56 protein-coding genes and 1 riboswitch (1 of these 57 cut by a window edge) are annotated in these 55,711 nt (G+C 73.5%); of the genes, 41 read left to right on the top strand and 15 right to left on the bottom strand.

Features of this window, described 5'->3' with window-relative positions; genetic code table 11:
- Both RB608_RS22140 and RB608_RS22135 read left to right on the top strand, forming a co-directional pair.
- Positions 1-145 carry the 3' portion of an Rrf2 family transcriptional regulator gene (locus RB608_RS22140; RefSeq protein ID WP_308090351.1) on the top strand. The gene continues 335 nt to the left of window position 1, outside the view, so 145 of the gene's 480 nt are visible here — the last part of the coding sequence; the start codon falls outside the window, past its left edge; the stop codon is at positions 143-145.
- A gap of 77 nt (positions 146-222) precedes the next feature.
- Positions 223-663 carry a carboxymuconolactone decarboxylase family protein gene (locus RB608_RS22135; RefSeq protein ID WP_308090237.1) on the top strand — a complete coding sequence of 147 codons (441 nt, stop codon included), beginning with the start codon at positions 223-225 and terminating at the stop codon, positions 661-663.
- Positions 664-694: 31 nt separating this feature from the next.
- On the opposite strand, the gene RB608_RS22130 is transcribed toward RB608_RS22135, so the two are convergent.
- Positions 695-1,066, bottom strand: a complete 372-nt coding sequence (locus RB608_RS22130) for a MerR family transcriptional regulator (protein WP_308090236.1) — start codon at positions 1,064-1,066, stop codon at positions 695-697.
- 68 nt (positions 1,067-1,134) lie between these two features.
- Here RB608_RS22130 and RB608_RS22125 point away from each other — a divergent pair, with 68 nt between their 5' ends.
- Entirely contained in the window at positions 1,135-2,613 is a 1,479-nt protein-coding gene (locus RB608_RS22125) for a SulP family inorganic anion transporter (protein ID WP_308090235.1), read from the top strand.
- A 12-nt stretch (positions 2,614-2,625) separates the two neighbouring features.
- On the opposite strand, the gene RB608_RS22120 is transcribed toward RB608_RS22125, so the two are convergent.
- Complete coding sequence (locus RB608_RS22120) at positions 2,626-3,246, bottom strand: hypothetical protein (RefSeq protein ID WP_308090234.1); 621 nt, start codon at positions 3,244-3,246, stop codon at positions 2,626-2,628.
- A gap of 43 nt (positions 3,247-3,289) precedes the next feature.
- On the opposite strand from RB608_RS22120, the gene RB608_RS22115 reads away from it, so the two are divergent.
- Positions 3,290-4,129: a sigma-70 family RNA polymerase sigma factor gene (locus RB608_RS22115; RefSeq protein ID WP_308090233.1), complete on the top strand. Its 840-nt coding sequence runs from the start codon at positions 3,290-3,292 to the stop codon at positions 4,127-4,129.
- Positions 4,130-4,221: 92 nt separating this feature from the next.
- Complete coding sequence (locus RB608_RS22110; RefSeq protein WP_308090232.1) at positions 4,222-4,458, top strand: hypothetical protein; 237 nt, start codon at positions 4,222-4,224, stop codon at positions 4,456-4,458.
- Positions 4,459-4,476: 18 nt separating this feature from the next.
- Here the strand turns inward: RB608_RS22110 and RB608_RS22105 are convergent, their stop codons facing one another.
- Entirely contained in the window at positions 4,477-4,695 is a 219-nt protein-coding gene (locus RB608_RS22105) for an amphi-Trp domain-containing protein (RefSeq protein WP_308090231.1), read from the bottom strand.
- Between the two features lie 99 nt (positions 4,696-4,794).
- Between RB608_RS22105 and RB608_RS22100 the strand changes: the two genes are divergently transcribed.
- A complete protein-coding gene (locus tag RB608_RS22100; RefSeq protein WP_308090230.1) occupies positions 4,795-5,793 on the top strand; it encodes an enoyl-CoA hydratase/isomerase family protein in 999 nt (332 codons plus the stop codon).
- Positions 5,794-5,804: 11 nt separating this feature from the next.
- Here the strand turns inward: RB608_RS22100 and RB608_RS22095 are convergent, their stop codons facing one another.
- Both RB608_RS22095 and RB608_RS22090 read right to left on the bottom strand, forming a co-directional pair.
- Positions 5,805-6,212 (bottom strand): arsenate reductase ArsC, encoded by a 408-nt coding sequence (locus RB608_RS22095; protein ID WP_308090229.1) that lies wholly within the window; start codon positions 6,210-6,212, stop codon positions 5,805-5,807.
- A gap of 20 nt (positions 6,213-6,232) precedes the next feature.
- Positions 6,233-6,961 (bottom strand): aquaporin, encoded by a 729-nt coding sequence (locus RB608_RS22090; protein WP_392391035.1) that lies wholly within the window; start codon positions 6,959-6,961, stop codon positions 6,233-6,235.
- 37 nt (positions 6,962-6,998) lie between these two features.
- Between RB608_RS22090 and RB608_RS22085 the strand changes: the two genes are divergently transcribed.
- The gene (locus RB608_RS22085) at positions 6,999-7,676 is read left to right on the top strand and encodes an ArsR family transcriptional regulator (RefSeq protein WP_308090227.1); all 678 of its coding nucleotides are present in this window, start codon (positions 6,999-7,001) and stop codon (positions 7,674-7,676) included.
- 28 nt (positions 7,677-7,704) lie between these two features.
- Entirely contained in the window at positions 7,705-8,367 is a 663-nt protein-coding gene (locus RB608_RS22080; protein ID WP_308090226.1) for an arsenate reductase ArsC, read from the top strand.
- Positions 8,368-8,409: 42 nt separating this feature from the next.
- Here RB608_RS22080 and RB608_RS22075 read toward each other — a convergent pair whose 3' ends face one another.
- Complete coding sequence (locus RB608_RS22075; RefSeq protein WP_308090225.1) at positions 8,410-9,714, bottom strand: MFS transporter; 1,305 nt, start codon at positions 9,712-9,714, stop codon at positions 8,410-8,412.
- Complete coding sequence (locus RB608_RS22070; RefSeq protein ID WP_308090224.1) at positions 9,620-10,939, bottom strand: NAD(P)-binding domain-containing protein; 1,320 nt, start codon at positions 10,937-10,939, stop codon at positions 9,620-9,622. The genes RB608_RS22075 and RB608_RS22070 overlap by 95 nt, the downstream gene beginning before the upstream one ends.
- Before the next feature lie 104 nt (positions 10,940-11,043).
- On the opposite strand from RB608_RS22070, the gene RB608_RS22065 reads away from it, so the two are divergent.
- The 7 genes from RB608_RS22065 to RB608_RS22035 all read left to right on the top strand — a co-directional run bounded on the left by RB608_RS22065 (position 11,044) and on the right by RB608_RS22035 (position 16,545).
- The gene (locus tag RB608_RS22065) at positions 11,044-11,403 is read left to right on the top strand and encodes a metalloregulator ArsR/SmtB family transcription factor (RefSeq protein ID WP_308090223.1); all 360 of its coding nucleotides are present in this window, start codon (positions 11,044-11,046) and stop codon (positions 11,401-11,403) included.
- Positions 11,404-11,650: 247 nt separating this feature from the next.
- The gene (locus RB608_RS22060) at positions 11,651-12,229 is read left to right on the top strand and encodes a TMEM165/GDT1 family protein (protein WP_308090222.1); all 579 of its coding nucleotides are present in this window, start codon (positions 11,651-11,653) and stop codon (positions 12,227-12,229) included.
- A 2-nt stretch (positions 12,230-12,231) separates the two neighbouring features.
- Positions 12,232-13,482: an MFS transporter gene (locus tag RB608_RS22055; RefSeq protein ID WP_308090221.1), complete on the top strand. Its 1,251-nt coding sequence runs from the start codon at positions 12,232-12,234 to the stop codon at positions 13,480-13,482.
- A 2-nt stretch (positions 13,483-13,484) separates the two neighbouring features.
- Positions 13,485-13,976: a GNAT family protein gene (locus RB608_RS22050; RefSeq protein WP_308090220.1), complete on the top strand. Its 492-nt coding sequence runs from the start codon at positions 13,485-13,487 to the stop codon at positions 13,974-13,976.
- Positions 13,976-15,397, top strand: coding sequence for a cytochrome P450 (locus RB608_RS22045; protein ID WP_308090219.1), 1,422 nt, complete (start codon positions 13,976-13,978; stop codon positions 15,395-15,397). Before RB608_RS22050 ends, RB608_RS22045 begins: the two co-directional genes overlap by 1 nt.
- Positions 15,398-15,469: 72 nt before the next feature.
- A complete protein-coding gene (locus tag RB608_RS22040; RefSeq protein ID WP_308090218.1) occupies positions 15,470-15,919 on the top strand; it encodes a MarR family transcriptional regulator in 450 nt (149 codons plus the stop codon).
- Complete coding sequence (locus RB608_RS22035) at positions 15,916-16,545, top strand: hypothetical protein (protein WP_308090217.1); 630 nt, start codon at positions 15,916-15,918, stop codon at positions 16,543-16,545. The genes RB608_RS22040 and RB608_RS22035 overlap by 4 nt, the downstream gene beginning before the upstream one ends.
- Before the next feature lie 23 nt (positions 16,546-16,568).
- Here RB608_RS22035 and RB608_RS22030 read toward each other — a convergent pair whose 3' ends face one another.
- The 5 genes from RB608_RS22030 to RB608_RS22010 form a co-directional block, all read right to left on the bottom strand.
- Positions 16,569-17,201, bottom strand: a complete 633-nt coding sequence (locus RB608_RS22030; protein WP_308090216.1) for a (2Fe-2S) ferredoxin domain-containing protein — start codon at positions 17,199-17,201, stop codon at positions 16,569-16,571.
- Positions 17,198-17,971, bottom strand: coding sequence for an ABC transporter ATP-binding protein (locus RB608_RS22025; RefSeq protein WP_392391034.1), 774 nt, complete (start codon positions 17,969-17,971; stop codon positions 17,198-17,200). Before RB608_RS22025 ends, RB608_RS22030 begins: the two co-directional genes overlap by 4 nt.
- The gene (locus tag RB608_RS22020) at positions 17,968-19,032 is read right to left on the bottom strand and encodes an iron chelate uptake ABC transporter family permease subunit (RefSeq protein WP_308090214.1); all 1,065 of its coding nucleotides are present in this window, start codon (positions 19,030-19,032) and stop codon (positions 17,968-17,970) included. The genes RB608_RS22025 and RB608_RS22020 overlap by 4 nt, the downstream gene beginning before the upstream one ends.
- Positions 19,032-20,027, bottom strand: coding sequence for an ABC transporter substrate-binding protein (locus tag RB608_RS22015; RefSeq protein WP_308090213.1), 996 nt, complete (start codon positions 20,025-20,027; stop codon positions 19,032-19,034). Before RB608_RS22015 ends, RB608_RS22020 begins: the two co-directional genes overlap by 1 nt.
- Positions 20,028-20,085: 58 nt before the next feature.
- Positions 20,086-20,294, bottom strand: a riboswitch (cobalamin riboswitch).
- A gap of 27 nt (positions 20,295-20,321) precedes the next feature.
- On the bottom strand, positions 20,322-21,035 hold the full coding sequence (locus RB608_RS22010; protein WP_308090211.1) for a TetR/AcrR family transcriptional regulator: 714 nt from the start codon (positions 21,033-21,035) through the stop codon (positions 20,322-20,324).
- A gap of 137 nt (positions 21,036-21,172) precedes the next feature.
- Here RB608_RS22010 and RB608_RS22005 point away from each other — a divergent pair, with 137 nt between their 5' ends.
- From RB608_RS22005 to RB608_RS21935, 15 genes are all read left to right on the top strand, one after another.
- Positions 21,173-22,846 carry an amidohydrolase gene (locus tag RB608_RS22005; RefSeq protein WP_308090210.1) on the top strand — a complete coding sequence of 558 codons (1,674 nt, stop codon included), beginning with the start codon at positions 21,173-21,175 and terminating at the stop codon, positions 22,844-22,846.
- The gene (locus RB608_RS22000; RefSeq protein WP_308090209.1) at positions 22,843-23,826 is read left to right on the top strand and encodes a PDR/VanB family oxidoreductase; all 984 of its coding nucleotides are present in this window, start codon (positions 22,843-22,845) and stop codon (positions 23,824-23,826) included. The genes RB608_RS22005 and RB608_RS22000 overlap by 4 nt, the downstream gene beginning before the upstream one ends.
- Positions 23,826-24,455 (top strand): MSMEG_1061 family FMN-dependent PPOX-type flavoprotein, encoded by a 630-nt coding sequence (locus tag RB608_RS21995; protein ID WP_308090208.1) that lies wholly within the window; start codon positions 23,826-23,828, stop codon positions 24,453-24,455. Before RB608_RS22000 ends, RB608_RS21995 begins: the two co-directional genes overlap by 1 nt.
- A gap of 20 nt (positions 24,456-24,475) precedes the next feature.
- Positions 24,476-26,125 (top strand): CocE/NonD family hydrolase, encoded by a 1,650-nt coding sequence (locus RB608_RS21990; RefSeq protein ID WP_308090207.1) that lies wholly within the window; start codon positions 24,476-24,478, stop codon positions 26,123-26,125.
- A 29-nt stretch (positions 26,126-26,154) separates the two neighbouring features.
- Entirely contained in the window at positions 26,155-27,819 is a 1,665-nt protein-coding gene (locus RB608_RS21985; protein ID WP_308090206.1) for an ABC transporter substrate-binding protein, read from the top strand.
- Positions 27,792-28,745: an ABC transporter permease gene (locus RB608_RS21980; RefSeq protein ID WP_308090205.1), complete on the top strand. Its 954-nt coding sequence runs from the start codon at positions 27,792-27,794 to the stop codon at positions 28,743-28,745. Before RB608_RS21985 ends, RB608_RS21980 begins: the two co-directional genes overlap by 28 nt.
- Complete coding sequence (locus RB608_RS21975; protein WP_308090204.1) at positions 28,742-29,617, top strand: ABC transporter permease; 876 nt, start codon at positions 28,742-28,744, stop codon at positions 29,615-29,617. The genes RB608_RS21980 and RB608_RS21975 overlap by 4 nt, the downstream gene beginning before the upstream one ends.
- Positions 29,614-30,588: an ABC transporter ATP-binding protein gene (locus tag RB608_RS21970; RefSeq protein WP_308090203.1), complete on the top strand. Its 975-nt coding sequence runs from the start codon at positions 29,614-29,616 to the stop codon at positions 30,586-30,588. The genes RB608_RS21975 and RB608_RS21970 overlap by 4 nt, the downstream gene beginning before the upstream one ends.
- The gene (locus tag RB608_RS21965) at positions 30,582-31,415 is read left to right on the top strand and encodes an ATP-binding cassette domain-containing protein (RefSeq protein WP_308090202.1); all 834 of its coding nucleotides are present in this window, start codon (positions 30,582-30,584) and stop codon (positions 31,413-31,415) included. Before RB608_RS21970 ends, RB608_RS21965 begins: the two co-directional genes overlap by 7 nt.
- Positions 31,400-32,638: a saccharopine dehydrogenase C-terminal domain-containing protein gene (locus RB608_RS21960; protein ID WP_308090201.1), complete on the top strand. Its 1,239-nt coding sequence runs from the start codon at positions 31,400-31,402 to the stop codon at positions 32,636-32,638. The genes RB608_RS21965 and RB608_RS21960 overlap by 16 nt, the downstream gene beginning before the upstream one ends.
- Positions 32,635-34,191, top strand: a complete 1,557-nt coding sequence (locus RB608_RS21955; protein WP_308090200.1) for an AMP-binding protein — start codon at positions 32,635-32,637, stop codon at positions 34,189-34,191. Before RB608_RS21960 ends, RB608_RS21955 begins: the two co-directional genes overlap by 4 nt.
- A 108-nt stretch (positions 34,192-34,299) precedes the next feature.
- Complete coding sequence (locus RB608_RS21950) at positions 34,300-35,466, top strand: DUF418 domain-containing protein (protein ID WP_308090199.1); 1,167 nt, start codon at positions 34,300-34,302, stop codon at positions 35,464-35,466.
- 58 nt (positions 35,467-35,524) lie between these two features.
- The gene (locus tag RB608_RS21945) at positions 35,525-36,748 is read left to right on the top strand and encodes an MFS transporter (protein ID WP_308090198.1); all 1,224 of its coding nucleotides are present in this window, start codon (positions 35,525-35,527) and stop codon (positions 36,746-36,748) included.
- 134 nt (positions 36,749-36,882) lie between these two features.
- Positions 36,883-37,578 (top strand): response regulator transcription factor, encoded by a 696-nt coding sequence (locus tag RB608_RS21940; protein ID WP_308090197.1) that lies wholly within the window; start codon positions 36,883-36,885, stop codon positions 37,576-37,578.
- Positions 37,575-40,214, top strand: coding sequence for a DUF4153 domain-containing protein (locus tag RB608_RS21935; protein WP_308090196.1), 2,640 nt, complete (start codon positions 37,575-37,577; stop codon positions 40,212-40,214). Before RB608_RS21940 ends, RB608_RS21935 begins: the two co-directional genes overlap by 4 nt.
- Here the strand turns inward: RB608_RS21935 and RB608_RS21930 are convergent.
- Together RB608_RS21930 and glsA are read right to left on the bottom strand one after the other, a co-directional pair.
- Complete coding sequence (locus RB608_RS21930) at positions 40,211-40,942, bottom strand: gamma-glutamyl-gamma-aminobutyrate hydrolase family protein (RefSeq protein WP_308090195.1); 732 nt, start codon at positions 40,940-40,942, stop codon at positions 40,211-40,213. The two genes, RB608_RS21935 and RB608_RS21930, sit on opposite strands and share 4 nt — an antisense overlap.
- A 43-nt stretch (positions 40,943-40,985) precedes the next feature.
- The gene (gene glsA / locus RB608_RS21925; RefSeq protein ID WP_308090194.1) at positions 40,986-41,933 is read right to left on the bottom strand and encodes a glutaminase A; all 948 of its coding nucleotides are present in this window, start codon (positions 41,931-41,933) and stop codon (positions 40,986-40,988) included.
- A 182-nt stretch (positions 41,934-42,115) separates the two neighbouring features.
- On the opposite strand from glsA, the gene RB608_RS21920 reads away from it, so the two are divergent.
- Both RB608_RS21920 and fabG read left to right on the top strand, forming a co-directional pair.
- A complete protein-coding gene (locus tag RB608_RS21920) occupies positions 42,116-43,642 on the top strand; it encodes an APC family permease (RefSeq protein ID WP_308090193.1) in 1,527 nt (508 codons plus the stop codon).
- A gap of 78 nt (positions 43,643-43,720) precedes the next feature.
- Positions 43,721-44,491 (top strand): 3-oxoacyl-ACP reductase FabG, encoded by a 771-nt coding sequence (gene fabG / locus RB608_RS21915; protein ID WP_308090192.1) that lies wholly within the window; start codon positions 43,721-43,723, stop codon positions 44,489-44,491.
- Positions 44,492-44,528: 37 nt separating this feature from the next.
- Here fabG and RB608_RS21910 read toward each other — a convergent pair whose 3' ends face one another.
- Positions 44,529-45,263 carry an FCD domain-containing protein gene (locus RB608_RS21910; RefSeq protein WP_308090191.1) on the bottom strand — a complete coding sequence of 245 codons (735 nt, stop codon included), beginning with the start codon at positions 45,261-45,263 and terminating at the stop codon, positions 44,529-44,531.
- Between the two features lie 214 nt (positions 45,264-45,477).
- Between RB608_RS21910 and RB608_RS21905 the strand changes: the two genes are divergently transcribed.
- The 9 genes from RB608_RS21905 to RB608_RS21865 all read left to right on the top strand — a co-directional run bounded on the left by RB608_RS21905 (position 45,478) and on the right by RB608_RS21865 (position 55,351).
- On the top strand, positions 45,478-46,209 hold the full coding sequence (locus tag RB608_RS21905) for an SDR family oxidoreductase (protein WP_308090190.1): 732 nt from the start codon (positions 45,478-45,480) through the stop codon (positions 46,207-46,209).
- Positions 46,203-47,483: a DUF1116 domain-containing protein gene (locus tag RB608_RS21900; RefSeq protein WP_308090189.1), complete on the top strand. Its 1,281-nt coding sequence runs from the start codon at positions 46,203-46,205 to the stop codon at positions 47,481-47,483. The genes RB608_RS21905 and RB608_RS21900 overlap by 7 nt, the downstream gene beginning before the upstream one ends.
- A gap of 3 nt (positions 47,484-47,486) precedes the next feature.
- A complete protein-coding gene (locus RB608_RS21895; protein WP_308090188.1) occupies positions 47,487-48,266 on the top strand; it encodes an SDR family oxidoreductase in 780 nt (259 codons plus the stop codon).
- The gene (locus RB608_RS21890; protein ID WP_308090187.1) at positions 48,263-49,357 is read left to right on the top strand and encodes a hypothetical protein; all 1,095 of its coding nucleotides are present in this window, start codon (positions 48,263-48,265) and stop codon (positions 49,355-49,357) included. Before RB608_RS21895 ends, RB608_RS21890 begins: the two co-directional genes overlap by 4 nt.
- Entirely contained in the window at positions 49,354-50,619 is a 1,266-nt protein-coding gene (locus tag RB608_RS21885; RefSeq protein WP_308090186.1) for a glutamine synthetase family protein, read from the top strand. The genes RB608_RS21890 and RB608_RS21885 overlap by 4 nt, the downstream gene beginning before the upstream one ends.
- Positions 50,616-51,998, top strand: coding sequence for a glutamine synthetase family protein (locus RB608_RS21880; RefSeq protein ID WP_308090185.1), 1,383 nt, complete (start codon positions 50,616-50,618; stop codon positions 51,996-51,998). The genes RB608_RS21885 and RB608_RS21880 overlap by 4 nt, the downstream gene beginning before the upstream one ends.
- 72 nt (positions 51,999-52,070) lie before the next feature.
- Positions 52,071-53,012, top strand: a complete 942-nt coding sequence (locus tag RB608_RS21875) for an alpha/beta hydrolase (RefSeq protein WP_308090184.1) — start codon at positions 52,071-52,073, stop codon at positions 53,010-53,012.
- Complete coding sequence (locus RB608_RS21870; protein WP_308090183.1) at positions 53,012-53,746, top strand: SDR family oxidoreductase; 735 nt, start codon at positions 53,012-53,014, stop codon at positions 53,744-53,746. Before RB608_RS21875 ends, RB608_RS21870 begins: the two co-directional genes overlap by 1 nt.
- 126 nt (positions 53,747-53,872) lie before the next feature.
- Positions 53,873-55,351 (top strand): NAD(P)/FAD-dependent oxidoreductase, encoded by a 1,479-nt coding sequence (locus RB608_RS21865; RefSeq protein ID WP_308090182.1) that lies wholly within the window; start codon positions 53,873-53,875, stop codon positions 55,349-55,351.
- Positions 55,352-55,711: the final 360 nt, after the last annotated feature.

Genomic DNA, 55,711 nt, shown 5'->3' with positions numbered 1-55,711 from the left:
CAAGCCCTGCGGCATCGCCCACGCCATGCGCGGCGCTGAGCTCGCCTGGCGCCGGGAGCTGGCGGCGACCTCCGTCCTCGACCTCGCCGAGGGCACCCCGCGGCGGGTCGCCACGGACGTACGCCGGCACTTCGCCCGCACCTGAGCCGCGGTCGGACCCTCCGGTCCGGTCGCTCGTCTGAAAACTGGACATCGAATATCCACTACTGAGAGGAAGAGCTCATGACCCGCACCCCGATCCGGGACGCGACCCCGGAGACGTTCCAGGCACTGCTGGCGCTCGACGGCCGGATGAAGAAGGCCCTCGGCCCGGTGCTGTACGACCTGGTCAAGCTGCGCGCCTCGCAGCTCAACGGCTGCGCCTACTGCGTCGACATGCACGCCATCGACCTGGAGCGGCGCGGTACGCCGAGCCGCAAGCTGCACGGCGTCGCCGCGTGGCAGGAGAGCCCGTTCTTCGACGAGACCGAGCGGGTCGCCCTCGCCTTCACCGAGCGACTGACCGGTGGCATCGGCGCGATCGACGACGACCTGTGGGAGGAGGCCGGCCGGCTGCTCGGCGAGGAGCGCCGGGCCGACCTGATCGTGGCTGTCGGCACCATCAACACCTGGAACATGGCGGGCATCACCACTCACCTCCAGCCGGAGGGTGCGCTGGCCTGACCGCGCCCGACCGTGCCCGACGGTGCGCGGCTCAGCCCAGCTGCCGGGCGAGCTGGTCGAGGAACTCGTCGGCCATGGCGAGCTGCGCGACCAGTCGGGCGCGGCGCTCGGTGGCCTCGCCGAGCACCGCGTCCAGTCGGGCCCGGGCGGTGGCGTGGCGGGGGGCTGCCTCGGGGTCGCGGAGTGCCTCGATGTCGCGCATGGCGGCGCTCATCTCATCGAGGGTGAAGCCCAGGGGCTTCATCCGCCGGATCACCAGGATCTTCTCGACGTCGTCCTCGGTGTAGAGCCGGAAGCCCCCGTCGGAGCGGCCGGAGGGCCGGAGCAGGCCGACCTCGTCCCAGTGCCGCAGGCTGCGCAGCGACAGCTCGGTGCGGGCGGCGACCTCGCCGATCTGCATCATGGGCCGATCCTGCCGTACGCGTCGGCGATGCCAACTCTCACGTAACGTGAGGGTAGAGTCCAGTGACCGTGAGCGACTCCATCTCCGTCCGGTCCGCGCTGCGGTCGCCGCGGGTGCTGCGCACGGAGGTCCTCGCCGGCCTGGTCGTCGCGCTGGCGCTGATCCCCGAGGCGATCTCCTTTTCGATCATCGCGGGCGTCGACCCGCGGGTCGGCCTGTTCGCGTCGTTCACCATGGCCGTCGCGATCTCCTTCCTCGGCGGCCGCCCGGCGATGATCTCGGCGGCGACCGGTGCCGTGGCGCTGGTGATCGCGCCGGTGATGCGCGACCACGGCTACGACTACCTGATCGCGACCGTGCTGCTCGGCGGGCTGATCCAGGTGGTGCTCGCCCTCGCGGGGGTGGCTCGCCTGATGCGGTTCATCCCGCGCTCCGTCATGGTCGGCTTCGTCAACGCCCTGGCGATCTTGATCTTCGAGGCCCAGGTCGACCACCTGGTCGACGTCCCGTGGGCGGTGTATCCGCTGACCGCCGTCGGGATCGCGGTCATCGTCGGCTTCCCCCGGATCAGTGCGGTGGTGCCGGCTCCGCTGGTCGCGATCGTCGCCCTGACCGGGTTCGTGCTCGCGGCCGGCATCGACGTACCCGATGTCGGAGACGAGGGCGCGCTGCCGGACAGCCTGCCCGCCTGGTTCGTGCCGGACGTCCCCTTCACGCTCGACACGCTTCAGACGATCGCGCCGTACGCCCTGGCGATGGCGCTCGTCGGCCTGCTCGAGTCGCTACTGACCGCGAAGCTCGTCGACGACATCACCGACACCCACTCCGACAAGACCCGCGAGGCGATGGGCCAGGGCGCCGCCAACGTGATCACCGGGTTCTTCGGCGGCATGGGCGGCTGCGCGATGATCGGCCAGACGATGATCAACGTGAAGGTCTCCGGGGCCCGCACCCGGATCTCGACCCTCCTCGCCGGTGTGTTCCTGCTGGTGCTGGTCGTCGGCTTCGGCGATGTCGTCGCGTTGATCCCGATGGCCGCGCTCGTCGCGGTGATGGTGATGGTCTCGGTCGGCACCTTCGACTGGCACTCCTTGCGGATGCTGCGCCGGATGCCGCGCTCGGAGACGACGGTCATGCTCGCGACCGTCGTGGTCACGGTCGTCACCCACAACCTGGCGATCGGCGTGACGGTGGGCGTCCTCGTCGCGATGGTCCTGTTCGCCCGCCGGGTCGCGCACCTCGCCGACGTCGAGCGCGAGCTGGTCGCGGACGCGAACGGCACGGTGAGTGCGCACTACCGGGTCACCGGTGAGCTGTTCTTCGCCTCCAGCAACGACCTCTACGCGCAGTTCGACTATGCGGAGGATCCCGGACGCGTCGTCATCGACCTGTCGGCCTCACATGTCTGGGACGCCTCGACGGTCGCGGCGCTCGACGCCGTCACGACCAAGTACGCGCGCAGGGGGACGGTCGTCGAGATCCACGGACTCAACGACGCCAGCGCGGAGTTCCACGCCCGGCTCACCGGCCGGCTGTCCGGGCACTGACCGGCAGGTGGCTCAGCGGGTAGCGCGCTCCGCCAGCCGGACGGCGGCGTGCCGCACGATCGGTGCCTCGTCGGCGTCGCGCGCGGCCTCGTGGGGGATCAGTCCACCGAGCAGCCCGGCGGGCTGGGTGAGCCAGGTCCACACCTGCCACGGATCCATCGTCGAGGCGAGCAGCGGCTCCAGCACCGCTGCCAGCTCGGGTCGCAGCTCGCCGTCGTCGCCCAGCTGAAAGGCGGGGACGAGCACGCCCCCGTCGTGCGGAACGACGAGCAACGCCCCCCGCTCGGCCGCCTTGTGCACGGCGAACCGGGCGGCGTTCTCCGACACCCCGCGCACCTCGGCGAGGCTCGCGTAGGTGTGGGTCGGCGAGGCGAGGAGCCCGGCGCGCACCTGGGCCCGGCGGCGCAGCTGCACCAGCGCGAGGGGCACGGCGTGAGCCGGATCGTCCCCGTCCTGGTGGAGCAGCCGGTCGAGGTCGGCGAGCTGCTCGTCGGTGAGCGGGGCGCCGGTGCCCGGATCGCGCCAGCGGGCGATGCCGCCGAGGTCGCGCTCGAAGGTCGGCAGCCCGGCCGCGCCCAGCTGGTCGGCCAGACCGAGGCCCTCGAGCCACTGCGCGAGCTGGTCTCCGTTCACGGACCCAGCCTCGCACGTGGCCCGACGTGCGAGGCTGGCGGCCATGGACCGCACCGAGGGCTTCGAGGCCGAGCGGCCGCGACTCGTGGGGCTGGCGACCCACGTGCTCGGCGACGCGAGCGAGGCCGAGGACGTCGTCCAGCTCGCGTGGCTCCGGCTGCACGGCAGCGATGCCGACATCGAGAACCTGCCGGCCTGGCTGACGACGGTGACCACCCGGCTCTGCCTGGACCGCCTGCGGGCGCGCACGCCGGTGCCCGCGGCCGACATCGAGCTTCCCGAGGTCGCGCCGGATCCGGCCGACGACGTGGCGCTCGCCGACACCGTCGGGGTCGCCCTGCAGGTGGTGCTGGACCGGCTGAGCCCGGGCGAGCGAGTCGCGTTCGTGCTGCACGACAGCTTCGGCTTCGACTTCTCGACGATCGCCGCGCTCCTCGACGTCACGCCGATCGCGGCGCGCAAGCTGGCGTCCCGGGCGCGCGGCAAGGTGGCGCAACCCCGTGCGGAGGACGCGTTGGCCGACTGGGAGGTCGTCGACGCCTTCATGGCCGCCGCCCGGGAGGGCGACTTCTCCCGGCTGGTGCAGCTGCTCGCGCCCGACGCCGTGGTCGTCGGCGACGACGCGGCGGTCCTGATCGGCACCCCGGCGCGGATCGCGGGAGGTCAGGAGATCGCCGCCTTCTTCGACGGTGCGGCCCACGCGGCCCTCGCGGTCTACGTCGGCCCGCGGCCCGGGTCGGCCTGGTTCGATCGGGGCGTGGCCCGGGTCGCCTTCGACTTCACCGTCGCCGACGGCGTCGTGCGGCGGATCGACTTCCGGGCCGACCCCGACATCCTCGCCGGGGTGGCCCGGCGCGACGGGGCGCACCGGCGCCGACGCTGACGCCGGCACCGACCTGGAAGAAGAACGCGCCGCGCGGTCACACTCGCGGGTCGCGGTACGTCATGAGGACAGGACCACAGGAAGGAATCCCGATGAAGACCATGACCTGCCGACAGCTCGGCGGCCCCTGCGACCTCGCGCACCAGGGGAAGGACGCGGACGAGGTGATCGTCGCTCAGGACAAGCACCTCAAGGAGGTCGTCAAGGCCGGTGACGTGCCGCACCAGCAGGCGCGCCAGGAGATGAAGTACCGCTGGCTGCACCCCAAGAAGTCCCTCGGTTGGTACAACGACATGAAAGCGGCGTACGCCGAGCTGCCCGAGGACTGACCGGCACCGGCCGCCGGGTCACCAGCGGAGCTCGATCTCCAGCTCGTTCTCCTCGCCGATCTCGACCTCGACGGTGAGCTCGACCTCGTCGGGTACGTCGACCGTGATCCGGCGGCCGTCGCGCTCGAAGGTCACGCTGTTGTGCCGCTCCAGCGAGTCCGCCAGCGCCCGGAGCCGGGCGGCGGCCTCCTCGCGGCGCAGGCGCTGGGTCTGGTCGATCTCGAACAGGTCGTCCACGGGGGCTCCTCGATGTCGCGGTGTCGTCGGGTGTCCTCGTGAACCGTACCCAGCAGCCCACGGGTCGGGCCTCGCGCGGGCTCTGGGAGACTGCGGTCCGTGGTGGACCCGGGCGACGACGTACGCATCGAACGGCTCGGGTCGGTGGGCCGGATCGTGCTCGACCGCCCCCGCGCCCTCAACGCGATCACCCTCGGCATGGTCGAGCGGATCCGGGCCGCGCTCGAGGAGTGGCGCGACGCCGACCTGCGCGCGGTGATCGTCGAGAGCGCCTCGGAGCGGGCGTTCTCCGCCGGTGGCGACATCCGCCGGGTCCGGGAGAACTCCCTGGCCGGCCGGCACGACGAGAGCCTGCGGTTCTTCGAGACCGAGTACGCCGTCAACGCACTGCTCGGCAGCTACCCGGTGCCGGTCGTGGCGCTGGTCGGCGGGATCTGCATGGGCGGCGGGATGGGCCTCAGCGTGCACGGCACCTTCGTCGTGGTCTCGCCGGCGGCGTCGTTCGCGATGCCCGAGACCAGGATCGGCTTCTTCCCCGATGTCGGCGGCTCCCACTTCCTGCCGCGGCTGCCCGGCCACACCGGCCGCTACCTCGGCCTCACCGGCGCGCGGATCGGCTCCGCCGACGCGCTCGCGCTGGGCCTTGCCACCCACGCCTGCTCGGCCGCCGACCTGGCCCGGCTGCCCGAGCTGATCGCCGCCTACGATGGCCCCCTCGAGCAGCTGCTGCGCGAGCTCGCCCCCGACGAGCCGGGCGACGCCGGGGTGCTGGCGCCGGTGCGTCCCGAGCTGGAGTGGGTCTTCAGCGCCCCCGACCTGGCCGGGATCCGCGGTCGCCTGGACCGTCTCACCGCGACGGCGGGTGCCGCGGGCGCCTGGGCGGACGAGACCCGCGCGGCGCTGGACGCGGCGTCGCCGTCCAGCCTCGCGGTGACCGACCGGCTGCTCGTCGAGGGCCGCGGCCGCTCGCTCGAGGAGTGCCTGCGGGCCGAGCTGGCGACCGCCCGGGAGCTGATCGCGAGCGACGACTTCGTGGAGGGCGTGCGGGCAGTGCTGGTGGACAAGGACCACGCGCCGCGGTGGAGTACTTGGTTCTAGGGAGGCGCGCCCTACGCCAGCTCGGCGACCAGGGCCTCGACCCGGCGGCGGATCTCGTCGCGGATCGGCCGCACCGCGCCGATGCCCTGGCCGGCCGGGTCGTCGAGGACCCAGTCCTCGTAGCGCTTGCCCGGGAAGAACGGGCACTCGTCGCCGCAGCCCATCGTGACGACCACGTCGGCCTCCCGCACGGCCGACTCGGTGAGCACCTTCGGCTGCTCGCCCGCGATGTCGATGCCCTCCTCGGCCATCGCGGCGACGGCCACCGGGTTGATCAGGTCCGCGGGCTGCGAGCCGGCCGAGAGGACCTCGATCCGGTCGCCGGCGAGGTGCTCGAGCCACCCCGCGGCCATCTGCGAGCGGCCGGCGTTGTGGACGCAGACGAACAGGACGGTCGGGCGGGTGTCGGACGTGGTCACGGGGATCTCCTCCATCGGGGTCAGCGTCGGTGCGGGACGACGACGTCGTCGGCCCGTTCGCCGGCATCGGGGTAGAGCGCGAGCGTGACGGCGACGCCGAGCATCAGGCCGACGAGCTGCATGCCCACGAAGGCCGGTGCCGAGCCCGGTGCGATGCCGGCGAAGGTGTCGGTGAAGACCCGGCCGATCGTCACGGCGGGGTTGGCGAACGAGGTCGAGCTGGTGAACCAGTACGCCGCCCCGATATAGGCACCGACGGCGGGCGCGGCCAGGGCTCCGCGGCCGGTGCGGGCGAGCGCGAAGACCAGCGCCACGAGCCCCGCGGTCGCCACGACCTCGGCGACGAGAGGGCCGCTGCCGAGGCGGTCCTTGCCCGAGAGGCCCTGGTCGACCTCGAACATCACGTTGGCCAGCACCGCACCGGCGATCCCGCCGGCGACCTGGGCTGCGGTGTACGCCACGACGTCGGACAGGGACAGGCCCGCGCCGCTCCGGCGGCCGAGGAACCAGTCCGCGAGGGAGACGACGGGGTTGAAGTGCGCCCCCGAGACCGGCCCGAACCACAAGATCAGCACGGTCAGCCCGAGCGCGGTCGCGGTGGAGTTCTCCAGCAGCTGCAGGCCGACGTCGCCGGGGGAGAGCGTCTCCGCGGCGATGCCGGAGCCGACCACGACCGCCACCAGGAGCGCGGTGCCGAGGAACTCGGCCAGCAGGCGGCGGGGAAGCGGGGGAGTACTCACGCCGCACATCTTGACCGCTTGCGATCACTCAGTCAAGATTGAGGCAATGCGCACTGAGTCGAATTCCGAGCTGGGTCGTCGGGTCGCGGTCCATGCCGCGCTCGCCGACCCGACCCGCCTGCAGGTGGTCGACCTGCTCGCGATCGGCGACGCCGCGTCCTCCGAGCTGTCGGCGCGGTTGGCCATCCCGTCCAACCTCCTCGCCCATCACCTCAAGTTCCTCGAGAGCGCGGGCGTCATCGCGCGGCAGCCCTCCGAGGGCGACGGCCGCCGCAGCTACTGGCGCCTGGTCGCCGAGCCGGCGATCGCACCCGGCGCGCCCTCGCTCGCGACACCGGGCCGGGTCGTCTTCGTGTGCACCGCCAACACCGCGCGCTCCCACCTGGCGGCCGCGCTGTGGCGTCGTGCCAGCCGGATCCCGGTCGCGTCGGCCGGAACCCATCCGGCCGAGCGGGTCGCGCGCGGTGCCCTTGCCGTCGCCCGGCGGCACGACCTCGAGCTGCCCGACGTCGCCCCACGGCACCTCGACCGGATCGGGCGTCGTGAAGACGACCTGGTGGTGACCGTGTGCGACCGCGCCCACGAGGAGCTGGGAGGCGCCGCACCCGTGCACTGGTCCGTCCCGGACCCCGTCGCGGCGGGCAGCAGAGGCGCCTTCGAACGTGCTCACGACGAGCTCGCCCTTCGTGTGCGGCGCCTGGCGCCGCTCATCGGGCAGACCTGACGACCCCTCCAGACCACGGAGCATGACGATGAGTACCGACGCCCGACCCGACGCCCGACCCGCCATCACCCTCGACCAGCAGCTCGCCCTCGCGGCAGCGGTTTCCCGGCTCGCCCTGGAGTTCGCCGGTGCCTTCGACCGGGCCACCGTCGAACGGCTCGTGCACTCGTCCTACGACCAGCTCGCCGGCACGGCGACCGTGGCGAACTTCCTGCCCCTCTTGGCTGAGCGATTCGGCCGTCAGAGGCTGCAGGCGATGGCCAGGTTGGAAGGCCGCCACGCGGACGGCCGTCCCGTCGTCCTGTTCCTCTGCCGTCACAACGCCGGCCGGTCGCAGATGGCGTTGGGCTTCTTCGAGCACCACGCCAGCGGTCGGGCCGTGGCGTGGTCCGGAGGAGCCGAACCCGACGCGGACGTGAACCCGACGGTGGTGACCGCCATGGGCGAGCGCGGCATCGACATCGCCGACGCGTATCCGAAGCCGTGGACTGACGAGATCGTGCGGGCGGCCGACGTCATCGTCACGATGGGCTGCGAGAACGCCCGCCCCCACGTGCCCGGCACTCGGTACGTCGACTGGGTGCTCGACGATCCGCAGGGGAGGGACGTGGAGGCGATCCGCCCGGTTCGCGACGAGATCGAGCGCCGGGTGCTGGTGCTCCTCCGTGAGCTGGGTCTGCGCGATCGTTGAGGCGCCCCGCGGCCTGGCTCGGCGCTATCCGCGCAGGGTGCTTCAGTTCCGGTCTTCGGTGTGGCCGGCCGGACGCGCGCGGACGACGCCGGCCGCGGCGGTCAGTATCGCGGCCCCCACGCCGAGGCAGCCGAGCGTGACGAATAGGCCGGTGCTGCCGCCCGTCCAGCTCGCGATCGCCGCGCCGGCCGCCGGAGCGAGGGCCGCGGCCACCCCGAGCGGCGCGTTGTAGACGCCGTTCAGGGCGGCGTACCGCTCGGGACCCCACTGCTCGCTCACGACGGTGGCGCTGATCAGGGTGAACAACCCGCGGGCGGCGCCGGCGACGACGGCGATCGCGATCAGCAGCGGCACCGGCCCGGGGACGACGGCGAGTGCCAGCACGGCGGTGGCGAGGGCCAGGATGATCGCCACGGACCGCGGATTCGGTGTCATCCGTCGGTCCAGAGCGGGGTAGAGCAGGCGGCCCGCGACCTGCCCTGCGCCACTGAGGCCCACCGCCCAGGCGGCGAGCTGGACGCCCGCGCCGCGATCCTGCAGCAGCGCGACGAGGTGGACCAGCGAGGCGTACATGACCAGTGACGTCAGGGCCCCGGACGCGGTCAGCAGCACGAAGGCGCGGCTGGTCAGGACGCTCCGGTCCGATGCCGGCCGGGCGGTCGCCGCCGCGGCGTCCGGTGCGTCGGGATGCCAGGGCAGGCGCAGCGCCGCGGCATGCGCGGGGGCCGTGGCCGCCAGGACGACGCCGAGGGCGAGGTACGTGGCCCGCCACCCGGCCAGGTCGTCGAGAGCGGCGGTCAACGGCGCGAAGACGGTCGACGAGAACCCCGCCACCAGGGTCAGGGTCGTGATCGCCCGGACCCGCCGGGCGCCGTACCAGTGCGTGAGGGTCGCGAAGGCCGGCGGGTAGAAGGTGCCGGCACTGCCGGCGCCGGCGATGAGCCAGCCGACGGCGAAGACCGGCAGGGACGGTGCGCTCGCGACCACCGCAACGCCCGCCGCTCCCACGACGCTGCCCGTGGTCATCACCACCCGCGGCCCGCGATGCTGGAGTGCGCGACCCGCCGCGATGCCGGCCACCGCGCCGAACAGGCTCCCGGCGGAGAACGACGCCGTCACCGCGGTCTCCGACCACCCGGTGTCGGCGGCGATCCCCGTGGCGAGGACGGTGAAGGCGTAGTAGAGCACGCCGTACGCGACGGTGACCGTGACGCACAGCGTGGCCAGGACGCCGCTGGAGTGGCGAGGGGGATCAGGCGCCGACAGGAGCCCGGCCGATCTCGAGCACCTCCGGAGGCGCCGGGGTGCAGCAGCCGCCCCCCGCTCCGTCCGGGTCGTCGAAGACACCCGCGCCACCGCACACGCCCGTGTCGGGCAGCGCCAGCTCGATCCGAGCCGCCGCCTCGTGGTCGCCGGCGATCGCGGCGACGACGCTGCGGACCTGCTCGTAGCCGGTGAGGGCGAGGAAGGTCGGCGCCCGGCCGTAGGACTTCATGCCGACGAGGTACAGGTCCGGCTCCGGCTGGGCCAGGTCCGCGGCGCCGGTGGCGCGCACCGAGCCGCACGAGTGGAGGTTCGGGTCGATCTCGGCCGCGATCCGACGGGGGGCCTCGAGGGTCGGGTCGAGGTCGAGGCGCATCTCGGACAGGAACGACAGATCGGGGCGGAACCCGGTCAGCACCACGACCGTGTCGGCGGCGGGGAGCTCGCGGCCGTCCTCGCCCGTCAGGACCACCCGCCCTTCCTCCGGGCGGATCGCCGCGGTGCGGAAGCCGGTCACGAGCTCGACCACGCCGGACTCGACCGCCTTCTTCGCCCGCTGGCCCAGGGCGCCGCGCTCGGGCAGCTCGTCGGCGGCACCGCCGCCGAAGGTGCCGTCGCCGACGACGCGGCGGATGGCCCAGGTGATCCGGGTGCCCGGAGCCGCCTCGGCGATCCGGACCAGCTCGTGGATGGCGTTGAAGGCGGAGTCGCCGGCTCCCACCACGACGGTGTGGCGGCCGGCGTACCGCTCGGGGTGGGCCTGGTCGGGGACCTGGTAGGCGATCGCGCCGGCCGCGGCCCGCTCGCCCAGGGCGGGGAGTCCGTCGGCGCCGGCCGGGTTCGGCCCACGCCAGGTGCCGGACGCGTCGATCACGGCCCGGGCCTCGAGCCGCGACTCGAGGCCCTCCGCGTCGACGACGTGGACGGTGAACGGCTGTGCCGCCCGATCGGCGTCGACCAGCCGGTCGCGGCCCTTGCGCGACACCCCGGTCACCCGGGCGTCGTACCGCACCCGGTCGCCGAGCGCCTCCGCCAGCGGGCCGAGGTAGCCGGCGATCCACCTGGCACCGGTCGGATAGCCCGCCGCCGGAGCCGTCCACCCGGTCGGCTCGAGGAGCCGCGCCGCCGCCGCGTCGACCAGCTCGGGCCAGGCCGAGAACAGCCGCACGTGCCCCCACTCCGCGACGGCGGACGCCGGTCCGGCGCCGGACTCCAGCACCAGCGGCTCCACGCCGCGCTCCAGCAGGTGGGCGGCGGCGGCCAGGCCCTGCGGGCCGGCGCCGATCACCACGACGGGAAGGTCACTCATCATCACTGCTCCTCCACTCGGGGACGCTATTACATCGACGTTCTTCGATGCGACAGCCTGGCCGACCCATCGACAGTTGTCAATGGATGAGGCACAATGGCGTCATGGCCTCTCCGCTGCCGGTGATCCAGCCCGCCGACCTGGTCGTCTGCTGCTCGCCCGTCACCGGCGGGGTGGTCGCCGACGAGACCGCCGAGCTGCTGGCGCGGATGTTCAAGGCGCTCGGCGACCCGACCCGGGTCAAGCTGCTCTCCCTGATCGCCGCGTCGGCCGGCGGCGAGGCATGCATCTGCGACCTGACGGAGCCGGTCGGGCTCAGCCAGCCCACCGTGTCGCACCACATGAGGCTGCTGGTGGAGGCGGGACTCGCGACGCGGGAGCAGCGCGGCCGGTGGGCCTACTACCGCGTCGCCCCCGACGTGCTGCGGTCCCTGGCGTCGGCGCTCGCCCCTGTCGCCGGGTGAGGACCGCGCGCCGATGGGACGGGCGGGCGACGATCGCGCTAGACTCACCGGCACGAAGGGGAGTAGTCCTCAACAGTTGTGTCGACACACTGGCCCGTGCAGTCCGCGGGCCCGGCACATCGGGCCACCTGCGGAGGTGGCGGACGAGACTTTCGACCAGATGTGCGACCCGTGATGAATGGACGTGCCTGGTCGAAGGCACGTCATCGCGACGGGTTCCTCCGGTCGGGCGCCGGAGAGGAACCAGATGTACGCCTTCTTGTTGAGCACCGCGGTCATCTTCGTGGCCGAGCTCGGCGACAAGAGCCAGCTGATGGCGATGACCTTCGCCACCCGCTACCGCGCCCGTGACGTGCTCATCGGCCTGACCGCCGCCACCGCGATCGTGCACCTCGCGTCGGTCGGGATCGGGTACGCCATCGGCGACGCGTTCGGCGACTACCAGGGCACGATCGAGGTGTGCGCCGGCATCGCGTTCCTCGGCTTCGCGCTGTGGACGCTGCGCGGCGACGAGCTGACCGAGGCCGACGAGCGCAAGGCGGCCAGCGCGACCGGCCGGGCGATCCTGGTCGTCGGCGTGTTCTTCTTCCTCGCCGAGCTGGGCGACAAGACGATGCTCGCCACCATCACCCTGGCCACCCAGGAGGGCTGGTTCGGCACCTGGCTCGGGTCCACGGTCGGCATGGTCGCCGCCGACGCCCTGGCGATCGGCGTGGGTGCGGTACTCGGCAAGAAGCTGCCCGAGCGCGTCATCAAGTACGGCGCCGCCGCGCTCTTCGCGCTGTTCGGGTTGCTGCTCGTCGTCAGTGGGGCTGGTTGGATCTGAGGGTGAGCTCGCCTCCGTCGGCGCGGGCCGACGTACCCCGCCCGGCGTGGACCCCGTGGCGCACGGTGTTCGCGTTCGGGCTGGTCAGCCTGGCCGCGGACATGGTCTACGAGGGGATGCGGGCCATGGCCGGTCCCTTCCTCGGGAGCCTCGGGGCGTCGGCGCTGACGGTCGGCATCGTCACCGGCGCCGGGGAGGCCGTGGCGCTGGTGCTGCGCCTGGTCACGGGGCCGTGGGCGGACCGCAGCCGACGGCACTGGCGGCTCACCGTCATCGGGTACGGCATGACGGCGGTGTGCGTCCCCCTCCTGGCGGTGACCCCGTTCCTCGGCAGCGCGGGGCTGGCGGTCGCGGCGACCCTGATCGTGCTGGAGCGCACGGGCAAGGCGGTGCGCAGCCCGGCGAAGTCCGCGCTGCTGGCGGGGATGGCGACCTCGACCGGCCGCGGCAAGGGGTTCGCGGTCCACAAGGCGCTGGACCAGATCGGGGCGTTCTCCGGCCCGCTGCTGCTCGCCGGGATCGCCGCCCTCACCGGACTGCTCTGGCCCGGCTTCGCGGTGCTCGCGATCCCCGGCGCGCTGGCGATGCTGCTGCTCGCCCAGCTCCGCCGCCGGGCCCCGATCGCCACCCGGGCCGGCGCCGAGGCGGACCAGGGCGACGACCGGCCGGTCCGCAGCGCCTGGGGCGAGATCCGCGCCGCCGCCGTGGGCGCCGACCTGCCCCGCGCGTTCCACCTGTTCTCGCTGGCGGCCGCGCTCACCACCGCCGGACTGATGACCTTCGGCGTGATGTCCTATCGCTTCGTCGAGGCCGGACTGGTCACGGCGGCCGCCGTCCCCCTCGTCTACGCCCTGGCGATGGCGGTCGAGGCCGTGGCCGCGCTCGCGGCCGGTGGCCTGTTCGACCGCTGGGGCGGCCGGGTCCTGCTCGTCGTCCCGGTCCTCGTCGCGGTGGTGCCGCTGTGCGTGTTCACCGACCGGCTCGGCGTCGTCCTGGCCGGCGTGGTCGTGTGGGGCGCGGCCGCCGGCGTGCAGGACTCCACCGTCAAGGCCTACGTCGCCGATCTGGTCCCGGCCGGGCGCCGGGCGACGGCGTACGGTGTGTTCGCGGCCGTGCAGGGCATCGGCGCGCTGGTCGGCGGTGTCCTCGCCGGTGCGCTGGTCGACGGGCACGTCACGCTCCTGGCGGTCGCGATCGGCGCGCTGCAGCTCGTGGCGGCCGTGCTGCTGTGGCGGACGACCCGAAGGGGATGAGGATGGAGATCGCGCTGCGTCCGGTCGTGGCCGAGGACCTGCCGCTGCTGGTCGGCGGCGACGCGCCGTACGACGACTTCGGCCCGCGCCCCCCGCGCACCGAGCCGTATCCGTCCGTGCTGCGGGAGTTCGGCGGGATGGCCGTCTGCGAGGCCGCGGGCGGCCTCCTGCTCGGCAGCGTGAGCTGGATCTGGCAGCAGTGGGGGCCGATGCCGGAGTCGCGCAACCCCATGATCGGCATCTGGCTGCGTCCGGAGGCACGCGGTCGCGGGGCGGGGACGGCGGCCCAGCGGGCGGTGGCGGACCTGTTCTTCCGGCACACCACGGTGAACCGGGTCGAGGCCACGACCGACGTCGAGAACATCGCCGAGCAGCGGGCGCTCGAGAAGGCCGGCTTCACCCGCGAGGGCACGGTGCGAGGGGCGCAGTGGCGCAGTGGCGCCTTCCACGACTGCTACTCCTACAGCATCCTGCGCGCGGACTGGGCCGCCTGATGCGCCGCGGCCGTCCGGACCCCTGGTACGCACGGCCGGCCGCCGGCGGCGCGCTCGACCCACTCGTCCCCGACCCCTCGCCCGCCGGGCCGCTCGACGTCGGGGAGACCGGCGCGGCCGCGCCCCACGTCGGCCACCCCAACCGGCTGCGGCAGAGCCTGCGGATCACCGCCGACCTGGGCGGCGAGTTCTTCGCCGGGGCACAGGCGGGGGAGACGTTCTCGTTCGTCAGCCTGCTGGACCGACAGCCGGTCGTCGTGACGCGCCACCCCGAGCACGTGCGGTCGCTGTTCGCGGCCGACCCCGACATCGCGCCGTCCCTGGCGGGGGAGTCGCCGGTCCGTCCGATCGTCGGACTCTCGGTGCTCACCGCCGTCGGCCAGCAGCACCGCCGCCGCCGCAAGCTGATGATGCCGTCCTTCCACGGGGAGGCGATCACCCGCTACCGCGAGGAGATCGTCGCCGCGACCGACCGTCATCTCGACCGCTGGGAGCCCGGCACCGCGTTCCCGCTCGCGGCGACGACCCAGGCGATCACGCTCGACGTGATCATGAGCGGGGTCTTCGGCATCGACCACCGCGCCGCGCCGGCCGAGGCCCGGCTGCGCCATGTGGTCCGCCAGACGCTGCGGCTCTCCGTGGGCCCGCTCGCCCAGTTCGCCGAGCTGCTCAACCTCGACCGGGAGGAGTCGGTCGGCCCGCAGAAGTGGGTGGTGCGCCGCCTCGACCGGGCGACGTACGACGTCATCGCGGCACGGCGTGCGGAGCACGAGCCCGGTGCCCGGCACGACATCCTCAGCCTGCTGCTCGACGTCCGCGACGAGGACGGCGCGCCGCTGACCGACCGGGAGCTGCGCAACGAGCTGCTCACCCTGGTGCTCGCCGGACACGAGACGACGGCCAACTCGATCGCGTGGACCTTCGAGCGGCTGCTGCGCACGCCCGCGGCGTACGACCGGCTGCGCGACGTGGTGCGCTCGGGCGAGGACCCGGACGGCTACCTCGAGGCCACCATCACCGAGTCGATGCGGGTGCGTCCCGTGGTGCCGCTGATCGGCAGGCGGGTCCGGGTGCCCTGGCGGCTCGGCGACGTGGTCGTCCCGCCCGACAGCCGGCTGCTGATCGGCGTCCTGCTGCTCCATCACCGGCCGGACCTCTACCCGGACCCGTTCCGGTTCGCGCCCGAGCGCTTCCTCGGCCGCAAGCCCGGCACCCACGAGTGGCTGCCGTTCGGCGGGGGCACCCGCCGCTGCCTGGGCGCCGCGCTGGCGATGGAGGAGCTGCGCATCGTCGTCGCCGAGATCGCCCGCCGGGCCGACCTGGTCGTCGACACGGCGGCACCGGAGCGGCCGATCCACCGCAACGTGACGATGATCCCCGGCCGGGGCGGCCGGGTCCGGGTGGCGGCGCTGCGGCAGTGACGCGATCGGGCCGAGCGGGTCGCCTGCTCGCGCAGTTTGTGAAGTGACGTAATGATGTAGTAACTTCATGATATGGAGAAGGCCACCCCGCGCGGAGCGATCGACCGACTGATGCAGCTCTCGCTGCTGATCTCGAGCGACCTGGGCCGCTACGAGAAGGAGTCCGGGCTCACCGCGCCGCGGATCCACCTGCTGTGGCAGCTCGGACTCGGCGGGCCGACCACCCAGCAGCGGCTCGCGGCGGCGATGGAGGTCACCCCGCGCAATGTCACCGGCCTCGTCGACGGCCTGGTCGCCTCGGGCCATGTCACCCGCGAGCCGCACCCGAGCGACCGGCGGGCGACCCTGGTGACGCCCACGGCCGCCGGGCTCGCGGTCATCAAGGACAACCAGGACAGCTACGACGACCTGGCCCGGCAGCTCTTCGGCGACCTCTCCGCGAGGAGGCTGGCCGACTTCACCGCCGTCCTCGACGTGACGATCGCGCGCTTCACCGCCCTGATGGAGGAGGTCGAGTCATGAACCGCACGTGGCGTCTTCTCAAGGACGTCGTCCTGGTCGAGCTGGCGATCTGGCGCAACCTCGCGCGCTGGGTCGCGCGGCGCCCCGATGCCCCCGCGGAGGCGGTGCAGATCGGCTACAGCCGACTGACGGCGCCGGTCATGTGGCTGTGGATCTTCGGTTCTCTCGTCGAGGTGGTCGCCCTCGAGCTGGTGCTGCGCAGCATCGACGCGACCTGGGCGCACGTCGTCCGGATCCCGCTCTTCGTGGTCGGACTCTGGGGCGCGCTCTGGATGCTGGGCATGGCCGGCTCGTTCTACGTCCGACGCCATCTCCTGCTCCCCGACCGGATCACGGTCCGCAACGGGCCGCGGTTCCGGGTCGACGTACCGCTGGCGGCGGTCGTCGGGAGCCGCGCCGTCGAGCACGAGTTCGAGGGCATGATCCGGTCGGTCCACGAGGAGGACGGACTGCTGCTCGTCGGACCGGGCAACCGCACCAACGTCGAGCTGACCCTCGCCGGGCCGACCACGCTCGCCACCCACGACGGCGAGCGCGTCGCCGACCGGGTCGGGTTCTGGGTCGACGAGCCGCGCGAGGTCGTCCGGCTGCTGCAGCGCGCCGAGCAGGAGCCGGGCGTGCGCTGAGCCGAGCGCCCGGGGCCGTCCGGTCAGGCCCCCGGCCGTGGCAGCCGCCGTTCGGTGAGCGGCCGACCGCCCACGAGGTGCTCGTCGACGAGGTCCGGTACGACGCCGGGCCGGACGCCGCCGTACCAGACGTCGTCGGGGTGGACCACCAGCACCGGCGCCTGGTTGCAGGGGAACAGGCAGCCGGTCTGGGTGACGAGCACGTCGTCGTCGCCCAGACCGCGCCGGCGCAGCTCGGCGTCGAGTGCGGTGGCGGTGGCCGCGGAGCCGCGGGCCGAGCAGCGCGGCCCGCGACAGACCAGGACCTGTCGGGCGTGAGCGGGCACGTCCTCCCAGGCGGGGGAGGTCAGCGGCGCCTCCGCGCCGGTCACCGCGCGGCCGGCGATGACCAGCTCGACGGCGTCGTTCTCCCGCCGCCAGTGACCGGCGACCCTGCGCAGCCAGGACCGGGCTGTCGGAGCCCCGAGCCCGAGGCCCACCAGCTCGATCCGCCGGGCGCCGGTCCCGGCCAGCCGGTCGAGCTCGTCGGCCAGGCTCGGCGTTCCCGCCTGCAGGAACGCGACCGACGCCCCGGTGGCCGCGGCGATGTCCCGCAGCTCATCGCCGTGGCGTGCGGCGTCGACGCCCAGCGGGACCAGGACGACGGCGCGGCTCACCGGGCCCTCGCGTCGTGCCACACGACGTGCAGGCGACCCGAGTGGTCGTGGCGCCCGACCGTGGCCTCCACGCCGTAGACCCGGTCGACCAGCTCGGCGGTGAGGACCTGGTCGGGGGGACCGGCGGCGACCACCCGGCCGGCCCGCAGGACGACCAGCTGGTCGCAGAACGCCGCGGCCAGGTCGAGGTCGTGGAGCGCGGCGAGCGTGGTGCGGCCCAGCGCCCGCACCGTCGCGAGGAGATCGATCTGGTGGGACAGGTCGAGGTGGTTGGTCGGCTCGTCGAGCATCAGGGCCGCCGGCTGCTGGGTGAGGGCGCGGGCGAGCTGGACCCGCTGCCGCTCCCCGCCCGACAGGGTCTGCCAGTCGCGGTCGGCGAGGTGGGTGACCCCGCACTGCCGCATCGCCTCGGCGACCTCGGTCGCGCCCTCGTCCCGTGCCGCCGGCCAGCGCCCGCGGTGCGGGATCCGGCCCAGCTCGACGACCTGCCGCGCGGTCAGCGGCAGCCCGGTCGAGGCGTGCTGCTCCAGGACCGCGATCCGCCGGGCGCGGACCCGTGCCGGCAGCCGATGAACGTCGTCCGAGCCCAGGAGCACGGTGCCGGCGGCGGGACGCCGGAGCCCGGCCATCGCGTGCAGCAGGCTGGTCTTCCCCGACCCGTTGGGACCGAGCAGCCCGGTGACGGTCCCCGGCGCGCAGGACAGGGACACGTCATGGAGGATCGTGCGGGCTCGGACGCCCCACGAGAGCCCTTCGGCCGCGAGTCTCACCGCGACCTCGACTCGCGCCGCAGCAGGTAGGCGAAGAGCGGGGCACCGAGGACAGCGGTCACCACGCCGATCGGGATCTCCTGCCCCTCGACCAGCGACCGGGCCGCGGTGTCGGCCCAGATCATCAGCACCGCTCCGGCCAGGGCGCTCAACGGCAGCAGCCGTCGGTGCAGCGGACCGCAGACCAACCGGACGACATGCGGCACCACGAGTCCCACGAAGCCGATCGCCCCGGTGTAGGCGACCAGGCACGCGGTCAGCAACGCCGTACCGACGAGCAGGACCCAGCGGGTACGCCGGATCGAGACGCCGAGCGAGGCGGCCGACGCGTCGCCGAAGGCGAACGCGTCCAGGTCCGCCGCGCAGGCGACGATCCCCACCAGGGCGACGAGCGCGACGACGAGCAGCACCGTCGCGCTGTGCCAGCGCAGGCCCGCGAGCGAGCCCATCGTCCAGGAGAGCACGCGCCGCGCGGCGTCGTGGTCTCCGCTCATCATCACGGCGAAGGAGGTGTACGCCGCGCAGATCTGCCCGATCGCCACACCGGCCAGCACGGTGCGCGCCGGGGGGAGGTCGCCGGTGCGGCCGGTGGCCAGGGTCAGGACGAGCGCCAGCGCGACCAGGGCTCCGAGGAACGCGGCCGTGCCGAGGGCGGCGCCGCCGACCAGGCCACCGACGCTCACGCCGAGCACGATCACACTCACCGCGCCGACCGTCGCGCCGCCGGAGATGCCGAGCAGGTAGGGGTCGGCGAGGTCGTTGCGGGTCAGCGACTGCAGGACCGCGCCGGCCAGCGCGAGTCCCGCGCCGGTCGCCGCGGCACCGAGGACCCGGGGCATCCGCAGCTGCCACACGATCTTGTCGTCGACCACGCCCACCCCGTCGACGGGTACGCCGAGCCGGCGGAGCACCACGTCGACGACATCGCCCGCGGGCACGTGCACCGACCCGATCCCCACGGCGACGACGAGGCTCACCGCCAGGGCGACCACCAGCGTCCCCCCGACGAGGAGCCCGGTGCCCCGGCGGGTCCGCGCCGGCGCGGATGCGGGCTGCAGCATCAGCCCAGCTTGCTCAGCTGCTCGCCGACCGAGACCGCGCCGTCGGCCAGCCGGACGCCGGGTGTGGACGCGGAGAACGGCAGCACGACGTAGGCCTCGGCCCGCACGGCCCGCAGGTCCTTGAGCGCGGGGTCCTTCTCGAGCATCGCGATCTTGTCGTCGGCGGTCGACCAGCTCGCGTCGGCGAGCACGATCACGTCCGGGTCCGCCTCGACCACCTGCTCCCAGCTGACGTCGGCCCAGCTGCCGTCGAGGTCGGCGAACACGTTGGTCGCGCCGACCGCGTCGAGGATGAGCTGGGGACCACCCTGGCCGGCGCCGGCGAACGCGGTCTTGTCGCCGGAGTCGTACCAGAACACGGTCCGACCCGCGCCCGGTCGCCGATCGGCCAGCGCGTCCAGCGCTTCCTGCTGCTCCTTCTCGATCGCCGCCGCCCGATCGGGTACGCCGAACGCCGCGGCCACGGTCGCGATCTCGTCCCAGACGGAGTCGAAGGCGATCTCGACGCGGTCGTGCTCCTTGCCACAGCCGAACGGGGAGGCGTACGACGCGATGCCCAGGTCGGCGAGCTCCTCGCGGGGGCCGGCGGCGTCCGCGTCGAAGGCGCTGAGGTAGGAGGCGTAGACGAAGTCGGGCTCGGCCGCGAGCAGCGTCTCGTTGTCGGGGTACGCCGCGGACAGCACCGGGACCTCGTCGTACGCGGCCTGCCATGTCGCGGGGACGGCGTCGTCGAGGTAGGCGGTGCCGGCCATACGGTCGGCCAGGTCGAGCGCCAGCAGCACCTCGGTCGCGCCCTGGTTCATCGACACCGCACGCTCCGGCGGCGCCGTGACGGTGGCGTCGAAGCCGCAGCTGGACACCCGGACCGGGAACGCGTCGCCGGCCGCCTCCTTCCGCTCCGGCTCGGGGGCACCGGCACAGCCGGCGAGCGACAGCGCGAGGGTCAGGGGGACGGCGAGCAGGGCCGGGCGGACCCGGGTACGACGGGGCGTCATGATCACTCTTCTCAGTCCGAGGCTCGTGCGCGAAGCCTGTTGGGTGGGTGACGCGGACCCGGGAGGGTCCACGGCCAGCAGGTCTTCGGACTCGGGATCGACCGGACGGAGCGCCTTCCCAGTGCCGGTCGGCCGAGTGTCTGCCGTCCCTCACCAGTGGCGTGTTGCCCCGCCCGTCACCCTCACCGCTGCGCGTCAGTCCCGGACTTTCACCGGGTTCCCTGACCCACGAGTTTCGTGAGTACGACTGGCGAGGCGGACGCTAGCACGCGTCCGGCCCACCGGGGACGCCGGTCAGGCGGTGTCCTGCCCGGTCCGGGCGCGGGCGGCCCGCTCGGCGATGGAGTCGAGCAGGAGCTCCAGGGCGGTGTCGAAGACCTGCTCGCTCTCGATCCGGTCGAGATCGCCGCTGATGGCGTGCAGGTTGCCGAACTGGTCCGGTGCCGTGGCGTAGGCGGTCGCCCACGTGGTCCGCTCGGCCTCCTGGATGCTCTCGTCGAGGATCCGGAAGCCGGCCAGCCCACCGGACCACAGCAGCGCGAAGTCGGCGATCACGCGGTAGTACAGCGCGAGCTCCGGGTCGGGGATCCCGGCCGTGCGCAGCGCCCCGACGACCGCGTCCGCGGCCTTCATCTCCGAGGAGCCGGTGGTGATCCGGGGGCCGCTGAGGACGGCGGCCGCGGGATGACTGACGTAGGTCGTGCGGACCCGCTGGCACACGTCGACCAGGGTGCCCCGCCAGTCGTCGCCGGCGGGCTCGAAGTCCTCGAACGCCTCGGTGAGCAGCCGGTCGGCGACGGCGAGCACCAGGTCGTCCTTGCTGGCGAAGTGCCGGTACACCGCGGTCTGGTCCGCGCCCAGGGTGCGCCCGAGGCGGGGCATCGTGAACGCGGCGAGGCCCTGCTCGTCGAGCAGGGCGAGGCTCGCGGTCACGATCCGCTCCGGGGTCAGCGCGCCGCGGGGCAGCCGGCGTCGCGGGGCCTCGCCGGACGCCTTCGGTGTGCTCACGGCCGCATCATGCCACCCGCCGCGACCGGCTCCCCGGGCAGGGAGGTCGCTAAGTCAATCTCTTAGTCAAAGGTATTGACTTAACCCTCGGGTGCGCGCTGTACTCCTCTGCACAGCCACCCCAGGAGGACTCGCCGATGCCCCAGCTCCACGCCGACACCGTCTTCGTCGGCGGACCGGTCTTCACCGCCGACGCGGCGCGCTCCTTCAGCGACGGGGTCGCGGTCGCGGGCGGGCGGGTGCTGGCGGTGGGCGACCAGGCGGCGCGGGAGCTCACCGGCCCCCGGACCGAGATCGTCGACCTGCGCGGCCGGCTGCTGCTGCCGGGCTTCGTCGACGCCCACGCCCACCCGGTCTTCGCGGGCCTGGAGCTGCAGCAGTGCGATCTCACCGGCGCCGAGGACGCGGCACAGTGCCTCGACCGGATCGTCGAGTACGTCGCCGCGCATCCCGAGCGGGAGTGGATCGTCGGCGGAGGCTGGTCCATGGACCACTTCGCCGACGGGACGCCGACCCGGCAGCAGCTGGACCGCATCTGCGCGGACCGCCCCGTCTTCCTCATCAACCGCGACCGGCACGGTGCCTGGGTCAACACCGAGGCCCTGCGGCGCGCGGGCGTCACCGCCACCACACCCGACCCACCGCGCGGGCGGATCGAGCGCGAGCCCGACGGCACGCCCTCCGGCTCGCTGCACGAGGCCGCCGCCGACCTGGTCGCCCGGCATACCCCGGCGCCGACCGCGGCCGACCACGATCGGGCCCTCGAGCTCGGGCAGTGCCGGATGCTGGAGCTCGGCGTCACCTCCTGGCAGGACGCCCTGGTCGGCGCCTACCTCCACTATCCCGACACCTACGACATCTACCGCCGCGCGGACGCGGCCGGGACCCTGCTCGCCCGGGTCGTCGGGGCCCAGTGGTGGGACCCGACCCGGGGCGTCGACCAGGTCGACGAGCTCGTCGAGCGCCGCGCGGGCGCGGTCGCCGGGCGGTTCCGCGCCACCAGCGTGAAGTTCATGCAGGACGGCGTGTGCGAGAACTTCACCGCCGCGATGCTCGCGCCCTATCTCGGGCCGCCCGACGGCACCTCCCCGGGCAGTGGCCTGAGCTATCTGGACCCTCGGGACCTCGCCGCCGGGGTCGGGGCGGTCGACCACCTCGGCTTCCAGGCGCACTTCCACACCATCGGCGACCGCGCCGTGCGGGAGGCGCTGGACGCCGTGGAGCGGGCCCGCGCGACGCGTCCCGCCTCGGTCTCCGGTGGTCACCGGGGCGACAACCGGCACCACCTGGCCCACATCCAGGTGATCCACCCCGACGACATCCCGCGCTTCCGCGCGCTGCGGGCCGCCGCGAACATGCAGCCGCTGTGGGCGCACATCGACCCGCAGATGTCCGACCTCACCGCGCCCTTCCTCGGCCCCGAGCGGACCGAGCGGCAGTACCCCTTCCAGCAGCTGCGCGCCGCCGGAGCGACGCTGGTCGCGGGCAGCGACTGGCCGGTCTCGTCGCCCGACCCGATGCTCGGCATCCACGTCGCCGTCAACCGGATGGCGCCCGGCGGCTCCGACGGCGCGCCCCTCACGCCGCACCAGCGGCTCACCCTGGTCGACGCGCTGGCGGCCTACACCGCCGGCTCCAGCTGGATCAACCACCTGGAGCACACCCTTGGCAGCATCGCGCCGGGACGCGACGCCGACCTGGTGGTCCTCGATCGCGACCCCTTCCTCGGCAGCCACGACGAGATCTCGCTGGTCGCCGTCGACGAGACCTTCGTCGGCGGCCGCCGGGTGCACGCCCGGGAGTACGCATGAGCACACCGGAGGAGCTGGAGGTGGTGGTCGCCGAGCTGAGCTGGGAGGCCGACGGCGTCGTCGCGGTCGGGTTGGCGCCGCTGCCCGACGGTCCGCCGCTGCCCGCCTGGACCCCAGGCGCCCACCTCACGGTCCGGCTGCGGCCCGGCCTGGAGCGCCAGTACTCGCTGTGCGGCGACCCGGTCGACGCGCGCTACCGGATCGCGGTCCGGCACTGCCCGCGGGGCCGGGGCGGCTCCGACTACGTCCACCGCTTCCTCCGGCCCGGCCGGCGGCTCCGGATCTCCGCGCCGCGCAACCACTTCGACCTGCTGCCCGCGGCCTCCTACGCCTTCGTCGCCGGCGGGATCGGGATCACCCCGATCCTGCCGATGGTGCGCCGCGCCGAGGCCGACGGCATCCCCTGGACCCTCGCGTACGTCGGCCGGGAGCGCGCCACGATGGCGTTCGTCGACCGCCTGACCCGGCTGGACGCCGCGGAGTCCACCACGGGACCCCGTGCGCCCCGGAGCACCGTGTGGGCGTCGGGCACCGCGGGGCGCTTCGACCTGACCGGCCATCTCGACGCCCACCGGCGCGAGCACGGTCGGGCCCGGGTCTACGGCTGTGGCCCGACGTCGATGATGGACGCGCTCGAGGAGCTCTGTGCCCAGCGGGCCGACCTCGTCTTCCACGGGGAGCGGTTCCGCGCGCCCGGAGCGGACACCGCGCCCGGCCGCCCCTTCGACGTCCGCTGCACCCGCAGCGGCCTGGACCTGCACGTCGACGCCGACCGCTCGCTGCTCGACGTGCTCGCCGCCGCCGGCCTGCCCGTCGCCGGCTCCTGCCGCGAGGGACTCTGCGGCACCTGCGAGGTCGTCGTCCGGGCCGGCGACCCGGACCACCGCGACCACGTCGGCCTGGGTGACCGGACGGCGCCGCGGGTGATGGCGGCCTGCGTCTCCCGGGCCCTGACCCCCGGTCTGGAGCTGGAGCTGTGATGACGACACGAACGCGTCCCCGCCGCGTCGACCTCGCGCGGGTCCGGGAGCTGGTCGGCCACCCGGACCCGGCCATCGAGGCGAAGGTGCTCGACCGCCTCGATCCCTACTGCGAGCTCCTGATCGCGCACTCGCCGTACTGCGTCCTGGCGACGGTCGGTCCCGACGGCCTCGCCGACTGCTCTCCGCGCGGGGACGACCCGGGCTTCGTGCGGGTCCTCGACGAGCGCACTCTGGTGCTGCCGGACCGACCCGGCAACCAGCTGGCCCAGTCCTTCACCAACATCTGCCACGATCCCGCGATCGGGATGCTGTTCCTGGTCCCCGGGTACGCCGAGACGCTGCGGGTCAACGGCCGCGCCTACCCGAGCGACGACCCCGACCTGCTGCCGATGCTCGAGGCCCGCGGCCGGGTCCCGTCGCTGGCGACCGTGGTCGAGGTCGAGGAGGCCTATCTGCACTGCGGCAAGGCCAACCTCCGCGGCGGCCTGTGGGAGAGCGGCCGCCAGGAGCTCGCCGATCTCCTCCCCAGCGGTGGCGTCATCGCCGCCGCCCACATCGGCATCGACGGACTCACCGCCGCCGTCCTCGAGGACGACCTCGCCGACGACTACCAGCGCAACCTCTGACCAGAACCGGAGCACTCCGCATGTCCCTGCCCTTCACCCGGATCGAGCCGGCCCCCCTCAGCGACGTCGCCGAGCAGCACCTGGTGCGCACCCGCGACGGCGTCCGGCTGGCCACCGACGTCTACCTGCCCGATCGGCCCGGCCGGCACCCGGCCGTGATCTGCCGGCTGCCCTACGACAAGAACAGCGCCTGGATGGCGATCGAGCAGATCGCGCCGCACTACCTCGACCGCGGCTACGTGCTCGTCGTCCAGGACGTGCGGGGCAAGTTCCGCTCCGAGGGCGAGACCTATCCGTTCCGGCACGAGGTCGCCGACACCTTCGACACCATCGCCTGGGTGACCGCCCAGTCGTGGTCGGACGGCACGGTCGGGATGGTCGGCGACTCCTACCACGGCTACACCCAGTGGGCCGGCGTCGCCGGCGGGCACCCGGCACTGCGGGCGATCGCGCCGCGGGTGACGGGCATGGCCATCGGCTCGTGGGGCGGCGGCGCGCCCCAGCAGCGGGCGACCAGCCTCTACCAGGCCAACTACTTCGCGCACCACTGGGTCGACAACGCGGCGTACGACTACGAGGTCGACTGGAGCGTGCGGCCGCTGCGGGACCTCTTCGAGACCGCGTTCTCGGCGATCGGGGCCCGCTCGCAGATCCTCGACCGCGTGCTCTCCGGCGCCTCGGCGACCCCCGAGCTCGCCGCCCGGCCGCCCTTCGCCGCCCGGCCGGTGCCGGTTCTGCACCGGGTCGGCTGGTTCGACAACCTGCTCGATCTGTCGATGCAGGACTACCGCGAGCAGCTGAGCCGGCCTGCCTGGCGCGACCTCGCCTACCTCGACGCCGACGCCTGCGACCACTACTCCTTCCACCTCGACGACGCGCCGGTCCCGCTCGAGCGCAACCACGGGCTGGACCTCGCGGTCCTGCAGGCGATGCTGCCGCGCTACCTGGGCCGCACCCTCGACTTCTTCGACGTGCACGTCCGCGGCCGGGACGGCGGCGTGGACCGCGCCACCTGGTGGCAGGGCCACCTCGGCCTCCGCACCGCGGACTCGTGGCCGCCGGCCGCGGCCTCGACGCTGCGGCTCTACCCGGGCGACGCCGCCGCGGCGACCGCCTCGGCCGACGGCGGCGCTCTCGCCGCCGCACCGGGCGCGGCCGAGCAGGCGGAGTGGGTGCACGACCCGGCCGACCCGGTGCCCTCGACCGTCGTCGACTCCTTCACCTTCCTCATCGAGTACCCGGACGAGAGCGTCGTCCACGACCGGCCCGACGTGCTCACCTTCACCGGCGCACCGCAGACCGAGCCGCTGGACCTCGCCGGCCCGGTGCACGCGGTCGTCGACCTGGAGGTCGCGGGCCCCAGCACCGACGTCTTCGTCAAGCTCCACGACGTGGCCCCGGACGGCACCACCCGGCTGGTCCTGCGCGGCCAGCGCCGGGTCGAGGGCACCGACGGCGGCGTCGTCGACCTGGGCGAGACCGGTTACCGGTTCCGGCCGGGGCACCGCCTGCGGCTCCAGGTCAGCGCGAGCGACTTCCCGCTCTACGCACCGCATCCCGGCACCGGGGAGAGCCCCTGGGACGCCGTGTCCGTCCAGCCCATCCGTCATCGCCTGCGACTCGGCGCCGGCCACACCCACCTCCAGCTCACCGTCGCCACCGCGCTCTGAGCCGTCCTCACCCACCGAGAGGGACCGTCATGCCCACACCCCGCCGTACCCCGCTCCGACCGGCCCTGGCCCTCGTCGCCGTCCTCGCCCTCGGGCTCAGCGCCTGCAGCGGCTCCGATGGCTCCGACAGCTCCGGGCACGAGGCCACGTTCGACACCGACACGACCACCACGCCGGCCGCGACCGGACCCGTCGACTCCTTCACCTGGTACGGCGACTACCGCAGCCCCGCCACCCTCGACCCGATCAAGGTGGCGGACTATCCCGAGCTCACCGTGATCCCGAACCTGTGCGAGAGCCTGCTCGACACGGGCCCCGGCTACGAGCCGCGTCCCGGCCTGGCGTCGGCCTGGGAGCAGGTCGATCCGCGCACCGTCCGGTTCACCCTGCGTGCCGACGTGACCTTCTCCGACGGTTCGCCGATGACCCGCGAGGACGTCCTGTTCAGCCTCCGGCGCAACCTCGACCCGGCCCTCGCGTCGTCGTACTCGATCCTCTACCAGGGCGTCGCCGCGATCGAGCCGTACGGCACCGACCAGGTCGAGGTCACCTTCACCGAGCCGAACGCCGTCTTCCTCAAGGGCATGAACACCCTCGGCGGAGCGGTGATCAGCAAGGCCTTCGCCGAGGCGCACCCCGACGACCTCGGCACCCCCGGGACGGGCGTGCTCTGCACCGGCCCGTACGTGCTCGACTCCTGGGACGGCGTCGGTCCGCTGACGCTCGAGCGCAGCCCGCAGTACTGGAACAGCGAGCGGGAGCCGCTCGCCGAGCAGGTGCGCTTCGAGTTCCCGGCCGAGGCGAAGGCGCTGGCCAACGCGATCCGCACCGGCGCCGTCGACGGTGGGTTCAACATCCCGGCCGAGGTGATCCCGAGCCTGCGCGAGACCGGGAGCGGCGAGCTGTGGCTCGGCGCGGAGGGCAGCACCCCGCAGAACCTCGACATCATCGTCAGTGACCTGAAGAAGGGGCCACTGGCCGACGCCGCGGTGCGCCGGGCCCTGTCCGGGGCGGTCGACCGGGAGGCGCTGGTCCGGACCGCCTTCGCGGGCGCCGCCGACCCGTTGTACGCCGTCGCCGGCCCCGGGCTGTGGGGCTACGCCCAGGAGCGCTACCGGGCGGCGTACGACGAGATCGAGAAGGCCGCCACGGGCGCCGCCACCGACGGACGCGCGGCCGTCGAGCAGGCCGGGGTGAGCGGCACGGGCCTCACCCTCGCCTATCCCGGCGGGATCGAGATGTACCGGACGACCGCGACCGTCGTGCAGCAGGCGGCCAAGGAGCTCGGCCTGGAGATGGAGATCGTCGCGCTGCCGCTGGCCCAGTACTACTCGCTCTTCTCCGACGCGTCGGTCCGCGCCGACTACGACGCCTTCCTGACCATGAACTACACGCAGGTGCAGGAGCCCGCGTTCATGTACGGCTTCATCGGCAACAAGGACGGCAGCCAGAACTACGGCGGCTACGACAACCCCGAGGTGGACCGGCTGCTCCGCGAGGCCTTCGGCGAGCCGGACGACGACGCCCGGGCCGAGCTGGTGATCGCCGCCCAGGCGATCCTGTCCGAGGAGCTGCCCTGGATCCCGCTGGTGGCACCGCGGGCGGCGGTCTATCTCGACGAGGCCGTCACCGGCGTCCCGCTGACCTTCGCGTACATGGGCACCGCGTGGGCGGCCTCGGTCGGCGCACCGTGACCGTCCGGGAGCTGCTGCGCACGGTGGGGGCGATGTGCGTCAGCATCCTCGCGGCCAGCTTCGTGGTGTTCGCGAGCCTCTACGCCGCGCCGGGCGACGCCGAGTCGGTGCTCTTCGGCTCGACCACGCCCACCGACGAGGTGCGCGCGGCGGTCCGGGACCAGTACCGCCTGGACGATCCCTTCCTGGTCCGCTACGTGCACTGGCTCGGATCGGTCGCGCACGGCGACTTCGGCACCTCCTTCGTCGGCGGCCAGTCGGTCGCGACCCGGCTCGGCGCGACCGCGCCGACCACGCTCGCACTGGTGGGCCTCGCCGGCCTGCTGCTCGTCGTGATCGGGATCGCTCTCGGCGTGCCGATGGGCCTGCGGCCCGGCCGGGTCGACACGGTGCTCACGACCGTCGTCGCGGTCGTCGCCGGGATCCCGACGTTCGTGTCGGCGACCCTGCTGATCGCGGTCTTCGCGGTCGGCCTGGGGTGGTTCCCCGCCTACGGCGCCGACGGGCTCCGCGGCCTCGTGCTCCCGGCCCTCTCGCTGGCTCTGGTCTCCTCGGCCATGCTCGCCCGGATCACCCGGGCCAGCGTGCGGGCCGAGAGCGGCCGCGAGTACGTCACCACCGCCCGGGCCCGGGGCCTGCCCTCGCGGGTCGTCGTGGCGCGCCACATCCTCCCGAACGCCGCCGGCCCGGTGATCACCGCGGGCGGCCTGCTGGTGGCGGCGCTCTTCGCCGGCGCGATCGTGGTCGAGAACGCCTTCGGCATCGCGGGCCTGGGCTCGTTGCTGGTCAGCTCGGTCAACCGCCAGGACTTCCCGACCGTGCAGGCGATCAGCCTGCTCCTCGTCGTGGTCTTCGTGCTCACCAACACCCTCGTCGACCTGGCCGCCCGCGGCCTGGACCCGCGGCAGCGGAGGCGGGCCGCATGACGCTGGCACTCGCCCTCCCCGCCGGCCGGTCGCGACCGCGCCGCGCGCGCGGCGTCCTGGGCCCGGTGGGCTGGACCGCCCTGGTGCTCGTCGCGGCGATGGTGCTGCTCGCCGCACTCGCGCCGTGGCTCGCCCCCTATCCCGTCGACCAGCAGGACCTCCTGCACCCCTACGCCGGACCGAGTCCGGCGCACTGGCTGGGCACCGACGCCACCGGGCGGGACATCCTGTCCCGGCTGCTGTGGGGAGCGCGCACCAGCCTCGGTGGGCCGGCCCTGGTGGTCGCGCTCAGCCTGGCCGTGGGCCTGCCGACCGGTCTGCTCGCGGCCTGGCGCGGCGGCCTCGTCGACGCCGCCCTCGCCCGGGTGCTCGACGTGGTCTTCGCCGTCCCCGGCATCCTCATCGCGGTCCTGGCCGTGGCCGTCTTCGAGCCCGGGCTCACGCCTGCGGTGCTCGCGCTCGCCGTCGCCTACCTGCCCTATGTCGCGCGCACGACCCGTGCCGCGGCCCGGGCGCAGCGGGACCTGCCTTATGTCGAGGCACTCGAGCTGCAGGGCATGGGCGGACTGCGGATCTGCGTGCGCCACATCCTGCCCAACATCCTCGGCGTCGTCCTCGCCCAGGTGCCCGTCGCGTTCGCGCTCGCCCTCGTCGACCTCGCCTCGCTGTCCTTCCTCGGTCTCGCCGTTCAGGCCCCCGCGGCCGACTGGGGCGTCCTCATCAGCGACACCTCCGCACTGCTCCAGGGCCATCCCGAGCAGGCCGTGTACGCCGGGCTGGCGATCGTGACGACCGTGGTCGCGCTGACCTTCCTCGGTGACCGGCTCACCGAGGGCCGCCCGGTCGCACGTGCCCGCAAGGAGAAGCGATGACGAGCCCGCTGCTCGAGATCGGCGACGTCGTGGTCGACCTGCCCGGACGGGGGACCGTGCTGCGCGACATCACCCTGGCCATGGCGTCCGGCGAGTCGCTGGGCCTGGTCGGGGAGTCCGGGGCCGGCAAGTCCATGCTGGCGCGCGCCGTGGCCGGTCTGCTTCCCGCCGGCGCCGCCCGGCTCGGCACGATCCGGTTCGACGGCGCACCGCTCTCCCGCAGCCGGACCGGCCGCGACGGGGCGCGCCGCCGGCTCGGGATGGTCTTCCAGGACGCCCGCGCCCACCTCGACCCACGCCAGCGGATCGGCGACTTCCTGCTGGAGACGACGCCGCGCCGGGCTCGGCCGGCGCGGCTGCCCGAGGTGCTCGCCCTGCTCGACCGGGTCGGCCTCGCCGAGCCCCGACGGCTGCTGGACCGGTACCCCGACCAGCTGTCCGGCGGGATGCTGCAGCGGATCATGATCGCCTCCGTGGTCCTCGCGGACCCGGCGCTGGTGCTGGCCGACGAGCCGACCACGGCCCTCGACGTCACCACCCAGGCCGAGGTCGTCGCGATCCTCGACGAGCTGCGGCGTGAGCGGGGGACCGGCCTGCTGTTCATCAGCCACGACCTCGACCTCGCCGCGCAGCTGTGCGACCGGATCGCGGTGCTGTACGCCGGGACCGTCCAGGAGGTCGCCGCGGCCGGCGCGCTGGCCGCTGATCCGCGGCACCCGTACACTCGGGCCCTGTTCGCCGCCCGGCCGGACATCGAGCGCCGGTTGCCGCGACTGCCCGCGATCGCCGGTCACCCGGTCGCGGCGTACGAGTCCGGGGCGGGCTGCGCGTTCGCCCCGCGCTGCGACCGCGCGGTCGACGCCTGCGGCACGGCGCTGCCGGAGCTGGTCGGCACCGAGCACGCGGTCCGCTGTCTGGTGGCGGCCCCGCCGGCCCCGGCGACCAGACGGGAGGGGGTGACCCGATGCTGACCGTCTCCGGGCTGCGCAAGGAGTTCCCCGGCCCCCGCGGCTCCGGGACGGTCGCGGTGGCCGGGCTCGACCTCCACCTCGACCGCGGCGAGTGCCTCGCGATCGTCGGCGAGTCCGGGTCGGGCAAGTCGACCACCGCCCGGATGATCGCCGGCCTGCTCGCACCGACGGCCGGACGTGTGGTCCTCGACGGTCACGACGTCAGCCGGCCCGCCCGCCGCCGCCGGGACCGGCTGCACCGGGCCCGGCTGCTCCAGATGGTCTTCCAGGACCCCTATGCCTCGCTCGACCCGCGGCAGTCGCCCGGCGACGCGCTGGCCGAGGTGCTCGCGCTGCACGGCGTACGCGACCGCGCCGAGCGGACGGCCCGGGTGCGGGAGCTCGGCGAGGCGGTCGGCCTCAGCGCTCGGCAGCTGGAGAGCCGACCCGCCGAGCTCTCCGGCGGCCAGCGCCAGCGGGTCGCCATCGCCCGGGCGCTGGCGCCGCGACCGCCGGTGATCGTCCTGGACGAGGCGGTCTCCGCGCTGGACGTCTCGATCCAGGCGCAGGTGGTCAACCTGCTCGCCGACGTGCGCGCCGCCACCGACACGGCCTACCTGTTCATCACCCACGACCTCGCTGTCGTGCGCCAGGTCGCCGACCGGGTGCTGGTGATGAGGGCCGGCGACGTCGTCGAGCAGGGACCGGTCGCGCAGGTCCTGGACCGGCCCGCGGCGCCCTACACGCAGCGACTGCGGGCGGCCGTGCCGCCGCGGTCCGACGGCGCCCGCCCGGGCGCCGTACCCCACCAGGTTGAAAGGAACACCCCTCCATGCGAGTCCTCCTGATCGGCGCCGGCGGTGTCGGTGACGCCTTCGTGCGCATCGCCACGACCCGCGACTTCTTCGAGGCCCTCGTGGTCGCCGACCATGACGAGGCCCGCGCCCGCGCCACCGTGGCGAATTGCCGGTCCGGCGCCGAGCCCGACAGCCGGCTCCGGGCGATCCGGCTCGACGCCGCCGACCGGGCCGCCCTGGTCGCCGCGATCCGAGAGCACCAGGTCACCCATGTGCTCAACGCCGTCGACCCGCGCTTCGTCGAGTCGATCTTCGACGCTGCGTTCGAGGCCGGCGCCGACTACCTCGACATGGCGATGAGCCTCTCCTCGCCGCACCCCGAGCAGCCCTACGAGAAGTGCGGCGTGATGCTCGGCGACCACCAGTTCGCCCGCGCGGCGCAGTGGGAGGACGCCGGACGTCTCGCGCTGGTCGGCATCGGGGTGGAGCCGGGGCTCTCCGACGTCTTCGCGCGCTACGCCGCGGACCAGCTGTTCTCGGCGATCGACGAGCTCGGCACCCGCGACGGCTCGAACCTGCAGGTCGCGGGTCACGGGTTCGCCCCCTCCTTCTCGGTCTGGACGACGATCGAGGAGTGTCTCAACCCGCCGCTGGTGTGGGAGCGGGAGCGGGGCTGGTTCACCACCGAGCCCTTCTCCGAGCCGGAGGTCTTCGACTTCCCCGGCGGCATCGGGCCGGTGGAGTGCGTCAACGTGGAGCACGAGGAGGTCGTGCTCATGCCCCGGTGGGTCGAGGCCGAGCGGGTGACCTTCAAGTACGGCCTGGGCGAGGAGTTCATCGAGGTACTCCGTGTCCTGCACAAGCTCGGCCTCGACCGCACCGACAAGGTGCGGGTCGGCGACGTCGAGGTCTCGCCGCGTGATGTCGTCGCCGCCTGCCTGCCGGACCCCGCGCGGCTCGGTTCGGCGATGACCGGCGCCACCTGCGCCGGACTGTGGGTCACCGGCACCGGTCGCGACGGCGGGCCGCGCGAGGTCTATCTCCACCACGTCGTCGACAACGCGTGGAGCATGGAGCGCTACGGGACGCAGTGCGTCGTGTGGCAGACCGCGGTCAACCCGGTGGTAGCGCTCGAGCTGCTGGCGACCGGCGCCTGGAAGGGTGCCGGCGTCCTCGGGCCCGAGGCGTTCGACCCGGTGCCCTTCCTGGAGCTGCTGGCCGCGCCCGACGGCTACGACTCGCCGTGGGGACTCGAGGAGCGGACGCCACGATGAGGGCCGCGCCCGCAGCCCCCGCGCTGCCGGGAGACCTGCTCGCCACGGTCGCCTGCGCGTACCCCGACGCGGTGGCGCTCGTCCACGACGGCCGATCGTTCGGCTACGCCGACCTGGCCGAGCGGGTGGACCGGGTCGCCGGCTGGCTCCAGGCGCACGGCGTGCGCCCCGGCGACCGGGTGACGCTCTACGCGCCCAACAGCGCTGCCTGGGTGCAGGCCTACCACGGCATCCTGCGCGGGGGCGCCGTCGTCAACCCGGTCAACGCCATGCTCACGACCAGCGAGCTGGCCTACGTCCTCGACGACTGCGGTGCCCGGATCCTGTGCACCACCGCCGCGGTGCTGGCCGCCCTCGACGACGGGGTGCTGAGCCGGCTGTGGGCGGTCGTCGTCCTCGACGAGCTGTCGCCGGGCGCCGGCGCGGAGGGCGTCGAGATCGTCGCCCTCGACGATGTCGTGTCCGCCGGCCACGCCGCGTCGCCGGTTGCGCTCGGGCCCGAGGACCCGGCAGTGATCGGCTACACCTCCGGCACCACCGGGCACCCGAAGGGCGCCGTCCAGTCGCAGCGGGCCGTCCTGCTCAACTGGCGGCTCAGTGCCGACGCGCACGGCAAGACCGACGCGGACGTCGTGGTCACGGCGCTGCCCGCGCCGCACGTCTACGGCAGCGTGGTCCTCAACGGCACCCTCGGCGTCGGTGGAACCGTCGTGCTGATGAGCAGGTTCGCCGCTCGCGCCGCGATGGACCTCGCCGCCCGGCACCATGCGACGGTCTTCGAGGGCGTCCCCGCGATGTACGCCATGATGCTCGCCGAGCCTTCCCTCGACCCGGCCGACCTCGCCACCCTGACCCGCTGCACCGTCGGTGGGCAGACCATGGCGGTCTCCACGATGACCGCCTGGGAGCGGACCAGCGGTGCGCCGCTCATCGAGCTGTGGGGGATGACCGAGCTCTCCGGCCTGGGCACCACGCACCCGGTCGGGACCGAGCGGGTCCACGGCTCGATCGGCCGGCCGCTCCCGGGCATGGAGGCGCGGGTCGCCGACCTCGACCGACCGGAGGTCGAGGCCGCCGTCGACCGGCCGGGCGAGCTGTGGATGCGCGGACCGTTGGTGATGACCGGGTACTTCGGCCGCCCCGACGCCACCGCGGAGGTGCTCGCCGACGGGTGGCTGCGCACCGGCGACCTGGTCCGCCGCGACGCGGACGGCCACCTGTGGGTGGTCGATCGCTGTCGCGACCTGATCGTCTCCGGCGGCTACAACGTCTACCCGGCCGAGATCGAACGGGTGCTGTCCGGACACCCGGCCGTCGCCCTGGTCGCCGTCGGACCGGTCCCGGACGAGGTCAGGGGCGAGGTCGCCCGGGCCTATGTCGTGCTTCGTGAGGGGCACCGGGCCACGGAGGAGGAGCTGGTCGCCTGTGCCCGGGCCGAGCTGGCGGCGTACAAGACGCCGCGCTCGGTGGTCTTCGTCCCCGCCCTGCCGCAGACGTCGAGCGGCAAGATCATGCGGCGGATGCTCCGCGAGCTGCCGGCCGGCCGGGAATAGCGCGCCGCCGGGCGGTCGACTCGGGCGCGGCCGGGATCCGACCGAAGTAGGGGGTGCCGGCGACCGCGGTCCGATGTGCCGGCGCCGGCGCCCGGATTGACTGGCCCGGTGAGCATCACCAGCGAAGGTCCCGTCGCGCTCTCGGCGCGGGCACTCGGGCCGGACCTGGCGCGGGGCTGCATGCTGCTGTTCATCGCGCTCGCCAACACCCACTACTTCCTGACCGGCACGTCCGCCGGCGCGTCGATCCGCGGTGGCTTCCCGATGGACGGATCGGCGCTCGACTCCGCGGTGACCTGGGTGATCGCGACCTTCGTCGACGGCCGGGCGTTCCCGATGTTCGGCTTCCTGTTCGGGTACGGCGTCGCGCACATCGTGCGGCGGCAGCAGGCGGCGGATGTGCCTCCCCGAGGGGTGCGCCGCCTGCTGTGGCGGCGCAGCGCCGTACTGATCGGCGTCGGCGTGGTCGACGGGATGCTCTTCTACGTCGGCGACATCCTCGCGATGTACGGCGTGCTGCTGCTCGTGGGCGCCTTCGCCGTGCGCTGGTCGGACCGCTGGCTGCTGGTGGTGGCCGGCTTCTTCCTCGTCCTCAACGCGCTGCCGGCGGCGAACTCCTCGTCGGTCAGCACCGACCCGCCGGACGTGGCGATGCTGCCGCCGGATCTCGCGACCCAGCTGGCCGAGCGGCCGGTGGTGGTGACCTTCATCGCGCTGTTCGGTCCGATCGGCTTCGCCGGCCCGTACCTCCTCGGCCTGTGGGCCGGGCGCCGCCGGGTGCTGGAGCGGCCCGAGCGCTACCGCGGGCTGCTCGTGGTGGTCGCGGCGGCCGGCATCACCGGGGCGGTGCTCGGCGCCCAGCCGGTCGCGCTGATGCTGGCGGGTGTCACGTCGGTCCCGTCGCCGGCCGTGCTCGAGCTGATCGGACCGCTGCACGACGCGGCGGGCGTCCTCGGCGGGCTGGGCTACGCCGCGCTGGTCACCCTGGCCGCCCGTCCCCTGGAGGCCCTGGTCGAGGGGCGCCGCGGCCGGGTGATCGACGCGCTCGCGGCGACCGGGCAGCGGTCCATGACCTGCTACCTCCTCCAGTCGGTGGTGTGGACGGTGGTGTTCACGCCGTACCTGCTCGGCCTCGCGGGCACCCTGAGCGTGACCGGCACAGCGCTGCTCGCGATCGCCACCTGGGCCGGATCGGTCGTCCTGGCGGACCTGCTGGCGCGGCGGGATCGGCGGGGTCCGTTCGAGGTGCTGGTCCGGCGGGTCACCTACCGTTGAGCCGCCCCCGACGGAGCCCGCCGGAATCCCCGCCGGCCGGGCCGTGTTACATGACCCCGTGACCGCCCCCGCCACCACCGACGCCGTCCGGGACACCCGCCTCCAGCGCCTCCTGGTCGTCCTCGGGATCGTGGTGCTCGCGTTCAACCTGCGACCAGCGGCCACGAGCGTCGGGCCGCTGCTGGAGGAGATCCGCGCCGGCGTACCGCTCGGGGACTTCGAGGCGGGCCTGCTCACCACGCTGCCCGTCCTCTGCTTCGCGCTCGTCGGCGGTGCCGCGCCACGGCTCGCCTCCTGGCTGGGAGTGCACCGGGTCGCGCTGCTGGGGCTGGTCCTGCTGGCGGGCTGTCTGTGGTGGCGCGGCCAGGTCCACCAGGGTTGGCTCTTCTTGGTGCTGTCCTTCGCGGCCCTGGCCGGCGCCGCGGCAGCCAACGTGCTGATGCCCTCGCTGGTCAAGCTGCACTTCCCCGGTCACGTCGGCGTGCTCACCGCGGTCTACACGACATCGATGGCGATCGGCCTCACGCTCTCGTCGGCACTCAGCGTGCCGATCGCCGGCGCCGAGGGCGACGTCGACTACGCGCGCGGACTCGGCGCCTGGGCGGTGACCGCCGCCATCGCCATCCTGCCGTGGATCGGGCTGATCGGACACGACCTCCACGAGGGCCGCCGTACCCGGTCCCTCGGCATCACCGCGATCGCCCGCACCCGGCTCGGGTGGGCGATGGCCGTCGCGTTCGGCCTCCAGTCCCTGCAGGCGTACGCCGTCTTCGGCTGGTTCGCGCAGATGTGTCGCGACGCGGGCTACTCCGCGGAGACCGCAGGAGTCCTGCTCGGCGTCGCCACCGGTGCGAGCATCCCGCTGTCGCTGCTCATCCCGATCCTCGCTGGGCGTCTCCGTGACCAGCGCTGGCTGCTCACGGCGCTCATCGCCTGCTACCCGATCGGCTACCTCGGCTTCCTGGCGGATCCGCGTCCGCTCGGCTGGCTGTGGGCGCTCACCATCGGCGTCGGCTGCAGCACCTTCCCGCTCGTGCTCACGCTGATCGGCCTGCGCAGCCGCACCTCCGAGGGGACCGCCGCGCTCTCCGGCTTCACCCAATCCACGGGCTACCTGATCGCCGCGGTCGGCCCGTTCGGCGTCGGCGTGCTGCACGCGGCGACGGGGACCTGGACCGTGTCGATCCTCGTTCTCCTCGCGCTCTGCGTGCCGCTCTACCTCTGCGGTCTCTACGCCACGCGCGACCGCTACGTCGAGGACGAGCTGGCCGCCCGCGGTTGACCCGGGTAGCGCCGCAACGTCATACGTTCGGTGGGCTCTAGCCCACAGAACGTATGACGTCACGCCGGTGATCTGCACAGAACCTGCACACGTCGTCCCCGGCTTTCGGCGCCTCCCGCTCGTAGCCTCAGGACATGGCAGCGCAGCGCGTGCACCGTCGGGTCCTCGTCGTCGAGGACGACCCGGTCATCAACCAGGCGGTCGCCGACCGCCTGCAGGCCGAGGGGTACGACGTCGTCCGGGCGTTCGACGGGCCGGGCGCGGTCGCGGCGCATGCCGAGCACACGCCGGACCTGGTGCTGCTCGACGTCATGCTGCCCGGGTACGACGGCCACGAGGTGTGCCGGCGGATCCAGGCCGATCGGCCGGTGCCGGTGCTCATGCTCACCGCCCGCGCGGAGGAGGCCGACGTCCTGGTCGGCCTGGGGGTCGGCGCCGACGACTACCTGACCAAGCCGTTCCGGATGCGCGAGCTGGTCGCTCGCGTGTCCGCCCTGCTGCGCCGCGTCGACCGGGCGGCGGAGCTCGCCGGGCGCCGGGCGCTGGAGCTCGGCGACCTGCGGGTCGACGGCCCGGCTCGCCGGGTGTGGCGGGGCGAGGAGGAGGTGCGGCTGACGCCGACGGAGTTCGACCTGCTGCTGTGTCTCGCCGCCACCCCGGGCGCGGTCGTCACCCGCGAGAAGCTGCTCGCCGAGGTCTGGGGCTGGGACGGCGCGACGGGGACCCGCACCGTCGACAGTCACGTGAAGGGCCTGCGGGCGAAGGTGGGCGCGGACCTGGTGCGCACCGCTCACGGCGTCGGCTACGCGCTCGAGGTGCCGGGCCGGTGACCGGCCAGACCGGGCGGACCGGCCAGACCGGGCGGACCGGGCCAGCGCCTCAGCCGCTGGTCGGCGTCCGCTCGATCAAGGTCAAGCTCGGCCTGCTGGTCGCGGCGAGCGCGACCCTCGCGGCGCTGGTCGCCACCCTCGGCCGCGCCGGCGGCGTCCCCGCCTGGCTGACCATCCCGGTCACGCTCGGCCTCGCTCTCGCGTTGACCCAGCTGCTCGCCGTCGGCATGACCTCGCCGTTGCGGCAGATGACCGCCGCCGCGCGGCGGATGGCCACCGGCGACTACGCCGTCCGGGTGTCCGACACCGCGCGTGACGAGGTCGGCGAGCTGGCCCGGGCCTTCAACACGATGGCCCACGATCTCGCCGGCGTCGACCGGCAGCGGCGCGAGCTGGTCGCCAACGTCAGCCACGAGCTGCGGACGCCGCTCGCCGGCCTGCGCGCCGTCCTGGAGAACGTCGTGGACGGTGTCGTGCCGGACGACCCCGCCGTGCTCGCGACCGCGCTCGCCCAGGCCGAGCGGATGAGCGGCCTGGTCGAGGACCTGCTCGACCTGGCCCGGGTCGACGCCGGCCGGGCCCCGCTCTCGCCCCGGCCCGTCCGGGTCGCCGAGCTGCTCGACCGGTGCGTGGCCGAGGTCGCCGTCCTCGGCCGCGACGTCGAGTACGACGTCCGCGTCGCCCCGGCCGGCCTGGTGGTGACCGCGGACCCGGCCCGGCTGCACCAGCTGGTCGCCAACCTGCTCGACAACGCCTCGCGGCACAGCCCGTCCGGGGGCACCGTGGTGGTGACGGCGGCGCGCCAGAACGACCGGTACCTCCTCGAGGTCCGCGACGACGGCCCCGGCATCCCCGCCGACGCGCGGGAGCGGGTGTTCGAGGCCTTCGGCACGCTGCGCGGGATCGGCGGCCGCGGCGACGACGGCGCCGGGACCGACACCGGAGGCACCGGTCTCGGGCTCGCCATCGCCCGGTGGGTCACCGACCTGCACGGCGGCACCATCGGCTTCCTCGACCCGCCCGCCGGCGGGATCGGCGCCCGGGTCCGCGTCGACCTGCCGCTCGACCCCGCGGCCCGCCCGGCCGCCGTACCCGTCCCGGAGGCACCCGTGTCCGTCCCCACCACCCCACCGCCCGCGCCCCCCGCCCCGGTGCCGGCGCCGTCGATCACCGACGACCTCCTCGGCGGCTTCTGGCCCGAGCGCGGCGTCCCCGCCCGCACCGGCCTGCTGCTGGGCGCCCTCGGCACCGGACTGCTCGGCGGGCTGGTGCTGCCCGAGCGCGCCCTCGGCATCGGCACCTTCCTGGTCCTGCTCGCCGCAGGGGCGGTCGTGCTGTCGGCGACCCGCGGCCGCCTTGGCCCCACGAGAGACACGGCGTTCACGCTCACCTGCGCGGGACTGTGTGTGCTGCTGGCCGCGACGGCCGTCCTCCGCGATGCCGAGTGGGTGGTCGTGCTCTGCCTGTTCGCCGGTGCCGCCCTGTGCGTCTGCGGGGTCACCGGCGGCCGTGGTCTCGGCGGGTTCGTGCTGTCCGGGCTGATGTGGCCGGTCGCCGGACTGCGCGGGATGCCCTGGCTGGGCCGCACCATCGCCGCCCTGCCGGTGGTCGGGCACGGTGCCGCAGCGCTGCGGACCGCCCTCTGGTCGGTGCTGGGGCTGGTCGTCTTCGGTGCCCTGTTCGCGTCGGCCGACGCGCTGGTCGCCGAGTGGGTCGACGCGCTGCTGCCCGACCTGACGATCGATACCTTCGTGCTGCGCGGGTTCGTGACGGTGGCCGTCGGCGGCACGGTGCTCGCGGCGGCGTACCTCGCCCTGAACCCGCCGCGGGTCGACCGCGACGTCCCGGGCGCCCGCGGCGTCGCGCGGCGCTACGAGTGGCTCGCGCCGGTGCTCGTCGTGGTCGGCATGTTCGCGGTCTTCCTCGCCGCGCAGGCGACGGTGGTCTTCGGCGGGCACGACTACCTGCGCCGCACGACGGGGCTGACCTACGCGGAGTACGTCCACCAAGGCTTCGCCCAGCTGACCGTCGCCACCGTCCTCACCCTGCTGGTGATCGCCGTCGCGGCCCGCAAGGCTCCCCGGGAGACCGCGTCCGACCGGCTCTGGCTCCGGGTCGCGCTCGGCGCGCTGTGCGTCGAGACCCTCGTCGTCGTCGCGTCCGCCCTCTACCGGATGGACCTCTACCAGGACGCCTACGGCTTCACCCGGCTCCGCCTCCTCGTCGACGTCTTCGAGGGCTGGCTGGGCGTGCTGGTCCTCGCCGTCGTCGTCAGCGGGATCCGCCTGCGCGGCGCGTGGCTGCCGCGCTTCGCCCTCCTCAGCGGCGCCGTCGGCCTCCTCGGACTCGCCGTCGTCAACCCGGACGCGTGGATCGCGCGGCACAACCTGACGCGGTACGACGACACCGGCCGCGTCGACTGGACCTACCTGCGCGACCTCTCCGACGACGCGATCCCCGCGCTCGCCGAGCGCACCGGCCGCGACCGGGCGTGCGCGCTGGCCGGCCGGACCGCCGCCGACGACGACTGGCTGGAGTGGAACCTGGGCCGCGCCCGCGCCGCTGACGCGCTCGCCGGCACCGGCACGGTGCCGGGTGACGCGCTCGCCGGCTGCGCGGACGTCACGGGCGACTAGACACCAGGGCCGCCGCACTCCCCGACGAACCCGCCGAGCAGGTCGAGCGCGTGGTCCGTGCTCGGCCAGAGCACCTCGGGGTGCCACTGGATCGCGACGAGCCGGGACGGCGGGTCCTCGAACGCCTCGACCAGGCCGTCCGGGGCGTGGGCGCTGGGGACGAGGCCGTCGGCGAGCGTGCGGATGCCTTGGTGGTGCTGGCTGTTGACGCCGATCGTGCCGCCACCGGTCCAGGCGGCGAGCGTCGTCCCGGCGACCACCTCGACGTCGTGGAGGGGCTCGCCGAGCGCCTCCTCGCTCTCCCGGTGGCGCAGCTCCGAGGGCAGGTCGCGGCCCAGGTCGACGTAGAGGGTGCCGCCGCAGGCGACGTTGACGAGCTGGGCGCCGCGGCAGATGGCGAGCACGGGGAGGCCGTCGGCGACGGCCGCGTCGAGGGCGGCCAGCTCGGCCTCGTCGCGGTGCGCGTTGACCCCGCGCAGCAGCGGGTCGTCCGGGGAGGCGCCGTACCGGCGGGCGTCGACGTCGCCGCCGCCGCTGATGACCAGGCCGTCCAGCCGGCCCACGAGGTCGGCGATGTGGGGCTGCGGGTCGCGGCAGTCGATCGCCAGCGGTACGCCGCCCGCGGCGACCACGCCACGGAACATGCTGCGCCACAGCAGGAACTCGGCGAGCTCGGCGGAGCTGTAGGTGATGCCGACGATCGGCCGGTCGAGGGGGAGGGTGGTCACGGGATCTCCAGTCCGGTTCGTTCGGTGCGGGGCGTCCGGGCGCTCAGAAGACCGACCAGCCGGCCAGGCGCGCGAACTCCTCGATGGCGGCGACGGCGCCGGTGGAGTTGCCGGTGCGGTCCAGCCGCGGGCTCCACACGCAGATCGAGCCGACGCCGGGCAGGACCGCGACGACCCCACCGCCGATGCCGCTCTTGGCCGGCAGCCCGACGCGGTAGGCGATGTCGCCGGCGGCGCCGTACATCCCGGCGGTGAGGAGCACGGCGTTGACCCGGCGTACGACGCCGGCGTCGAGCGGTCCCCGGGCACCGGTGCGGTCGGCGAGGAGCAGCGCCGCGCGGGCGACGGCGAGGGCGGACGCGGTGATCGAGCATTGCTCGAAGTACTGGGCGAGCACGGTGTCGACGCCGTGCAGCAGGCGGCCGTGCTCGGCCAGCACGTGGGCGATCGCCCGGTTGCGGTGGTCGTGGGCCGCCTCGGAGAGCGCGACCTGGCGGTCGCGCTGGACGTGCTCACCGCCGAGGTCGCGGAGCAGGTCGGTGACGGCTCCGGCAGCATCTCCCGTGTGATGGAGCAGCCGGTCGGTGACCACGAGCGCCCCGGCGTTGACGAACGGGTTGCGCGGGCGTCCGGCATGCGTCTCGAGCTCGGAGACCGAGCCGTACCCGGCGCCCGAGGAGTCCCAGCCGACGTGCTCCCAGGCGGTCGGCTCGTCGCGGAGCAGGGCGCACAGGGCGAAGAGCTTGGTGACGCTCTGCAGCGAGAACGGACGGGCGGCATCGCCGACCTGGATCTCGGTCCCGTCGAGGAGCGCCACGGCGAGGCCGAACCGGTCGGGGTCGACCCGGCTGAGCTCCGGGATCTGCGCCGACACCTCGCCGGTCGCGGCGGCGGCCCGGCCGTGCTCGGCGGCCGCGTGCGCGTACTCCACCAGCACGTCCGCGGGCCGTCCTACCGCGCTCCGGCCCTCCGCCACACCGCAGGTGCTCACGTTCGTCGTCCTCCTCGTCCTCCGCCAGCGCCGAGCGTAGGGGAGCTTTAAGGACTAGTCAATAGACCTTTTGGTCCCGGGTTTCGCCCGCGTAAATGTTCTCGACTAATAGGTCTGTAGGTCTTGTCTTTAGACCTTTTTTCGGCCTAGTCTCCCGGCATCTGATCGAAAGGTGGCAGCGCATGTCTGCAAACCCTGTTTCACCGTCGGGAGTCGACGAGTCCACACCCCAGCAGGCCCGGCTCAAGCCCGGAGCGATCGGCCTGGTGGGCGTCGTCTTCATGGTCGTCGCGTTCTCGGCGCCGACGACGGCGATGACCGGCAACCTGCCGGTCGCGGTCGGCTTCGGCAACGGCGTCGGAGCGCCCGCCGGGTTCATGATCGCCACGGTCGTGCTGACCATCTTCAGCGTCGGCTTCGTGGCCCTCGCCCGCCACATCACCGCCGCGGGCGCCTTCTACACGTTCGTGTCGCGGGGCTGGTCCCGCATCCCCGGCCTCGCGGCCGGCGTCATGTCGATGTTCACGTACATGACGATGGAGGCCGGCCTGATCGGCATCTTCTCCGTGTTCGCCGACCAGGCCTTCTCTGTGCAGCTCGGTCTCGAGCTCGGCTGGCAGCCGTACGCCGTCGTCGCGGCCGTCGCGATCGCCGTGCTGTCGCACTTCGACATCTCCGTGGCGGCCAAGGTGCTCGGTCTGGTCCTGGTCCTGGAGATCACGGTCCTCGCCGGCACCGCGTTCACGGTGCTCTTCAAGGGTGGCGGTCCCGACGGCATCATCTGGGACTCGGTCAACCCGCTCAGCGCGCTGAGCACCAACGACCTCGCCGGGGGCGTCGTCGGGCTCGGCCTGCTCATGGCGTTCTGGTCCTGGGTCGGCTTCGAGTCGACGGCGATCTACGGCGAGGAGTCGAAGGACCCCAAGCGGATCGTCCCGCAGGCCACCTTGATCGCCGTGATCGGCATCGGCGTCTTCTACACCTTCATCTCCTGGATGACGATCAGCGCCAACGGCGCGCAGAGGTCCGTGGAGCTGGCCTCGGGCCCGGCGCCGTTCGACCTCCTCTACGCACCGACCCGGGAGTACGTCGGCAGCTGGGCGGTGACCGCCTTCGAGTGGCTGGTGGTGTTCGGGTCGTTCGCCTGCGCGCTCGCCATCCACAACTCGGCGGCGCGCTACCTCTTCGCCTTCGGCCGGGACCGGCTGTTGTGGCACCGGATGGGCGAGGCGCACCCGCGGCACGCCTCCCCGTGGGTCGCCTCGCTCGTGCAGACCGGCTTCGCGATCGTCCTGCTCGCGATCTGCTGGATCACGGATGCCGACCCCTACGCGACGCTCTTCGTGCTGGTCGCGATCCTGGCGACCATCTGCCTGCTCATCGTGCAGACGCTCTGCTCGGTCTCGACGATCGTCTACTTCCATGTGAAGAAGGAGCACCCCGAGACCGCACACTGGTGGCGCACGCTGACCGCACCGGTCATCGGCGGGCTGGGCATGCTGTTCGTGACCTACCTGATGCTGTCGAACATGAAGGCCGCGGCGGGCGCCGCGTCCGACACGCTCTTCTTCAAGCTGATCCCCTGGATCGTGGTGGGACTGCTGGTCGGCTCGATGGCGGTCGCGGCGTACCTGCGCTCGAACCGGCCGCAGCTCTACAGCCGGATCGGCAGCACCGTCTTCGACGAGGTCCACGACACCGTCGTATGACCCGCGCCGTGCCGGCCGCCGTCCCCTCGGGACCGCGGCCGGCGTCGGCGTACCGCAACCGAACCGGAGGAGCAGATGGTGGTGGAGTCGTGGCAGGACGTGCGCGTCCTGGTGACGGGCGGCAGCCAGGGCATCGGCATGGGCATCGCGCGCGCCTTCGCGGTGGCCGGGGCGCGGGTCGTGGTGACCGGCCGGAGCGCGGATCGGCTCGCGGCCGCGCGCGAGCGCCTCGCCGGTGAAGGGGTCGCGGTCGACGTCCTGGTCGCCGACGTCGCGAGCCGCGCGGGCTGCCACCGGATGGTGGCCGCGTCGGCCGAGCTGCTCGGCGGGCTCGAGGTGCTCTGCGCCAACGCCGGCGTGTACCCGGAGCAGCGGATCGAGGACCTGACCGAGGAGTCGGTGGACGAGGTGCTCGGCACCAACCTCAAGGGCACGATCTTCGCGGTCCAGGCCGCGGCGCCGCTGCTGGCCCGTTCGGGCCGCGGCCGGGTCGTCGTGACGACCTCCATCACCGGGCCGACGACGGGCTATCCCGGGCTGTCCGTCTACGCCGCGAGCAAGGCGGCCCAGCTCGGTTTCGTCCGTACGGCGGCGCTGGAGCTCGCGGCGCACGGGATCACCGTGAACGCGGTCAGTCCCGGTGCCGTCCGCACCGAGGGTCTGGCCGGGCTCGGCCCGGACGCGATCGACGCGATGACCCGGGTGATCCCCACCGGGCGACTCGGCGAGCCGGACGACATCGGCGCCGCCGCGCTCTATCTCGCCGGCCGGGGCGCCTCGTTCGTCACCGGGCAGGAGATCGTCGTCGACGGGGGACAGGTCCTCCCGGAGCACCCCGACGCCATCTGAGCCGGTGCCGAGGCCGGCGCCCGGGCCGAGGCCGGGTTCAGCGCTTGAGCCAGGCCTCGAGCGTGTGCCGGGTGTCGTCGATGTGGGCGGCCATGGTGGTCGCGGCCAGGTCGCCGTCTCCGTCGGCGATCGCGTCGAGGATGTCCTCGTGGCGGTCGTTGGCGTTCTCCTCCAGCCGCCCGAAGATCGCGCCCACCGGTGCCCACATCCGGCGCCGGGCGTCGGCCACCGAGTCGTAGAGCGCGGGGTTGCGGGCCACCCGGGCGATGCCCATGTGGAAGGCGGTGTCGAGGGTCTGGAACTCGATGACCTTGTGTGGGGTCTGGTCCTCCAGAGAGGCCGTGAGCGCGGCGTCCATCTGGGTGAGCAGCGACCGGAGGTCGGCCAGCTCCTTGGCGCGGCGTCGCTCGGCGGCCAGCCGTGAGGCGGCACCCTCGACGATCACGCGGAAGTCGAAGGCATCGCGGACGGCTGCCTTGTTGGCCTTCATCATCCGTCGCGTCTCCGCGGCGTCGTAGGTCGGCGCCTGCACGATGAACCCACCGCCCCGGCCGCGCCGGACGACGATCAGCCCCTCGCGCTCGAGGACGGCGACCGCGGCGCGGACGACCGTGCGGGAGACGTCGAGCATCTCGGCGAGGTCGCGCTCCGAGGGCAGCCGGTCGCCGGGGCGGAACTGGCCGCTCTCCATCGAGCGGCGCATCTGGTCGAGGACCAGTTCGTGCGCGGCGATCTGCCGTACGGGGGTCAGGCCGAGGGTGACCGGGTCCATGGCTGCCGTCTCCTTCCTGGAGCCCGCGATGACAGCACTCCGAGACCGCACAGGTTAGCGGACCGGGTCCCACCCAAAGTCCGATTGTCTGAGCCAATCGATCCGGGGGGCGACGACCGCGCCTGCCAAATAAAAGACCTAAAGACTTGACCTTTAGATCGAATGGCCCACAAACTGGACCCATCATGTTCACCCGTCGGGAAGGGACCCGTTCGTGAGTCGCAAAGTCATCGTCACCGGCGGCGCCGGAGTCATCGGCCAGGCCATCTGCCGTCGTCTCGTCGAGGGCGGCTTCGAGCCGGTCGCGGCCGATCTGAAGGACGCTGTCGAGGCCCTGGACCTCGCCGCTCCGGCACTGGCCGGTGTGACCTCGGTGGTGATGGACGTGACCGACCGGGGGAGCGTCGAGCAGGCCGTCGCCGGCGCCGTCGCCCCGGGGGAGACGCTGCGCGGTGTCGTCAACTGCGCGGGGATCCTGCGCGACTCGTTCCTCGGCGAGCTCGACGAGGCCAAGCTGGACCTGATGTTCCAGGTGAACATCGCGGGCATGGCCCGGGTCACCGACGTGTGCGCACCGCTGCTCGCCGAGGGCGGCGCCATCGTCAACGTGGGCAGCCTCACCGGCCACTTCGGCCGCTTCCGCGGCGCGTCGGTGTACGGCGCCACCAAGGCCGGCATCGCGGCGTACACCCGCTACACGGCCGAGGAGCTCGCCGAGCGCGGCATCCGCGTCAACAACGTCGCCCCGGGCGTGATCCGGGCGCCGATGAGCCCGTCGATGGCCCGCGTCTCCGGTGGCGAGGAGCTCTCCGCGTCGTACGCGATGCTCAAGCGGATCGGTGAGCCGCACGAGGTCGCCGAGGCGGTGGAGTTCCTGCTCTCCGACCGGGCGTCCTTCATCACCGCGCAGACGCTGCTCGTCGACGGCGGGGTCGTCGCGTGGTGACCGTGGGTGGTCTGGCCGCCGGCACCGACGTCGACGTCGACGCCGCCAACGCCGAGGCGTTCGCCCGGCTCACCGCGGCCGATCCGTGGGTCGTCGACGTCCGCCCGGCCCGCGAGGTGATCCCCGGCTACACCGACGACCTCGTGCTCACCTCCGGGGCGCCCATGCCGTGGTCGGAGTACGTCGGCGGCCAGCGCGAGGCGCTGATCGGCGGTGCCCTCTTCGAGGGGCTGGCCGGCACCCGCGAGGAGGCGATCGCCGGCTTCGAGAACGGCACGATCCGGGTCGGCGCCTGCCACGACTACGGCGCGGTCGGCTCGCTGGCGGGCATCTACACCGCCTCGATGCCGGTCTTCGTGGTCGAGAACCGCACTCACGGCAATATCGGCTTCTGCAACTTCTACGAGGGCAAGGAGCCGCGCCGCCTCAACTACGGCTGCTACGACGAGGGCGTCCACGAGCGGCTGCTCCACGTCAACGAGGTGCTGGCGCCCGTCGTCGGTGAGGCGATCCGGCGCGAGGGCGGCATCGCCCTCAAGCCGCTCATCGCCCGCGCGCTGCGGATGGGCGACGAGGTGCACAGCCGCAACGCGGCCGCCTCCGTGCTGTTCAACCGCGAGATCCTGCCCGCCGTCCTCGACATGATCCAGGAGGGGGTGCCGCACGTCCGGGAGACGATGCTGCACCTCGCCGAGAACGACTACTTCTTCCTGCGCCTGTCGATGGCCGCGTCCAAGGCCAGCGCCGACGCGATGAAGGACGTCGCGGGCTCGACGCTGGTCTCGGCCATGGCCTTCAGCTGCCGCGGCTTCGCGATCAAGGTCGCCGGTCTCGGCGACCAGTGGTTCGAGGGCCCGCCGCCGATCCACCAGGGCAAGCTCTTCGCCGGGCACACCGAGGACGAGATCACCTGGATGGGCGGGGAGTCCCCTATCACCGAGACCGTCGGCCTCGGCGGCTTCGCGCAGGCCTGCGCGCTGTCGCTCCAGGACTACCAGGGCGGCTCGCCCGAGGTGATGATCGAGCGCAACAAGGAGATGTACGAGATCACCCACGGGGAGAACCCCGACTACCGGATCCCGCTCTTCTCCTTCCGCGGGACCCCGACGGCCGTCGATGTCCGCAAGGTCCTCGCGACCGGCATCCTGCCCGTGATGGACGTCGGCCTCGCCGGTCGGGACGGCGGCCAGATCGGCGCCGGCGTGATCCGCGCTCCGCGGGACTGCTTCGAGGCGGCCCAGGCGGCGCACACCGACCGCTATGACCGAGACTGAGTCATGCACGAGGCCATGCACGAGGGCGCACGCGGGACCAGCCTGACCTACGCCGGCGAGGTCGCGGTCGTGACCGGCGCGGCGGGCGGGATCGGCGCGGCCACGTCGACCCTGCTGCTCGACGCCGGGCTCACGGTGCTGTGCCTGGACCGGGTCGTCCCCGCGGACGACGGCGGGTACGACGGCCGGCGCCGCTGCGCCGCGGTCGACGTGACCGACACGGACGGCCTGGGCACCACGCTCGACCGGCTGCGTGGCGGCCTCCCGCTCTCGTACGTCGTCAACTGCGCCGGGGTCCTGGACCAGACCGGGTTCGCCGGAGCCGGCTCCGAGAGCTGGCTGCGCACCCTCGACGTCAACCTGGTGGGGGCCTACCGCGTGCTCGACGCCGCCGGGCCGCGGTTCGCGGCCGCGGGCGGCGCGGTGGTCAACGTGGGCTCGATCGAGGCGCACCGGGTGATCGCGCTGAGCAACCCCGACCCGAACCCCGCCTACGCGGCGTCCAAGGCGGGCCTGGCGATGCTCACCCGGACGGCTGGTCGGGCGCTCGCGGCCCGCGGGGTGCGGGTCAACACCGTGTCGCCCGGCTTCGTCGCGACCGCGATGGCCGCGGCCCACGGCGCCACGGCGCAGCTGCCGCCCGCGCTGGCGCCGCGGGTGCCGCTCGGCCGGTTCGCCCGCGCCGACGAGGTCGCCACGGCGATCGCCTTCCTGCTGGCCGACCAGGCGTCGTACGTGACGGGGGCGGACCTGCGCATCGACGGAGGGTTCGAGCTGACATGAGCGCCGACACGACGGGGTTCGTGCCCCTTCCCCTGGTCGCCGGCCCCGGACCGGTGGCCGACGAGTCCTCGCTCGGCCGGGTCACCCGGACCGGCTCCTGGAGCGAGCTCGGCGAGGGCACCTTCGCCGCGGCCGGCCGGGCCCTGTCCGCCGGGCGGCCGGAGGACGCGGCGCGACTGGTCGAGGTGTCCCTCCTGGAGGCCGACGAGCTGCGCGACGTCTACGGCAGCTGGCCGGGCACGACGGCGGCCTGGGTGCGGGCCCGCGGCGTCGACCCGGCCCTGCTCGAGCGCGAGGAGGTCCGGCTGCGCGAGCTCCTCGGCCAGGGCCCCCAGGCCGGCATCGCCGAGCGCTGGGGTGAGTACGTCGAGCGCGCCGAGCACGCCGCGACGCTGTGCCGCAGCGGCCCGGCGGCGGCCGCCGGTGCCGCGGTCGAGGAGGCCCGGGCCTGCTGGCAGGACATCCACGACGACGCCGTCGACCTGGTCTCCGGGATGGTCGACGTGGCCGTCCGGTTGGTCGGCGAGCAGGCGCTCGGCGACCTGTGGGACCACCTCATGGCCGACTGGTACGACGTCCACGAGCGCCGCTACGCCCTGGCGAGCCAACCCTGGACGAAGTCGGCGCGCCAGCTCGCCGTCGCGGTCTTCGACGGCTTCCACGCCCATCTGACCGGCCCCGACCGCAGCGGCGCGGTCGAGGTGATCGAGGAGGCCGACCGGATCGGCTTCCGCTTCGCGCCGTGCGGCTCCGGCGGTCGCTCGCTGGCCGCGGGCATCACCGGAGGCAGCCCGCGGGCGGCGGCACCGTACGACTTCGCCGTGACGACGCAGCCCCACGACTGGGCCTGGAACACGGTGGGCATCTGCTCCTACTGCGTCCACTGCTGCCAGCTCAACGAGGTGATGCCGATCGACCGGCTCGGCTACCCGACCCGGGTCATCGACGCGCCGACCTGGCCGGCCACCGAGGAGAACCCGTCCTGCACGTGGTGGATCTACCGTGATCCCTCGCTGGTGCCGGACGCTGTCTACGAACGGGTCGGCCGCAGTCCCCGGCGCCGCCCGAGCGCGGGAGGAGGGGCGCGATGAGCGTCGCGCTGACCCAGCTGGAGGTGCCCGACTACGACCTCGGGCTCCGCGGCAAGTTGGTGCGCACCGAGAAGCTGGACGGCGACGGGCTCGCGTTCTGCACGATCGTCCACGGCCTCTCGGTGACCGACGAGGTCACCGACACCCCGACCAGCAATGCCGCCAACGGCTACCCCGACGCCCGGGTCCGCGTCGATGCCGACACGGTCGTCGAGCTGCCCTGGCGCACCGGCGCCGTGACCGCCGCCATCGGCGACCTGGTCGACGCGGACGGCGTACCGATCCCCGCGTCGGCGCGCGGCCTCCTCGGCCGGCTGGTCGGCCGGTACGCCGGGCTCGGCCTCGAGCCGGTGCTCGGCTTCGAGTACGAGCTCTGGATCGAGGACGCCGACACCCGCACTCCGCTCGGCCGCACCGAGAACGCCTACAGCCTGACCCGGCTGCGCGAGACGGAGGCGGTCGCGGCCGACTTCGTCGACCGGATGGAGCAGGTCGGGGCGCCCGTCGAGGCGTTCCATGCCGAGCTCGGCCCGGGCTTCTTCGAGTTCGCGCTCAAGCCGCAGCCCGCGCTGCGGGCCGCCGACGGCGCCGCCCGGGCCCGCCAGTACTTCCGCGACCTGTGCGCGGAGCGCGGCCTGCGGGCCACGTTCATGGCCAAGCCGTACGGCGACCGCTCGGGCGCCGGTGGGCACGTCCACTCGAGCCTGGCTCGCGACGGCCGCAACGTCTTCGCCGAGCGCCCGGGCGAGCTCTCGCCGCTCGCGCAGGGCTACCTGGCCGGGATGCTGGCGACGATGGGCGACCTCACCGCGCTCGTCCTCCCGTTCGTGAACTCCTACAAGCGGCTGGACAAGGAGATGTTCGTCGCCGAGTCGGCGACCTGGGGCCTGGACGACCGGAGTGCCGCGCTGCGGGTCCTGGTCGACTCGGTCCCGGGCGCACGCGTCGAGCACCGTCGTCCGGGCGCGGACGCGAGTCCCTACCTGGTCGCGGCGGCGCTCCTCGGCGGTGGCCTGGTCGGGATCGACGAGGGACTGACCCTGCCGCCGCCCGGCCCGCGCACCGACGCCGAGCCGCTGCCCGCCGACCTCCGCTCCGCAGCCGACCGGCTCGAGGCGTCGTACCACGCGAAGGCCGTGCTCGGCGAGGACTTCGTGACGGGCTATGCCGCGACCCGCCGCAACGAGGCCGAGCGCTACGAGCGCTGGCTGCGCACCACCATCACCGACTGGGAACTTCGACGCTACGGAGAGCACCTGTGAACCATCCCGCTGGCCCGATCGTGGACCTCGACACCTTCGAGGACCTCGCCCGTCGCGGCGAGGTCGACACCGTCATCTGCGCCGCCCCCGACCCGTACGGACGGCTGGTCGGCAAGCGGCTGACGATCGACGCCTTCCGGACCCTGTGCCTGCAGGGGCAGGGCGTCAACGCGAGCAGCTTCGTCTTCGCCGTCGACCTGGAGATGAACCCGCTGGACCTGCCCGTCTCCAACGCCGACAACGGCTGGGTCGACATCCGGCTGGTGCCGGACCTGGCGACCCTGCGGCGGGTGCCGTGGGAGCCGCACGCGCTCATGGTCATCTGCGACGCCTACCAGGGCGACGCCGACGTCCTGCTCCCGGTGGCGCCGCGCACGATCCTCAAGCACCAGCTCGCCCGCGCCCGGGAGCACGGCCTGGCCTTCCAGTTCGCCTCCGAGCTGGAGTTCTTCGTCGCCGCGGTCTCGCCGGCCGAGGCCTGGCGGGCCGAGTACCGCGACCTGCGGATGCTCTCGGACTACCGCTCGGACTACCAGGTGGTCCAGGGTGGGCGGGACGAGTGGTTCGTGCACCAGATCCGCACGGACATGCCGAAGTTCGGGGTGCCCGTCGAGTCCTCCAAGCCCGAATGGGGCCTGGGCCAGCAGGAGATCACCCTCGACTACTGCGAGGCGCTGGAGATGGCCGACCGGCACGTGCTCTTCAAGCACGGCATCAAGGAGCTGGCCCACCGCGCGGACCTCACCGTCACCTTCATGGCCAAGCCGAAGATCGACGAGGTCGGCTCCTCGTGCCACCTCCACGTCAGCATGTGGGACGCCGAGGACGGCTCGCCGCTGTGCTGGTCGGACGAGACCGGCGCGATGTCACCGCGGTTCGGCTCCTTCGTGGCCGGACAGCTGGCGCACGCGGTGGAGCTCGGCCTGCTGTTCGCGCCGACCGTCAACTCCTACAAGCGCTACCTGCCCGACCAGTTCGCGGGCACCGCGATCGCGGTCGGCCACGACAACCGCTCGTGCGCCTTCCGGCTGGTGGGACGTGGCCCGTCGTACCGGGTGGAGAACCGGATCCCAGGCGCGGACGTCAACCCCTACTACGCCTTCAGCGCCACCATCGCCGCCGGACTGGCCGGCATCGAGGCCGGCGACCCGACGCCGCCGGTGTTCGCCGGCAACGCGTGGGGGAACCGGTCGGTCGAGGTGATGACCTCGTCGCTGCACGACTCGGTCGAGCGCTTCTCGCACTCCAAGCTGGCCCGGGCCGCCTTCGGCGACGAGGTCTTCGAGCACCTCCACGCGTCGGCTGCGGCCGAGCTCGCGTCCTTCGAGTCCGGAGCCGTCACCGACTGGGAGGTCAAGCGCTACTACGAGCGCGTCTGACCCGCGCCCGTCCGAACCGACCGCACGACACAACCCGCACGCCACGCCACGACACCGACGATCGGAGCCGTCATGCCCCAGCCGCTGCACCCCCTCGCCCAGAAGCTCATCGACGACGCCCACGCCTCGCCGCGTCCGAACGCGCATCTCCTGCCGGTGGCCGAGGCCCGGGCCAACTTCGACGGGGACCTCGGTGGCCTCGCCAAGCCGCCGGTCGCCCGGGTGGTCGACGTCGTCGTCCCGACCCGGGACGGCGCGGAGCTGCCCGCCCGGCTGTTCGTGCCCGAGGGGACGGGCGACCTGCCGCTGACCGTCTACTTCCACGGCGGCGGGTGGCTGCTGGGCAGCATCGACTCCCACGAGACGACCACCCGCCTCCTGGCCCTCGCCTCCGGCGGTGCGGTCCTCAGCGTGGGCTATCGGCGCGGCCCGGAGTCCCGCTTCCCGACCGCCGCCGAGGATGCCTACGACGCCGTCGTCTGGGCCGCCGAGCCCGGCCGCCTGCCCGGCGTCGACGCCTCCCGGATCGCCGTCGCGGGCGACAGCGCCGGCGGCAACCTCGCCGCGGCGACCGCCCTCGCGCTGCGCGATTCCGGCGCCGTCGCGCTGCGCCACCAGCTGCTCGTCTACCCGGTCACGACCTGCGACTTGAGCATCGGCTTCGATCCCGACTACGAGGGCGTCATGCTCTACCGCGACGAGCTCCAGTGGCACCAGGACAACTATCTGGCCTCGCCCGCCGACGCGAGCGACCCGCGGGTCGCCGTACTCGACGCGGACCTCGCCGGCCTCCCCGAGGCGACGGTGGTCCTGGCCGAGTGCGACCCGATCCGCCCGCAGGGCGCGCTGTTCGCGAAGGCGCTGGCCGACGCGGGCGTCCCGGTCGAGGTGTGCGAGACGCCCGGCATGATCCACGGCTTCTTCGGCCTCGAGGAGCTGTTCCCGACCGCGGTCGACTCGATGCGGTTCGCCGGCGAGCGGCTCGCGGCGGCGTTCACGCGGGACGGATCCTGATGGCTGCCGCCGGCCGCACCGCGCTCGTCACCGGGGCGGGCGGCGGGATCGGGGCGGCGATCGTGCGCCGGCTGGTCGCCGACGGCATGCGGGTGCGCGCGACCGATGTCCGCCCGGCCGACAGCGTGGAGCTTCCGCCCGGTGCCGAGTACGTCGCCTTCGACCTGCTGTCCGGCGACCCGCAGGACCTGCTCGTGGGCTGGGGCGGCCTCGACCATCTCGTCAACGCGGCCGGGGTCGCCCTCTTCGACGGCGACGGCTCGTTCCTGGAGACCGCCGAGGAGGTCTGGGAGACGACGATGGGGGTCAACCTCCACGCCCTGCGCCGGCTCACCGCCGCGGCGGTGCCCCTCCTGCGCAACGGCCGCGGGCGCAGCATCGTGCACGTGGCCAGCACCGCCGGTCTGCGCGGCATGGACTCGCCGCTGGACGCCTACCAGGTGAGCAAGGCCGCGGTGGTCGCGCTCTCGCGCTCACTGGCGCTCCAGCTGGGCCCCGAGGGGATCCGCTGCAACACGGTGTGCCCGGGTGCGGTGCTCACGCCGATGATCGACTACCTGTACGAGCGCTCGCCCGAGCGCCGGCTCGACATGGAGAGCCGGACCCCCCTGCGCCGGCTGGGGCTGCCGGACGACATCGCCGGCGCGGTGGCCTTCCTGCTCTCCGACGACGCCGCGTTCGTGACGGCGACCGACCTGGTCGTGGACGGCGGCTGGACGGCGCAGATCAAGTAGCGCCGGCCATCCGGCCGGGTGACGGGCATCGCGCCCGCGATGCGCGGCCTACCTTGACACTCTCGCAAAAGACCTAAACAATAGACCAATAAGCCTTTGATGGGGCTCGTGATGGAGGAGACAGCGGTGAACTCAGCAGCACCCGGGCACCGGGCACCGGGACACCGGGTCGCGATCATCGGCGCCGGCTTCAGCGGCATCGCCGCCGCTGTCGCGCTGAGCCGGCGCGGCATCGACTACGTCGTCTTCGAGTCGGCCGAGGGCATCGGCGGCACCTGGTGGAAGAACCGGTACCCCGGCGCCGAGGTCGACCTGGAGTCGCACGTCTACTCGTTCTCCTTCGAGCGCAGCGACTGGACCCGCACCCATGCCGGCTGGCAGGAGCTCCAGCGCTATCTGGAGCACACCGCCGAGAAGTGGGGCGTGACGCCACGCGTCCGGCTGAACACGAAGGTCGAGGAGGTCCGCTGGGACGATTCCTCCGCCACCCACACCCTGCGCACCGCCGACGGTGTCGAGCACGGCCCGTTCGTCGCGGTGATCAGCGCCGTGGGCTTCCTCAACATCCCCGCCGTGCCGCCGTTCGCGCGCGGCGAGACCGCCTTCGAGGGCGACCTCTGCCACACCTCGACCTGGCCCGAGGGGCTGAGCATGGAGGGCCGGTCCGTCGCGGTGGTCGGCACCGGCAGCTCCGCGGTCCAGATCATCCAGGAGGCCGCGCGGGCCGCCCGCGAGGTCAAGATCTTCCAGCTCGAGCCGAACTGGCTGCTGCCCAAGGACGCGCGGGAGTTCACCCCGCGCGAGCGCCGGCTCAACCGGCTCGCCCCGGTCTACGCCTGGCGCCGGCTGCGCCTCTATCTCGACTACGACCTGCGCCAGTTCCGTTCCGGACACGCCCGCGTCGGCGGCCGCGCGAACACCCGCCGCAAGCAGGCCTCCCTGGAGTTCCTGCGCTCCTCGCTGGCCGGTCGCCCCGAGCTCATCGAGCACGCCACGCCGAACTTCCCGTTCGAGGCCCGGCGTACCGTCATCAGCGACACCTACTATCCGGCGCTACTCGACCCGAAGGTCACGCTGGTCCCGCACGGCGTCAAGGAGCTGACCCGCACCGGCGTCGTCGACGCCAACGGCGACGAGCACGACCTCGACCTGGTCGTCCTGGCGACCGGCTTCGACGCGGCCAACTACCTCGGCAACTTCCGCGTGTACGGCGAGGGCGGCCGATCGCTGCACGACCACTGGCGGGGCGAACCCGAGGCCTTCCTCGGCTTGATGGTCCCGGGGTTCCCGAACTTCTTCATGATGTACGGCCCCAACACCAACTCGATCCCGCTCGTCCACTTCTACGAGGCGCAGGCGAGGTTCGCGGCGAGCCTCATCGCCCGGCTCGACGGCGGCGGTCGGCGGCGGATCCGGCTGCGCGAGGACGCTATGCGCCGGTTCAACACCTGGCTCCAGCGTCGGCTGCGGCGCACCGTGTGGGCGGCGACGGACAACTACTTCCAGGCCGGCAGCGGCAAGATCGTCTCGCAGTGGCCGGAGGGACCGACCGCGTACATCCTGGCCACCCGGCTGCTGCGGCGGTGGGCGGTCCGGGTCGACTGAGCCGCGCGCAGCTGCTGCTCGATACGAGGCCCCGGCCGGCGCCCCGGTCTCGCTGCTCTGGTCCAGGCGCTGGTCGACAGCCCGATCCCGAGCCCCGGCGATATATGGACGCCCCGATGGGGGTCCTCCGACCGCTGACCGGTCATGGCGGTGGCTGTGGCGGGTATGAGGTCCGCGTCCTGCGGCGTGACAATCCACAGGGCCCGCGCGTCGCTTGCGTGTTCGAACAGATGTTCGATAGGATGAGCGCATGACACCTCCCGGAGCGCTCGACACAGCCACCGCTGTGGTCGCGCATGCCCAGGAGCTGGCCCAGACCCCATGGGACGACCTGACCGGTGCCGAGGCGATCGAGATCGC

The organism is Nocardioides sp. LHD-245 (assembly GCF_030929495.1).
Taxonomy (GTDB): domain Bacteria; phylum Actinomycetota; class Actinomycetes; order Propionibacteriales; family Nocardioidaceae; genus Nocardioides.
Note: the sequence above shows the minus strand (reverse complement) of the source record. Positions and strands in the feature narration are given on the sequence as shown.

Excerpts from the sequence above, each read along its gene's own strand:
- RB608_RS22135 (WP_308090237.1), top strand. The coding sequence starts at position 223 with ATGACCCGCACCCCGATCCGGGACGCGACCCCGGAGACGTTCCAGGCA.
- RB608_RS22130 (WP_308090236.1), bottom strand. The coding sequence starts at position 1,066 with ATGATGCAGATCGGCGAGGTCGCCGCCCGCACCGAGCTGTCGCTGCGC.
- RB608_RS22115 (WP_308090233.1), top strand. The coding sequence starts at position 3,290 with ATGGACCGCACCGAGGGCTTCGAGGCCGAGCGGCCGCGACTCGTGGGG.
- RB608_RS22110 (WP_308090232.1), top strand. The coding sequence starts at position 4,222 with ATGAAGACCATGACCTGCCGACAGCTCGGCGGCCCCTGCGACCTCGCG.
- RB608_RS22090 (WP_392391035.1), bottom strand. The coding sequence starts at position 6,961 with ATGTGCGGCGTGAGTACTCCCCCGCTTCCCCGCCGCCTGCTGGCCGAG.
- RB608_RS22085 (WP_308090227.1), top strand. The coding sequence starts at position 6,999 with ATGCGCACTGAGTCGAATTCCGAGCTGGGTCGTCGGGTCGCGGTCCAT.
- RB608_RS22080 (WP_308090226.1), top strand. The coding sequence starts at position 7,705 with ATGAGTACCGACGCCCGACCCGACGCCCGACCCGCCATCACCCTCGAC.
- RB608_RS22070 (WP_308090224.1), bottom strand. The coding sequence starts at position 10,939 with ATGAGTGACCTTCCCGTCGTGGTGATCGGCGCCGGCCCGCAGGGCCTG.
- RB608_RS22065 (WP_308090223.1), top strand. The coding sequence starts at position 11,044 with ATGGCCTCTCCGCTGCCGGTGATCCAGCCCGCCGACCTGGTCGTCTGC.
- RB608_RS22060 (WP_308090222.1), top strand. The coding sequence starts at position 11,651 with ATGTACGCCTTCTTGTTGAGCACCGCGGTCATCTTCGTGGCCGAGCTC.
- RB608_RS22050 (WP_308090220.1), top strand. The coding sequence starts at position 13,485 with ATGGAGATCGCGCTGCGTCCGGTCGTGGCCGAGGACCTGCCGCTGCTG.
- RB608_RS22045 (WP_308090219.1), top strand. The coding sequence starts at position 13,976 with ATGCGCCGCGGCCGTCCGGACCCCTGGTACGCACGGCCGGCCGCCGGC.
- RB608_RS22040 (WP_308090218.1), top strand. The coding sequence starts at position 15,470 with ATGGAGAAGGCCACCCCGCGCGGAGCGATCGACCGACTGATGCAGCTC.
- RB608_RS22035 (WP_308090217.1), top strand. The coding sequence starts at position 15,916 with ATGAACCGCACGTGGCGTCTTCTCAAGGACGTCGTCCTGGTCGAGCTG.
- RB608_RS22020 (WP_308090214.1), bottom strand. The coding sequence starts at position 19,032 with ATGCTGCAGCCCGCATCCGCGCCGGCGCGGACCCGCCGGGGCACCGGG.
- RB608_RS22015 (WP_308090213.1), bottom strand. The coding sequence starts at position 20,027 with ATGACGCCCCGTCGTACCCGGGTCCGCCCGGCCCTGCTCGCCGTCCCC.
- RB608_RS22005 (WP_308090210.1), top strand. The coding sequence starts at position 21,173 with ATGCCCCAGCTCCACGCCGACACCGTCTTCGTCGGCGGACCGGTCTTC.
- RB608_RS22000 (WP_308090209.1), top strand. The coding sequence starts at position 22,843 with ATGAGCACACCGGAGGAGCTGGAGGTGGTGGTCGCCGAGCTGAGCTGG.
- RB608_RS21995 (WP_308090208.1), top strand. The coding sequence starts at position 23,826 with ATGACGACACGAACGCGTCCCCGCCGCGTCGACCTCGCGCGGGTCCGG.
- RB608_RS21990 (WP_308090207.1), top strand. The coding sequence starts at position 24,476 with ATGTCCCTGCCCTTCACCCGGATCGAGCCGGCCCCCCTCAGCGACGTC.
- RB608_RS21985 (WP_308090206.1), top strand. The coding sequence starts at position 26,155 with ATGCCCACACCCCGCCGTACCCCGCTCCGACCGGCCCTGGCCCTCGTC.
- RB608_RS21975 (WP_308090204.1), top strand. The coding sequence starts at position 28,742 with ATGACGCTGGCACTCGCCCTCCCCGCCGGCCGGTCGCGACCGCGCCGC.
- RB608_RS21970 (WP_308090203.1), top strand. The coding sequence starts at position 29,614 with ATGACGAGCCCGCTGCTCGAGATCGGCGACGTCGTGGTCGACCTGCCC.
- RB608_RS21965 (WP_308090202.1), top strand. The coding sequence starts at position 30,582 with ATGCTGACCGTCTCCGGGCTGCGCAAGGAGTTCCCCGGCCCCCGCGGC.
- RB608_RS21960 (WP_308090201.1), top strand. The coding sequence starts at position 31,400 with ATGCGAGTCCTCCTGATCGGCGCCGGCGGTGTCGGTGACGCCTTCGTG.
- RB608_RS21955 (WP_308090200.1), top strand. The coding sequence starts at position 32,635 with ATGAGGGCCGCGCCCGCAGCCCCCGCGCTGCCGGGAGACCTGCTCGCC.
- RB608_RS21940 (WP_308090197.1), top strand. The coding sequence starts at position 36,883 with ATGGCAGCGCAGCGCGTGCACCGTCGGGTCCTCGTCGTCGAGGACGAC.
- RB608_RS21920 (WP_308090193.1), top strand. The coding sequence starts at position 42,116 with ATGTCTGCAAACCCTGTTTCACCGTCGGGAGTCGACGAGTCCACACCC.
- RB608_RS21910 (WP_308090191.1), bottom strand. The coding sequence starts at position 45,263 with ATGGACCCGGTCACCCTCGGCCTGACCCCCGTACGGCAGATCGCCGCG.
- RB608_RS21895 (WP_308090188.1), top strand. The coding sequence starts at position 47,487 with ATGCACGAGGCCATGCACGAGGGCGCACGCGGGACCAGCCTGACCTAC.
- RB608_RS21890 (WP_308090187.1), top strand. The coding sequence starts at position 48,263 with ATGAGCGCCGACACGACGGGGTTCGTGCCCCTTCCCCTGGTCGCCGGC.
- RB608_RS21885 (WP_308090186.1), top strand. The coding sequence starts at position 49,354 with ATGAGCGTCGCGCTGACCCAGCTGGAGGTGCCCGACTACGACCTCGGG.
- RB608_RS21875 (WP_308090184.1), top strand. The coding sequence starts at position 52,071 with ATGCCCCAGCCGCTGCACCCCCTCGCCCAGAAGCTCATCGACGACGCC.
- RB608_RS21870 (WP_308090183.1), top strand. The coding sequence starts at position 53,012 with ATGGCTGCCGCCGGCCGCACCGCGCTCGTCACCGGGGCGGGCGGCGGG.